This is a genomic window from Spirosoma migulaei, assembly GCF_054776855.1.
In genome coordinates this window covers 346,028-390,967 of record NZ_BAAHBG010000010.1, presented here as the reverse complement: position 1 = coordinate 390,967, position 44,940 = coordinate 346,028, and the positions used below count along the sequence as shown (strand labels likewise).

General features: G+C 49.3%; 28 protein-coding genes (1 of these 28 running past the window's edge). 15 read left to right on the top strand and 13 right to left on the bottom strand.

Going from position 1 to position 44,940, the window contains the following annotated elements:
* Together ACYVGO_RS12165 and ACYVGO_RS12160 are read left to right on the top strand one after the other, a co-directional pair.
* A partial coding sequence (locus tag ACYVGO_RS12165; protein ID WP_460969499.1) for a SusD/RagB family nutrient-binding outer membrane lipoprotein occupies positions 1 to 1,387 on the top strand: 1,387 nt, incomplete at its 5' end.
* A 100-nt stretch (positions 1,388 to 1,487) separates the two neighbouring features.
* Entirely contained in the window at positions 1,488 to 4,934 is a 3,447-nt protein-coding gene (locus ACYVGO_RS12160; RefSeq protein ID WP_460969498.1) for a VCBS repeat-containing protein, read from the top strand.
* 60 nt (positions 4,935 to 4,994) lie between these two features.
* On the opposite strand, the gene ACYVGO_RS12155 is transcribed toward ACYVGO_RS12160, so the two are convergent.
* Both ACYVGO_RS12155 and ACYVGO_RS12150 read right to left on the bottom strand, forming a co-directional pair.
* Complete coding sequence (locus ACYVGO_RS12155) at positions 4,995 to 6,074, bottom strand: dipeptidase (protein WP_460969497.1); 1,080 nt, start codon at positions 6,072 to 6,074, stop codon at positions 4,995 to 4,997.
* Between the two features lie 57 nt (positions 6,075 to 6,131).
* Positions 6,132 to 7,124, bottom strand: coding sequence for a 3-hydroxyacyl-CoA dehydrogenase family protein (locus tag ACYVGO_RS12150; protein ID WP_460969496.1), 993 nt, complete (start codon positions 7,122 to 7,124; stop codon positions 6,132 to 6,134).
* A gap of 207 nt (positions 7,125 to 7,331) precedes the next feature.
* On the opposite strand from ACYVGO_RS12150, the gene ACYVGO_RS12145 reads away from it, so the two are divergent.
* The 4 genes from ACYVGO_RS12145 (at position 7,332) to ACYVGO_RS12130 (ending at position 10,953) form a co-directional block, all read left to right on the top strand.
* Positions 7,332 to 7,538, top strand: a complete 207-nt coding sequence (locus tag ACYVGO_RS12145; RefSeq protein ID WP_460969495.1) for a DUF4287 domain-containing protein — start codon at positions 7,332 to 7,334, stop codon at positions 7,536 to 7,538.
* Between the two features lie 80 nt (positions 7,539 to 7,618).
* Positions 7,619 to 8,095, top strand: a complete 477-nt coding sequence (locus ACYVGO_RS12140; RefSeq protein ID WP_460969494.1) for an SgcJ/EcaC family oxidoreductase — start codon at positions 7,619 to 7,621, stop codon at positions 8,093 to 8,095.
* Between the two features lie 166 nt (positions 8,096 to 8,261).
* The gene (locus tag ACYVGO_RS12135) at positions 8,262 to 8,837 is read left to right on the top strand and encodes a cupin domain-containing protein (protein WP_460969493.1); all 576 of its coding nucleotides are present in this window, start codon (positions 8,262 to 8,264) and stop codon (positions 8,835 to 8,837) included.
* Between the two features lie 889 nt (positions 8,838 to 9,726).
* Positions 9,727 to 10,953, top strand: a complete 1,227-nt coding sequence (locus ACYVGO_RS12130; RefSeq protein ID WP_460969492.1) for an ABC transporter permease — start codon at positions 9,727 to 9,729, stop codon at positions 10,951 to 10,953.
* A 71-nt stretch (positions 10,954 to 11,024) separates the two neighbouring features.
* Here ACYVGO_RS12130 and ACYVGO_RS12125 read toward each other — a convergent pair whose 3' ends face one another.
* A complete protein-coding gene (locus tag ACYVGO_RS12125) occupies positions 11,025 to 13,172 on the bottom strand; it encodes a TIM-barrel domain-containing protein (RefSeq protein WP_460969491.1) in 2,148 nt (715 codons plus the stop codon).
* A 204-nt stretch (positions 13,173 to 13,376) separates the two neighbouring features.
* Between ACYVGO_RS12125 and ACYVGO_RS12120 the strand changes: the two genes are divergently transcribed.
* Complete coding sequence (locus ACYVGO_RS12120; RefSeq protein WP_460969490.1) at positions 13,377 to 14,177, top strand: GntR family transcriptional regulator; 801 nt, start codon at positions 13,377 to 13,379, stop codon at positions 14,175 to 14,177.
* On the opposite strand, the gene ACYVGO_RS12115 is transcribed toward ACYVGO_RS12120, so the two are convergent.
* The 8 genes from ACYVGO_RS12115 to ACYVGO_RS12080 form a co-directional block, all read right to left on the bottom strand.
* Positions 14,167 to 14,865 (bottom strand): SGNH/GDSL hydrolase family protein, encoded by a 699-nt coding sequence (locus ACYVGO_RS12115; RefSeq protein ID WP_460969489.1) that lies wholly within the window; start codon positions 14,863 to 14,865, stop codon positions 14,167 to 14,169. The genes ACYVGO_RS12120 and ACYVGO_RS12115 overlap by 11 nt on opposite strands.
* A gap of 111 nt (positions 14,866 to 14,976) precedes the next feature.
* Positions 14,977 to 15,903, bottom strand: a complete 927-nt coding sequence (locus tag ACYVGO_RS12110; protein WP_460969488.1) for an alpha/beta hydrolase — start codon at positions 15,901 to 15,903, stop codon at positions 14,977 to 14,979.
* 7 nt (positions 15,904 to 15,910) lie between these two features.
* Entirely contained in the window at positions 15,911 to 18,649 is a 2,739-nt protein-coding gene (locus ACYVGO_RS12105) for a glycosyl hydrolase (protein WP_460969487.1), read from the bottom strand.
* 223 nt (positions 18,650 to 18,872) lie between these two features.
* Entirely contained in the window at positions 18,873 to 21,410 is a 2,538-nt protein-coding gene (locus tag ACYVGO_RS12100) for a hypothetical protein (RefSeq protein ID WP_460969486.1), read from the bottom strand.
* Between the two features lie 233 nt (positions 21,411 to 21,643).
* On the bottom strand, positions 21,644 to 23,080 hold the full coding sequence (locus ACYVGO_RS12095) for a RagB/SusD family nutrient uptake outer membrane protein (protein ID WP_460969485.1): 1,437 nt from the start codon (positions 23,078 to 23,080) through the stop codon (positions 21,644 to 21,646).
* 145 nt (positions 23,081 to 23,225) lie between these two features.
* Positions 23,226 to 26,426 (bottom strand): SusC/RagA family TonB-linked outer membrane protein, encoded by a 3,201-nt coding sequence (locus tag ACYVGO_RS12090; RefSeq protein ID WP_142771323.1) that lies wholly within the window; start codon positions 26,424 to 26,426, stop codon positions 23,226 to 23,228.
* Positions 26,427 to 26,563: 137 nt separating this feature from the next.
* Positions 26,564 to 28,060, bottom strand: a complete 1,497-nt coding sequence (locus ACYVGO_RS12085) for an L-fucose/L-arabinose isomerase family protein (RefSeq protein WP_460969484.1) — start codon at positions 28,058 to 28,060, stop codon at positions 26,564 to 26,566.
* Positions 28,061 to 28,292: 232 nt separating this feature from the next.
* Entirely contained in the window at positions 28,293 to 29,555 is a 1,263-nt protein-coding gene (locus ACYVGO_RS12080; protein ID WP_460969483.1) for an MFS transporter, read from the bottom strand.
* Between the two features lie 340 nt (positions 29,556 to 29,895).
* On the opposite strand from ACYVGO_RS12080, the gene ACYVGO_RS12075 reads away from it, so the two are divergent.
* The 4 genes from ACYVGO_RS12075 (at position 29,896) to ACYVGO_RS12060 (ending at position 35,251) form a co-directional block, all read left to right on the top strand.
* The gene (locus tag ACYVGO_RS12075; protein WP_460969482.1) at positions 29,896 to 32,340 is read left to right on the top strand and encodes a glycoside hydrolase family 2 TIM barrel-domain containing protein; all 2,445 of its coding nucleotides are present in this window, start codon (positions 29,896 to 29,898) and stop codon (positions 32,338 to 32,340) included.
* A gap of 326 nt (positions 32,341 to 32,666) precedes the next feature.
* A complete protein-coding gene (locus tag ACYVGO_RS12070) occupies positions 32,667 to 33,395 on the top strand; it encodes a LytR/AlgR family response regulator transcription factor (protein WP_142771327.1) in 729 nt (242 codons plus the stop codon).
* A 237-nt stretch (positions 33,396 to 33,632) separates the two neighbouring features.
* Entirely contained in the window at positions 33,633 to 34,772 is a 1,140-nt protein-coding gene (locus ACYVGO_RS12065; protein WP_460969481.1) for an FG-GAP repeat domain-containing protein, read from the top strand.
* Between the two features lie 80 nt (positions 34,773 to 34,852).
* Positions 34,853 to 35,251 carry a hypothetical protein gene (locus ACYVGO_RS12060; protein ID WP_460969480.1) on the top strand — a complete coding sequence of 133 codons (399 nt, stop codon included), beginning with the start codon at positions 34,853 to 34,855 and terminating at the stop codon, positions 35,249 to 35,251.
* Positions 35,252 to 35,346: 95 nt separating this feature from the next.
* Here ACYVGO_RS12060 and ACYVGO_RS12055 read toward each other — a convergent pair whose 3' ends face one another.
* On the bottom strand, positions 35,347 to 36,849 hold the full coding sequence (locus tag ACYVGO_RS12055; RefSeq protein WP_142771330.1) for a Gfo/Idh/MocA family protein: 1,503 nt from the start codon (positions 36,847 to 36,849) through the stop codon (positions 35,347 to 35,349).
* Between the two features lie 108 nt (positions 36,850 to 36,957).
* Positions 36,958 to 37,974 (bottom strand): GntR family transcriptional regulator, encoded by a 1,017-nt coding sequence (locus ACYVGO_RS12050; RefSeq protein WP_142771331.1) that lies wholly within the window; start codon positions 37,972 to 37,974, stop codon positions 36,958 to 36,960.
* Positions 37,975 to 38,130: 156 nt separating this feature from the next.
* Here ACYVGO_RS12050 and ACYVGO_RS12045 point away from each other — a divergent pair, with 156 nt between their 5' ends.
* The 4 genes from ACYVGO_RS12045 to ACYVGO_RS12030 all read left to right on the top strand — a co-directional run.
* Positions 38,131 to 40,266 carry a bifunctional aldolase/short-chain dehydrogenase gene (locus tag ACYVGO_RS12045; RefSeq protein ID WP_460969479.1) on the top strand — a complete coding sequence of 712 codons (2,136 nt, stop codon included), beginning with the start codon at positions 38,131 to 38,133 and terminating at the stop codon, positions 40,264 to 40,266.
* A 40-nt stretch (positions 40,267 to 40,306) separates the two neighbouring features.
* Complete coding sequence (locus ACYVGO_RS12040; RefSeq protein ID WP_460969785.1) at positions 40,307 to 42,673, top strand: DUF1549 domain-containing protein; 2,367 nt, start codon at positions 40,307 to 40,309, stop codon at positions 42,671 to 42,673.
* 214 nt (positions 42,674 to 42,887) lie between these two features.
* The gene (locus ACYVGO_RS12035) at positions 42,888 to 44,324 is read left to right on the top strand and encodes a DUF1501 domain-containing protein (RefSeq protein WP_460969478.1); all 1,437 of its coding nucleotides are present in this window, start codon (positions 42,888 to 42,890) and stop codon (positions 44,322 to 44,324) included.
* A gap of 155 nt (positions 44,325 to 44,479) precedes the next feature.
* Positions 44,480 to 44,940, top strand: partial view of a PSD1 and planctomycete cytochrome C domain-containing protein gene (locus tag ACYVGO_RS12030; protein ID WP_460969477.1) — the beginning only. It continues 1,852 nt past the right edge of the window; the window shows 461 of its 2,313 coding nt (coding positions 1-461); its start codon is at positions 44,480 to 44,482; the stop codon falls past the right edge of the window.

The window sequence follows — 44,940 nt, the reverse complement described above, 5'->3', positions numbered from 1 at the left end:
GCAATCGGCGGCAACGCTTCCCGGCGGTAACTACCAGGTTGGCCAAAACCTGTTTTCTGACCAGTACGCCCAGTATTTTGCCTGCGTGGCTACGTATTTCCCGTCCGATCGATTCGTGATTCGGATGGACTGGCTGGGTGGACCCTGGACGGCCCAGTACACACAGGTTGTGCCCCAGTTAAAAACTATCCTGACCAGCACAGACGCCGGTTCGGCGGAGAATGCGCTGGCAAATATCTGGTGGGTGTATTCCTTTCACCGCTGGACGGATTATGTTGGCCCAATTCCGTACTTCAAAGCAGGTGAACCGGCTACGTCCGTTGCCTACGATGCACAGGATAAAATCTACGATGATTTCTTTAAGAAATTAGCGGCTGCTACGACCATACTGAAAGCCAAAACGGCTGAAAAACCATACGGATCATTCGACCTGATTTATGGTGGCGACGTGAATAAATGGATCAAGTTTGCCAACACGCTCCGGCTCCGGCTGGCGTTGCGTATCTCGAAAGTTGATCCGGCCCGTGCAAAAACCGAAGCCGAAGCAGCGGTGGCCGGTGGTGTGCTAACAACCAGCCCCGACGATGATGCACTGGTAGCCCGTAGCACCAAAGGTGGCGACAACAATGGCCTGGCCATCATGTCGGACTGGAACGAGTTTCGGATGAGTGCGGCAATGGAATCGGTGCTAAAAGGGTACGACGATCCACGCCTGCCTACTTATTTCCTGCCAGCGGTAAAAACCAATACCTATGAAGGCTTGCGCAACGGTCTGGCTACAACCCAGTTAACTGATCCTGTTAATACGGCTGATGCCAATTCGCACGTAGGTCAACGCTGGACATCGACTGGTCTGGGTACGGCTCAGAACGTAATGGCCACCGCCGAGGCTTATTTTCTGATGGCCGAGGGCGCATTGAATGGCTGGAGCATGGGCGGAACGGCGAAAGATTTCTATAACAAAGGCATCGCCATGTCCTTGACCCAGTGGGGTGTTACCAGCGCTGCGGCCATTAGTGCTTATCAAACCAGCACGAAAACGCCCGTGGCTCCGAACGACTTCCTGAAATCGGCACCGTTGAGCAATATTCCAGTTGCCTGGGGTAGCACCGAAGCCATTCAGCGGGAGCAGATCGGTACGCAGAAATGGCTGGCTATTTTCCCGGATGGTTTCGAAGGCTGGGCTGAATACCGCCGGACACGCTTTCCGAAACTATACCCCGTCGTAAACTCCGATAATCCGGATATTCCAGCCGGTGGTGTACTGCGCCGGATTCCGATTCTGTTGGTTGAGCAGCAGACAAACGCGGTAGAGGCCAAGAAAGCCGAATCGCTGATCGGTGGTCCCGATAAAGTGACGACGCCGTTATGGTGGGATAAGAATTAATTTTTAACACAGAGAAACGGAGAACAACACGGAGAGTACGGAGAAAAATCTCTGTTATCTCTGTGGTGTTCTCCGTTTCTCTGTGTTTAACTTTCATGCCATGAAGCTACTTACATTCTGTCTGCTAGTGTTGCTGTTCGCGTCCTGCGACAATCAGGATACGCTGTTTGAGAAATTACCTTCTTCCCAAACCAACATTACGTTTAAAAATATGCTGGAAGAGTCCCCCGATTTCAATGTGCTGAAATACGGGTATTTTTACAACGGCGGGGGCGTAGCAGCGGGCGATTTCAATAACGACGGCCTGACGGATTTGTACTTCACCGGCAACCTGAACGCCAATAAACTCTACCTGAACAAAACCGAACCCGGTTCTGGAAAACTAACCTTCGATGACATCACCGACAAAGCGGGCGTTGGTGCCGCTGATGGCTGGAACACTGGTGTGTCGGTGGTCGATATCAATGCCGATGGCTGGCTCGATCTATATGTGTGCCGCTCGGCAGCAACCGATGTCAGACTTCGCCGTAATTTGCTCTTCATCAACAACAAGAATTTAACCTTCTCGGAGAAAGCCGCCGAGTATGGTCTCGATGATCCGGCTTACTCAACGCAGGCCGCTTTCTTCGACTACGACCGGGATGGCGATCTGGACTGTTTTCTGCTGAATCACTCGGTGCAGGAATATGCGGGTTTCAGCCGGATGATCAGCGATTACAAACAACAGACGAACCCTAATTACTCCAGCAAACTGTACCGCAACGACCGAAATGCGGGTGGCAAATTCGTTGACGTGTCCGCTGCTTCTGGCATGGTATCCAACGTCCTGAGTTTTGGCCTCGGCGTAGCCGTAACCGATTTTAATAACGACGGCTGGCTCGACTTCTACGTGTCGAACGACTACAACGAAAACGATTATCTCTACATAAACCAAAAAGACGGCCAGTTTAAAGAAGTCGTGCGGGATGCAATGGGCCACACATCACTCTATTCGATGGGCTCCGATGCTGCCGATGTGAACAACGATGGCCGGATCGATCTGCTCACGCTCGACATGCTTCCCGAGGGCAACGAGCGCATTAAATTAACCTCCGGCGACGATAATTACGATAAATATGCCCAACTGCTGCGAGCTGGTTTCCACCACCAAACCATGCGCAATATGCTGCAGTTGAATGTGGGAGAGGAGGAAGGAGAAAAGGGAGTAAGGGGAGGAAAGGGACGAGAGGATAAAAAGAGTGGAAATAGCAACATGTCTCCAGTCTCCCCTTCTTCCCTTTCCTCCCTCTCTTCCCCTTCCTCCTTCCTCCCCCCAACTCCCATCTTCAGCGAAATTGGGCAGTTGGCGGGTGTTTCGAATACCGACTGGAGTTGGGCTGGGTTGTTTGCTGATTTTGATAACGACGGCTGGAAAGATCTGTTTGTGAGCAATGGATACGCCCGTGATTACACGAATATGGAGTTCCTGAAGTTTACGGTGGATGAGCAATTGAAGGCTCGTCAAACGGGAACGCAAACGAACCCGATGGATGTCATTGCCAAAATGCCGAGTATCGACGCTCCGGATTATATCTTCCGAAATCGGTCTGGTGAGCCTGACAAGCAGTTAACGTTTACGAATGAAACAAAAGCCTGGGGATTCAACGAGCCGTCGCAATCGAACGGGGCGATTTATGCCGATCTGGACAATGATGGTGATTTGGATCTGGTGGTCAATAACATCAATGCCGAAGCCACTATTTACGAAAATCACGCGGATACCCAGGGCCAGAATCATCACCTTACTCTTCAGCTAAAAAGTCCGAACCCGGCCCAATTGATGGGCGCACGGGCAACCGTCTGGGCAGGTGGGCATATGCAGGTTCAGGAATTCATGCCGGTGCGAGGATTTCAGTCGTCAATCTGTGCGCCTTTGCTGTTTGGCTTGGGAAAAGCAACGACGGTAGATTCGGTGCGGGTTCGTTGGGCAGATGGGAAAACGCAGCTAGTTCGCCCGACCCAGCTAGCCGAACCGCTCACAATTGCCTATGCGCCAACGGGCGAAATGGCTCCGCCTGCACTGCCCAAGGCCTTTTGGCAGGCAGATCATGAACTCGCGATAATGCATCAGCAGGAATACATCAATGATTTTAAAATTCAACCTTTACTGCCGTATATGCTTTCGCCAACGGGCCCTTATTTTGCGGTTGGAGATGCGAATGGCGATGGTCAGAGTGATGTATTCGTGGGTGGCGGACGTGGGCAGGGCGGTCAGGTTCTTCTTGCCGGAGCTAATGGTTTTGTGCCGATGCCACAACCGGCGCTACTTGCCGATCGGGCTTATGAAGACGCTGGTGCTGAGTGGTTTGATGCCGATGGTGACCGCGATTTGGATTTGGTGGTGAGTAGCGCTGGCTATGAACTTCCCATTGACGATGCTCGCTTACAGACACGATTGTACCTGAACGATGGCAAGGGCCATTTAACGAAAGCCAGTGCATTTCCTGATGTTCGGGTAAGTGCGTCCTGCATTCGTTCGGCCGATATTGACGGCGATGGAGATCGGGATGTATTCATTGGCGCGCGGGTCGTGCCGGGGCGCTATCCCGAAACGCCTGTCAGTCATTTGCTGGTGAATGATGGGAAAGGACATTTCTCAGATGAATCGAGCAAACAACCCACTCTGGCTAAATTGGGAATGGTAACTGATGTCGCCTTTGCCGACATCAATCGAGACAAACGTCCTGAATTACTCGTAGCGACCGATTTTGGCCCTATTCAGGGATTCACCTTTCAAAATGGAAAGTTACAGCCGCTTGCCGATTTGTTGCCTGCCACAACCGGTTGCTGGAATCGCCTGCTGGTTCAGGATGTTGATAACGATGGTAATCCAGATATTATAGCAGCCAACGCCGGATTAAATAGCCAGCTTCAGGCGTCACCCAATCGACCCTTAACCCTGTATGGCATTAAGAACGTAGCGGGGTCGTTATTGCCGATTCTAGCGGGTTATGATCGAACTGGCCGCGCCAGTGGAGAGCCGCATCCATTCAACGCCCGCGACGAAATGCTCGATCAGGTTGCGAGCTTACGGAAGAAATTTACGAATTATACGAGCTATTCGAAAGCCACGATAACCGACTTGTTTGAGCCTGAGGAGTTAAGCCGGGCGCAGAAACTTGACGCTACGACGCTGCAAACGGTGCTGTTTCAACATGGCGGAGGGACAACCCCTAAATTCACGATGCAGCCGCTTCCCATAGAAGCGCAGATGGCCCCTGCTTATGCGCTGGCCGTTATTGATGTCAATCACGATGGTTTACCGGATTTGATGATCGGTGGAAATCGGGAATACAACCGGGTACGATTAGGCAAGGAAGACGCCAACCGGGGGCAGTTATTTCTGAATAAAGGGAAAGGCCAGTTTGCTTACGTACCAATGGCGCAGTCGGGCTTATTGTGGGATGGCGACGTTCGGGATCTGGCCACAGTACAAGTTGCCGGGCGTACGGAATTGCTGGTCGGTGCAACTGGGAAAGCGGTACGGACGTTTAGGTTGACGAAGTAGGCTAGTAGTTGGGTTGATTTTTAAGGATTCTCCCGTTCTCAGTTCTCACTCATAACGCCCTTACGTCCACGCGTTGCGCAGGAAGCGGAGCCAGTTTTTATGAAATATATTTTCGATATCCTCGGTCGAGTACCCTCGTTTGGTCAGTAAACCGCTGAGATTTTGTAAGTCGGCAATCGTGTCCAGATCACTGGGCGATTGCTCGGTGCCATAGGTGCCATCGAGGTCGCTGCCAATGGCAATATGCTGGCTGTTGCCTGTGAGTTGGCAGATGTGGTCGTAGTGGTCAATAATGGTTTCGAGGCTAATGCCGAACTCGGTCGGGTTACTAACCCGTTGGGTAAAACCGGGCTTCATCATCCAGGCGTCGAAGCAGCCGCCAATAACGCCACCACGTTCCGTTATCTGCCTGATCTGATCGTCGGTGAGCTGGCGTTGGTGGGGCACCAGAGCGCGGCAGTTATGGTGGCTGGCCCAGACCGGACGTTTATACAGCGACATTGCTTCGGTAAACCCCTCATCGGTCAGGTGCGTAACGTCCAGAATAATACCCAGTCGATCCATTTCGTTCACCAACTCGCGTCCTTCGGCAGTTAGCGGGCCACTCAGGCCAGTGCCTGGGGCATAGCGCCCGGTGCTGTAATGAGCAGGGCCAAGTGCCCGCAACCCATACGCATAGGCTTTTTCCAGATAGGACAGATTGACCAGCGAGTCGGCCCCTTCCAGACTAAGAATGTAGCCGACGGGTTTCTGTTCATTCGGAATGGTTTCATCGAGCCAGTGTGTCAGGTGGCTTTCCAGACTGGTCCGATCCAGGATTTGAACCATCTCGCCCTCATCACACATAGCTTCGTACCACGCCCGTTGCGCCTGCGTCATGGCCCAGGCTTGCGCTGGGGAGTTCCAACCGGCACCAGGCAAACTGCCGTTACTTTGGTTAAAGCGGGCAATCTGCGTGGCCACCACGAGGCCGATATGTCCCCGCCGAAGGTCAGGTAGAGAAACAGTACCTTTTGCACGGTCAATCTTATCGGTCATACCTGTTTCTTCCTGGCGGATTTGATGGGCCGAAAGTCGATAATCGCGATTCCATTCGATGGCGTTCAGCGCCATGTCGAGGTGGGCATCAATAATCAACATTGGTTAGTAAGTTATTGGGTTAGTAAGTTGTTGGTCTGTCTACCGCGCTATTCGCTACTAACCATCGTCTTTTGCCAGTTTCTTTTTCACTACATCGGCCGGGTATTTCAGGGCCAGCCGCCGAATATCGTAGCTGAACTCTTCATAGGTTTCTTTCCAGAGTTTGGCTTCTTCGGGCGTGTAATCATAAAAGCCCTGTGCGTTCAGAACGCCTTTGCCACCCGCCTGTACAATATCGTCGATCAGTTTAGGTACTTCCGTCTGGTTGCTCAGGGTTGGGAATAAATCCTTCATGACGGTATGGTAAGCCGGTACGCCTGTCAGGTCCATCCACCGAAACACACCCACCAGCGTCATCCAGTAACCCGCATTATTCCGGCAGGCCCGATCCACATCTTCAACGGTTGCATACCCATTTTCGACCAGGTTGAAGGCTTCCCGATACATAGCGTACATCAGTCGGTTGGTAATAAATCCCCGGATGTCTTTACGAACCAGCGTCGGTTCTTTTCCCCACAGATGCGATAGCGCATAGAGCCACTCAGCGGTGGATACATCGGTCAGGTCGCCACAGATAACTTCCAGAAAACGGGTGGTGTGTGAGGGCTCTGACCAGTGCAAGCCCACGAAGCGGGCAGGCAGTCGAACTTCGCGCTGGAGCAGGCTAATCGGGATGGCTGAGGTGTTGCTGGTAATGATGGCATCGTTGGCCACAACGGCTTCTATTTTCTCGTAGACCGATTTTTTAATTGCCATGTTTTCGAGCGTACACTCCATCACGACTTTACTATCGTTCAGCAGTCCGTAGTCCTCCGTGATCGTCAGTTGTTCCAGATACGACTCGGGGCTTTTCGTAAATAACCCTTCCTGATAGGCTTTCGCCAGATGCTCCCGGATGCGGGGTTCGGCCGTTTCCATATCGGCCGGGAGGGGGGCAACCGCTACCACCGGATGACCCGCTATTAATAGACAGGTAGTAATGCTACAGCCCATTAGCCCCAAGCCAACTACGCCCACGGGTATTGTTTCTGGATTTATTGGTTGGTTCATTACGAGAATTGAGTCAAATAGGTTGACTGACAGGGACTTGTTTTGACTTGCTTATGGACAGATGAAATAGACGCCTGATACTGCCCGTCAATCGGGCAAGTATACGGGATAAATCTAAACAAAAGAAGGTATGAACGGGAAGAATCTGCCTATTGTGGTAACTGAAAGGTTACTTATATTTATGGACGTTTAACTATAGCATGAGCCATGTCATTTCAAGCGTATATCGATAATATCAGGGCGAAGACCGGCAAAGGGCCGGACGATTTTAAACAACTGGCCGACGAAAAAGGCTTACTCAAACCGGGTACTAAAGCCGGCTTCATTTTAGCCTGGCTGAAAGACGATTTTGATCTGGGGCACGGGCATTCCATGGCCATTTACAAGCTCTTTAAAGATGATGGTCTACTATAGGCCTGTTTTATAGACTAGTTGAGTACAGATAAGTAAGCGGCCTCATTCATTCCGCTACTAAAATTATACCTTATTTTATCATGAAAAATATAATACTGGCCCTAATCGCCCTTTCGAGCTTATTCGCTCACTCAACAATTGCCCAAAAGGACAACCAGACATCAGCCCAAGAAGCCATCAAATCAGTCATTACCAACTATGAACAGGCTTGGAACCGCCACGATGCTAAAGCATTAGCCGAGCAATACCATACGGATGCCACATGGGTCAACTGGTTTGGTGCCTATTACAAGGGCCGAGCTGAGATTGAGAAGCACTATCAAACCACCCATACGACCTATTTCAAATCGACTCAGTTTACCACCCGTTCCATTGAGGATATAACCTTCCTCAAACCGGATATGGCCCTGGTTCATGTCCGCACGGATCTAAGTGGAGATGAACGCTATCCGGGCCAGACTTTCCGGTTTCGACGAACGATCTTATTAACCAATAAAGAGGGCAGTTGGCGCATATTAGCAGGCCAAAACGCTAAGCTTAATGAAGGGATAGACTAAGCTTTACCAAGTAAGCGAAATGCACGTAACGATTAACTTTACTGCCACTTATATAACTACTTATATAACTATTATTGACCGCTGGCTAAACAACTTGTCAACGGTGTTGCAACTAGTAGTTCATTCGTAGGAATGACACAATTTTGATACTATAGCCTGAATTAATATGCAACGGAATAGCTTCCTGAAAGCTGGTTTGGCAACAGCTGCCTTTCTGGCTTCTCCTTTCTTGTGGGCAGCAGACGCCCTAAAAAACTACCGCGTTGACAAAGGGTTTAAAGTCGATGCGGGGAAGGACCGATTTAATCATGCCATTTCCCTTTTTGATGGCGATACCTTTATGACCAAGGTATCTACTAAAGACACCAATGGGGATCTGTATGTATATGAATCCAGTCGTGTTAAAGAAGGAGGACCCGCTCTTCACACCCACTTTGATCAGGATGAAATGTGGTATGTGCTGGAAGGAGAATTTTTAATTAAGGTGGGGGATGTCATCCACCAGGCGAAGGCGGGTGATAGTGTGTTTGGCCCGCGAAACGTACCGCATTGTTTTGCCAAAATAGGCACGGGTGATGGCCGTTTATTAATGACGTTCCAGCCCGCGGGTAAAATGGAAGCGTTTTTCCAAAAGGTAAGCGAAGGAGCGCTCAAAACGATGAGCGAAGCCGAACAGGACAAGTTTCGGGAGGAGCATGGCTTTAAACGAGTAGGTCCTCCCATCAATCAGTTAAAAAAGTAGCGTTGATGGCAAGTAAGGCTAACTACTTGTACTTTATTTATTGACCTCTTTTGCGACCCTCTACGGAATTCTATTTTCATTTCCTTTATATAAGTTAAGTGTAGGTCTTGTAGTGCGGTATCAGTTTACTTCTAGTCGGCTATCACCCTTCGCTGAAGTAGCCTACCAATTTGGCAAACCAACTCCTGCGATCAGGGAAGCGATTTTCTTTACTCCAGGCATCAATTTTAGGCTACTCCCCCATGTACGGTTGGAGGCCAGCTATGGGTTTGTTCCTTTTCCTATTAACGAACGAAGAATTGGCCAACCTCAAATCGGGGCTACTATCTTATTGGGCACTTACCGTTGATAGGCAAATAGTTAAAAATCACCTCGCTCGCATGGACACTATGTCAATCAATGGCGGTTGCCCACAAGTTTCTACTGGAGTAGCCGGATTCTTATAACGAATCCATACCGAAGCTGGAAGTTTGAGGGTATTAAAATCGTTATAAGGAGCGGGGAGGCTTGTTGTACGGGCCATGTAGACTGCTTCTGTTTCAGGCTGAATTGTGTAACCACTATCACAAACGTACCCAATGGGTTCGTAAGTAAGAACAGTCGCTTTTACCTCTAGGGGCTCGACTTGACTAGTATAACAACCGAGTAAGCTAAGTAAGAGAAAAACAACCAGTTGTTTCATCAGAGTCATAGTTTACGATAAGACTCAGATGGCTAAAAAACCGTCGTAACGGCTTCCCTATTGTTGTATAAAGCCACAATGTGTTCGGGTTGGGCCAGATAGTTATGCACAAATTCGTGCAGGTACACACCCGCTTATCACATAAGCGTTCCATTCAGTCGGTAAAGCGCCTTACTTTGAGCTTTCTACACTAGCATTGGATCGGTCATGGGTAAGAAAATCCTGGTTTCGTTTGTAACGGCTCTACAAAATATTCGGACTCGTTTCTTCCACACTGTTTTGTCGATACTGGGTATTGTCATTGGCGTGGCCGCGCTGGTGGCTATGCTCTCGTTAATTGATGGGATGGAGCAATATGCCCAGGAACAGATCACGAAAACAACCTCCCTGAAAGCCATTCTGATCCAGCCCAATCTCTACAAATCCGTGAATGAGGTAGGTGTGAAGAAACAGGACTACAACTATTTGACCTACGACTCATTTGTGAAGCTACGGGCAAGCCTGACAAAATCGGCAAAGGGCTATCTCTATAGTCGGCAAAACGACGAAATTACGGCCAAAGCAACCAATCGGTCTGTTGGTACAATCGTTACGGGCATGAACCTCCCAATTCACCCGGACATACAACTGCTATACGGCACTGCCTTTAGCGAAACCGACCTAAAAAACAAGCGGGCCGTTGCGTTTGTCAACCAACGATTGGCGAAACAACTGGTAGGAAAGAAGCCAGAAAAAACGGCTATCAATCAACAGATTGTGTATAAAGGCACTACACTGACCGTGATCGGGATTTCGGCTGATAAAGATGCCAAAGTTGGTCAGTTGATGATGCCCATTACCCTATTTCCTGACAGTGTTCTAAAGGCTACTCCACCCATGTGCGTCATTGAGGCCGAGAATGTAGAAGAAGTCCCTGAACTGAAAAAGCAGATCGAGGGCTGGTTGACCATGAATATGAACACCAAACTGGCCGATTTTTCAATTATCACCAATGAGCAACGGGTGAGTCAGGTAGCCAAAGGCTTTCTCCTGTTTCGCCTGATCATGGGGATGATTGTGGGCATTTCGGTATTAGTCGGTGGAATTGGTGTGATGAACGTACTGCTGATTTCCGTGACGGAGCGGACGGTCGAGATTGGTGTTCGAAAAGCTCTTGGGGCGAAACGGCAGGATATTTTATGGCAGTTCCTGTCTGAATCCATCACGATTTCCACCTTCGGTAGTCTGCTTGGGCTGGCACTGGGACTCCTAAGCACAATGGCTTTCGTGCCCATTGTAAAAGCGCTCACGGATGTGCCGTTTCAGATGGCCTACACCTGGAACACGTTTATCATCATCATGGTCATTGCCATGTTAATCGGTGTCATTTTCGGCACCTACCCCGCCATGCGAGCCGCCCGCCTTGACCCCGTTGAAGCCATTCGACGCGAGTAATGGCCCTTTTGTTGACCGTAGTAACTCGATTGAAACACGGATTGAAACTTATGGGTACACGAAATCTTACACTAGCGTGTCATAAACTCCCAGGTGGCACTGGTGTAGTGAAAGCCAGCGTCTTTGGGCGCAAGCCAACTACCGGTTAGCTGACCTTTTTTGTTCTTTTTGACGTCCAGCCGGGTCCAGGTATACTTGCCTTTTTCATAGTCGAAGGTAATGCCATCGTCATCATAGAGGTTCCAACTGGCTTCGGTTGTACCGTAATACCGAATTTGTAACGGCAGTTTTTCGCTCTCTCCAGGTGTATGCAGCAGGGGCGGAATCATGGGAATGATGCCCCCTTCTTTTACATATACGGGAATGGCTGACAAGCCTGGCTTGATCTCGATCACTTCGCCTTTGCCCGCCAATTTTCCGGTGTAAAAATCGTACCAGTTGCCAGGTGGTAACACCACTTTTCGACTTGTTTCGCCCGCGAACAGGGGCGCTACCAGCAAGTAATCGCCAACCATGAACTGATCCTTGATATCCTGTTTCACGGCCATCGCGTAGGGATTATCCGTAGAGTTCAACTGGGCGGCTGTAGTCTTCTCATCGAATGAAAAGCCATCAATCAGATTCATGGCTCGAATTGGCGGTTTGCCTTCGAAATGATATTGGGCGAAGGTTGTATAGAGGTAAGGCAGCAACTGCATCCGTAGGCGCATGACTGCTTTAACGTCCTCGGCAACCTCGGGGAAAGTCCATGGCTTGGTACCATCGGCCCAGGCGTTGAGCATCGCCATGGGCGAAAAACAAACCGTCTGCATCCGACGCAGCCATTCTTCCGAAGTTTTGGACGTACGCGCTTCGGGTGTCCAGAGTACACCGGCAAAACTACTGGTGCAGAGGGCCGTAATGAAATCGCGGTGATCGTAGTAATCGTTGTAAATCACGTAGGGGAGAGCCGACGCCCCCGCATTGGAGCCGCGTACCAGACCATAGGTTCGCTGGTTCTTTTCCCGAAACCAGCCGTCGGTCATTTTCTGAAATTGCAGCCCATAAATCTGCCGCATCTGCTCGGCACCAATGCTGGATGGGAATTTGGCTACGTCGGGCCACAACCAGTTATCATAGCCATCTACTTCATCAACCTTATAACCAGACACGCCGATGGACAAGTGCTGTTTCGAAAATAAGTCCTTATACAACTGCCGGGCTGGAGCCAGATTGAAATCGGGAACCCGGCCAACCCAAACCGTGTGCGAACCGGTGTACGGCAACACGTCCTTGAAAATGGGTGAATGCGACGAGACGTACGGGTTGATCCACAAGTTGGACCGGATATTCTTCGTCGCCAATTGTTTCAGAAACTGGTCGGGGTGGGGGAATCGTGTGCTGTCCCAAACGAAACTGTTTGGGTAAGAATGAGACTGCCAGCCCGGTTCCAGTCCGACAAAACTCAGTGGGTACCCTTTGGCTTCAAACTCGGCGACTTCGTTCAGAATCTGCTTGTCGGTAAACAGTGTGGGTGTTCGATGCGTGAAACCCAGCCCCCATTTAGGTGGCAAAGTGCCTCCTCCACAATAGAGATTGTACCGCTGCATGACTTCCATGGGTGTACGTCCGGCAAAAACAAATACCTCGGTGCCAGCCGCCGGAATCACCATTTCTACCGCATCGGAGTAAGGCTGCGCATTCCAGTTTCGCTGACTGTTTCGGTTCATCTCGTCGGGGGTGTTAGGCCCCTCGGCCAGCACGCCCGAACCGGCATAAACCGTGATGTAACGGGCCGAATTAATAAGCACACCGTAGCCCAGGCTGGACACGTAAAAAGGAACGGGCGCGTGCGTTCGGCCGTTGTCTTTTCCGTTGTAGTGATCCACGTGTAGCGTCTTGATGGTGCCCCGTTGTTGAACGCTTTTAAAATTCAAGCCGAATCCGAAGAGCTGTTCGTCTTTCTGGAGGGGAAATCGTACTAACGTTTTGCCGTCATTTTTTTCATGCACGCTCGCACTCAGTTGTGTAGGAAATGCGTGCTCGCCCAGCTTTTGCAAACCATCCAGCCGGGGTTTTACTTCTGCAACGGCCAGGGGTGTAATGCCATCCGGACTTCCCACCACCGATTTCCACACACCGGGGGCTATCTGCTGCCACTGAAATGCGGTTTGCTGGCCAAAACCAGCAGTAAATACGAATAGACCGACTGCGAAAAACAGAAATAAACGACGATTCATGGTTTAAGAAAAATAGCGGCCAGGATAAAGCTGCAACTGTAAGCTACAAAACATGCCCTGGCTTCTGCTCTACTGATTCGATTTAATCCTGAACAGGAAGATGTATATTTACAAGCCTTGTATACGTATTGGTAAGATTACTGGAAGTTATACGTAACGGGCTATCACACCGAGTGTTAACTGCTTATAGGTCTATTAAACTGGATGGAAAAGGAAGGCGCAACTGCTCAGCTAGCCGCAGGTAAGGCGAAATTTATCGCGCTTAGTGAAAGCATTATTGAAAAAATAAAAACTGGGGAGTTACTGCCAGGCGATCAGATACCTTCTGAAAATGAACTGATTAAAACCTTCAAAATCAGTAACACAACGGCCCGGAAAACGCTCCTCGAAATTGAATCCAAAGGCTGGGCTCGTCGCATAAAAGGTAAAGGAACTTATGTGCTAAATCGTACAGAAGATCACCACTTGCTTCGTACCCTTGGGTCCATATACGCCACTCGGCGCGGCTTTCACGATAGCCTGATTGCGGAGGGATTTACCCCGAAAAACATCGTTCTGGAGAAAACGATTTTGCAGGACGGTATCTCGTCGGAGATCAACGGGCGGCATTTTATTATAGAAGGCCCTGCCCTGAAACTTCACCAGCTCCGCTATGCCGATGAGCTACTGATTAAAGATGAGGTCAAGTACATTTCCCTGACCCTCTGCCCAAAAATCAACAAAATACCGACGGAGGTTTCGTATTTTAAAGTCTACGAGACTAATTACCACCTGAAAATTAATGAAGTTCAGCAGACGTTGGGCGTAAAAATTCTGGAACCCAACACCACGAATTTTGATCTCAACAAACCAACACCGGTTTTCTTGCTGGATAGCGCCGTGATCTGCAACGGCGATAAAGTTGTTGAAATTGAACAATCGTATTACCACGGCGACAAGTACAAGTTTGCCGTTATTGCGAGTCCCGAATACGATTATCGACCGCCCAGCCCCATTACTTCGTAAACCACTTCAGAATCTCGTCGGCAATGATCTCGTGACCTGCTTTGTTGGGGTGATTCACGTGCGACATGTAGTTGGTCAACTCACCCCGTTTCGCAATCTGCTTAAACCGGGGATAAGGGTCGGCTAAGCCAATGTGATACTGTTCGGCCAGTTGATGGATCTGTTGCACATGGGGCTCCAGTGGATTTTTGGTGTCCAATATATCCAGGCGCTGGTCGGGGGAGGGGGTTAGTAAAATAACCGGTATGTTATGGGCCAGCGCCGATTGTATCATTTTAGTCCAGGCCTCTTTTACCTTGCCAATATCCGAAAATCGGTCGTTTAAGGCGTAATCGATAAACAACACATCGGGCTTATGGACGAGCACATCCTGCTCAAAGCGCGTTTGGCCTTTGATGGCATTCTCTCCGCCAATAGCTGTAACAATCACATTGATAACGGCATACGGATACTGCTTTTTCAGTTTGGCCAGTAGCAGATTCGGATATGATTCCAGCGTATGGACTTCATGGTCATGCCAGAAACCCGCCGGTACCGAATGCCCATGAAACACCAGATTGATGGTTCGGTTTTTCGGCCATTGTATGGTGAGTTCCTGTTTGATGTTGGCTAAATAGGTTACTGAATCGGCCTGCTGGGCATTTGCGCTCAACGATAAGGCCAGAAAAAAGAGGATAAGTAGCTTCATTTGTCTATGATTTAAACGCAAAGGGCGCAAAGGTTTTACAGAGAATGCTTCGACACTAACCTTTTGCGCTCTTTGCGAAAGCCTTTGCGTCTTTGCGTTAAAAAAACAATTTCATTTTTGGTCTGCACCAAGATACTTCTCAAACCAATCGGCCAATACGCCCAAGTCCGATTCCCAGGTTTCATCCCAACCATGAGCACCACCCTGATGGATGATCAACTGAGCAGGTACACCCGCTTTCTTAAGTTGGGCAATGAACCGTTCTGATTGTTCAAGGGGTATAAGTGGGTCTACCGTTCCGTGCAGCACCAGCGTTGGCGGATCATCGCTGGAAATCGCATGATAGGGAGATAATTTCTGCATGACAATTAACTTCTCCGCCCGCGATTTGCCGTCAACCCCAAACTGCGGCCAGAATCGCCGTACGGTGTCGCAGTCAACAAAGAGCCTTCCGGTATGGCCAAAATTAACCAAATCGGCAGGCGGGAAGAAACAGGCTACCGCTTGTACCCGACTGGAAACCCGATCAACGGGATCTGCTAACCTAGCTGTTTGAAGCGTGTCTGATGGAACAGCCCGACCTACACCCGTTCCTATTGATAGAGAAATATGACCGCCAGAACTCATGCCTGATATCCCCAATCGGTTTGGATTAACGTTGTATTCGGCAGCATGGAATCGAATGAATCGTACGGCCCGGTGTGCATCCTGAATAACTTCATTGACCTGGAATTTCGGTGCCGATCCATGAATGACCAGAAATACGGTTTGGCCCCGATCGGTGAAATAATGGAAGTGTTTTCGTCGCTTTTCAATCATACTGATGTCGGAGTGCCAGCCACCACTGAGTACGAAAATGACGCCAATGCCGTTGGGTTTAGCAGGCTTCAGCACATCCATCGTCAGCGCTGTGCCAAACTTATGGCCATAAATAACATCCCGAATGTGGGTTGGGTCATCAGCAATCACCTGGCTCGACTGCCCCAATGAAACCGTCGAAATCAACACTAGCAGCAGATACCACACATGCTTTTTCATCGCCCTCTCAATTCGTGGTTTTTGTCGTTGCAATCGTAACGGGTCCCAGTAAACCTGACTTAATCAAGGGTAATTTCTCCCACGGAACCAGGTTTTTGTTGGCTTTGGTAATATTCGTTTTGGTGTATTTTTCGCCCGTTATGGCATCACCCGTTAATCGATTCGACCAGGTATTCGCCACGTCGATGCGGAGCGTATTGGCCCCCGGTTTGATGACATTGGTGACGTCGAAGCGGTAAGGCGGTGTCCAGACAATACCTAACGGCTTGTTATTTAACCAGACCTCGCCCACGTTCGTCAGCTCTCCCAAATCAAGATAGATCCGATCTTTGGGCGTACCAGAAACCGGTTTGTATTGAAAACCCTTGTGATAAGTAGCCGTTCCGGAGAAATACCGAATGCCTTTTTGATCCGATTCCGTCCAGGAAATCAGGTTGGGAAAGGTAGCCGATTCAGGCGCTCCCCAATTGGTTGGAAACGTGAGCTTCCAGGGCCCATCCAGACGCATGACGGGCTTTAGGGTTTCGGGACCGACAAAGCCAGCAGCGGTCTTAGGAGCTGACGATGGCTTGCCGAATACTACAAAATAGGCACCGTAAGGCGGTAGCGAAACGGGTATCTGAATACGACCATTCTCCTGTTTAACCTTGGTTATTGATAATACGTCGCCCGAAATAGGATCCCAGATTTCAGGCGTTTTCCCCTGTTGACGGAACTGGCAGGTTTTCGAAATCCACTGACTGGTGGTGTTTCGAATGAGGTAAAAATCCAGGCCATCGCGCTGATAATGAATATAGTCCAGTGGTGTAAACCGCTGATCGGCTTTCTGTCCATCGTAGCTGAAGTCGGGGGAAATGCGTAGAGCCGTTAGGGCTGGCAACGCTGGTTGTTGATCGATCAGTTTGGCTCCCTGTGCGGCCAGTTTTTTTAGTTTGGTGCGGGCTTCGGCGGGTATCCGTCCCTCGTTGCCAATGCTCAATACCTTGTAACGCCCAACGCCCGGCAAGACCCATTCGCCCTTTTCGACGGTTAAATCCCGCAGCAGAACTTCCGTATTAATTACTTCGTAATCATAACCTGGCCCGACCGCAAACCGGGTGTTCTTGGGAGGGATCAGGTTCGGTACGTTATCGCCGTAGTAGTGCAGAACATCGGCCACAAAATCAGCTTTTTGCAGGATATAGGAAATGCGGCCGAGGTAGTCATTAAAGGGCTTGACTTTAGGCCACCAGGTATTCCGGTCGTTATAATGTGTACCGGCAAAATAGGCGATGCCGGGGTGTCCCATCTCGGTCGGGTTGTGCGGAAATCCGTGAATAACCAGTCGGTTCATACCTTCGCAGAACGCACGGTCGGCGAGGGGTTTCAAATCCGACGGGCCTTCCTGCCAATCCCAGTAGCTGGTAAATGACTCTTCTTCGACTAACCCACGCTTGTAAATGTGCGAAGCGGCTGCAATCTCTTTTACCAGATAAATCATGTCGACCAGACTGTCTTTGTCGTTTTCCAGAAAAAACGTGCGGTTGTACCAATACTCCCCGCGCGGCACATCCAACGACCCCAGTGCCTTTAATGTTTCGACCGGAATGTGGTGCAGATGGCCCGGCCCACCCGATTCGGAAATGATCTGCAATCCGTAGCTGTTGCAGATTTCTTTCGCTTTTCGGTAATGGTTGTTGATCATCAACTCCGACAGCGTTTTGTCGAAGTCAAACTGGAAGTTCCTGGCAACTTCTGCCCGGTAGTGCTCCGGGTTGTAAATGGCGGGCAAAAACTTGTAGAGGTCGTAGCCATGTAGTTTTTTGAAGGCGGCTGGTAGGGTAGGGGTCCAGGTAAATTCTTTAGCTTCGTAGCTGGCGAGGTATAAATTTTTCAGCGCACTTTTCCGAAAATCGCCGATATGCGGTTTCAGTCGGTCAATGAAATACATGACGTGCATGCGCGTGGCCGTCGAATCAAAATGGTCGATGATCGGGCCGACCGAATTAGGCGTTGGCCGAATCAATTGTTCGCCCGAATTGGAGCAGATATAGCGGTAAATGGCCCATTCTCCCGCTGGTGCCTTCCATGTTAATTCTTCTTTTTTTGAGTCAAAAAAGGCCGATACATTGATGACTTTGGTGGTATCGAGCTGCGCTTGTTGACCCGCCGGAAGGGCAATAACGGCCACTTCTTCATGGTAAACCGGTTTTCCATCCGGGCCGTAGGCAATAGGGCGAGGCTTTCCCTGCTTGTCGGGCGGGATGGTTGGGAACGGTAAGCGAATGGTTGACTGGCCAGAACCGTTAACGACTACTTTAGAAAAGTAAAGTGTTTTGGCCGCGTGCTGTGGCTTCACCCAGCTTCCCCCGGCATTCCAGCTACTGGCTAAATTCAGGCCTACTTCCAGCCCTAGTTTGCCCGCTTCCCGAATAGCCATGTGAATCGTTTTTACGGACGCATCGCTCATGAAGGCCGGGCCTGCCGGAATAATCTGATTGGGATCGCTGGCGGGTGGTAACCCGATTTCAAAAATATCGACTCCGCCTAATCCAGCATTTTTGATAGACCTCAATTCTTCTTTCAGTCGAACGGTATCGACATAGCCATTCAGCCACCACCAGTACACTTTGGGCCGGGCGTGAATGGGTGGATTTTTGAACCCTTCTTGTAGGGTTATGTAGGTGTCGGTCTCAGGCTTCGTGCTCTGAAACGAAACCATAGCGACCGCTAGCCCAAGCCCGATCAGGGAGGAAATGAGTTTCATAAGGAAAGAGGTTAAGGGTAGGAGTTTAACCGCAAAGGGCGCAAAGGTTTCGCAAAGAGCGCAAGGGTTATTGAAGAGATCGCTATGATATTTGTAGTGCTGTCAGATGCTTACATCTGACACGAAAGGTTTCTCAAAACCTATTGGTTTGAACAGTAGGTTTTGAGAAACCTTTCGTGTCGGTTTTGAGAAACCGACATCACAGCATATCATGGCACCACAGCTACCAAAACGCCACTAAATCGCCAGTCACGTTTTCAACTACATAATGGGTACCGTACTTTTTATCGCCTAGTTTAAAGGCGGTTTGCCCTTTTTTCCACGGGTAGCTTGTATTCGTGTACACGTGTAAGCTCTGGTCCGTAACGTCATCATCGGGATAGATGCGCACCGTTGCGTTTTTCAAGCCCATCAGCCGGATGCACCGTTGCATATGCTGGACGCCTGACGTCATTTCCTGACAGGAGACAATACCATCCGCCTGATCAATGAAAATGCGGCTTTCCCGATGCCAGGCTTTAGGCATGGAATAAACCGAATAGCCGTTGGCCAACTCCGTTTCGTAGCCCGTCAGAATGGGCGCGCCCTGGGGTAATTTGAACTGATGCGTGATGGTTGTATTGGGGCAATAGCCTGAGAAGAAAAAGCCATTACTACCTCGGGAAATGGTTAGTACCGGGTTCTTTACCGACGGGTTTCGCTTATCGATTCGGTAGTCCAGACCAAACTGATTCAGGACGTAGCGCATCAGCAGTGGGCCGGTGAAAAGCTGTTCAGGATCATCCGGTGTCAGGAGTTTGCCGCCCGTAAACTTGCTCGAATTGGTGCCGCGTACATAGGCCAGTTTGCCGCCTTTCCATTCCGGCTTTTCGCGCACCCAAACAACATCTCGTTCGTTACTAGCCTGTGTCATTTTTGCCAGAACTTTAGTATTCACATCGGCCTTGTTCTTCACCTGTGTTGCAATGCCACCACCCGAAAACAGCGCGTTATGGATGATCTTAGTCGGGTATTTTTTCGTCAGCTCGTCCAGCGTTATGGTTGAATTGACCTGAAATTCTCCGTCAATGGCAGTCGTATTCTGAAGATTTAGCAGATTCAGGAAGGCGCTTCCGGCATGGTCGGCTGGCCCGTAAACGAGTAGTTTGCCGCCAGTCTGCACAAAATCGATCAGCGTTTTTTCGAGCGACGACCCCGCTTCCGGCACGATAGAGACCAGAATTGACTCATTGAAATACGCTGGTTTTGCCGCTAGTACTTTCTGAAGCGAACCCGTTGAGGTAATCGTATTCAGCGGGAAACCGTTGTTGATGGCCTGCCGAATGAGCCAGTCGCCGTAATATATTTCCGGTAATCGGTCGGGTTGTTTGTAGGCCCAGCTATGGTACTCATCGAATGGATAGACCCAGACCAGTGGCCCTGCTGCGGTGGGCGCATCGTAGCGGGCTTTCAGAATGTGGGGTGTTACTTCGTCCGGTACCTGAGCGGGCATTTCGCCGTAGGAATTGTCGGCTGTCAGGAAATTCAAGTGCGTTGGCAGCTTTATTTCGCCCTTCGCGTTGATGCGAGATACCGCCATGGGCAGGTAAATATCGTGCGGCTCCTGCCCGTAACGATCCAGCCAGGGGCTATTCACCCACCAGGGGTCATGCGTGTAATAGCGGAACAGATAGCGTTCATCAGGCAACTCGGCCATCCGCGACATATACCCAACCATTTCCAGGCCGAAATCGCCATCCAGAGCCGCCCAGGGCGAATTGGGTGGAGGCAGCATGTTGTAATGGCCACCGTAAATCTGTTTCAGATCGACACCATCGCGGGCTAAATCTGCCCCTGTCGATAAGTTAGTTCCGCGCGTTTGAATCTGAAAAGTAGGGCACTCCTTGCGAAACAGATTCCAGAAACCCGCAATCAATTCTTTGGTGTTCGCTAATTTTTCGGGTGCAAACGCCTTGCCGTTAAAGATAGCCCCGGTCGATGACCAGCCCTCAACCCCGAAACCAAACCCATTGCTGAGCCAGATGTAATCGTAGCCTAAATCGGTGAGGAAATGCTGACTTTGTCGGCCCAGAAACGTACCAAAAGGGGTATTTGCCGGAATGCCTTTTGGGAAACCGGCATAGGCCTCTGTATCGGCATTTAGGGTCGAATAACAACTGACCATAGTCTTGTGCCCCATGGCATTACCACCGAGAATTTCCGGGTGTTTTTTGTACTTGAACTCCGACTTGGCAAACTCCGGCCCCGGATCAAACGTAGCGCCAATCATGACGGGTTTGCCCGTAATGCGCTTGCCTGTTTCTTTCAGCGTTTGAATAATGAATTTCAAATCGCCGTAGGTGAAGGCGGGCGGGTTTTCGATGTACAGGTAGGCCCGTTCGTGAAGGGATAACTCCTTCGGACCCGACCCAACTTCGTGCTCGGTATTTGGATTGCCGATGTAGCGAGCCCATTCCAGCGGCTGAGTCAGCTTGCCTTTGTAGTCCAGAATCTCCGATCCATCGGATGTCCAGAGCATCACCGAAACCGTGTCGGTATGTCGCAGCAATGATGACCATTGCGTAAACAACTCTGTAGCCACCTGTTGAATGTAGGCCTTGTCGTTTTTCTTGAACGGCTTCAGCGACGCTTCCAGCGTGATGTTGTTGAAGTTCTTTCCCCGCAAGGTCGAGTTATCCAGATTGGGCGTGTCTACTGTGGTTGTAAAGCCCAGAATGACAATGCTTAACAGGCAGAGGGAGGTTAGGAGTTGGGTACGCATGGGTTGAAAAGTTTCACGTTCTCGCTTGGCTTCGCCGAGTGAGGGCTATTGTTTCAAGGGCCTCTGGCCCGTTTTTAACTTAAGTTGCTAGTCTCCGGCCAGAGGCCGTTAAAAAATAGCCCTCACTCGGCGAAGCCAAGCGAGAACGTGAGATTTTTATGATGATTATGATTTTATAAGATTTGAGGATCATATGGTTATCATAATCATCATAAAAATCAGCGTTCTATTTATCAATACCCCGGATTCTGCTTCAGCTTTGGATTCAAGTCGATCTCCGCCTGCGGAATCGGGAACAACAGCTCGAAATCCTGCACCGAAAAGTTAAGTTTCTGACTGGCATAATGTGCATTCAGTACGGTCTGGGCCCGCCCGGTTCTGACCAGATCGAACCACCGATGGCCTTCGTACAGTAATTCAACCCGTCGTTCACGTTCAATAGCTAATCGCAGATCCGCTTGTGAAAGGTCAGCTAAGGCGGGTAATTTAGCCCGTTGACGTACCTGATTGATGTAAGGCAGTGCATCCGTGGTTTTACCTTGCTCGTTCAGGACTTCGGCGTACATGAGTAATACGTCGGCAAATCGAAGAATGGTGAATGAAACACTGCCATCACTGGGATCAACGGCTTTAAAATCGACAAACTTCAAGCCGTAGCGACTGTATGATTTCTTGCCGCCAATCAACGTTACCGAATCGTTGACGGAGATAGCTTTACGGGCATCACCGGTTTCGTAGGCTTTGATTACATCCAGCGTCGGCACAATCCGGCCCGATCCCTGCGAATTGTTTGGGAAGATAGCCATGCTCGTGATCGCGGGTGTGAACAACGACGAGTAATTGTTGCCCAGGGTTTGCCCTGATAAATAGTCGATTTCCAGTAGAGTCTCGGCAAGATTCGTATTACCATTGGTTGACAGTGTTTTGTAATCGGCCACCAGTGAATATTGCTTGGAGTCGATCACTTCTTTCAGCTTTGTGGCGGCCAGGTCGTAATTCTGTTGCGTCAGATAAACCTTGCCCAGCAGCGCTTTCACCGTCATCTGAGAGGCCTTGGTTTTATCCGTAACTACCGTAGCAGGCAAGAGCGTTTCGGCGCTGGTTAAATCGGCAAGGATCAATTTATAGGCTTCTTCTTTGGGCTTCAGCGTTAAATCGGCGGCCGATACCTGGGCCGGGCTGGTGAAGGTTTGGGTCGCAATCGGCACATTCCCGAACATACGAACCAGATAGAAATAACTGAACGCCCGCAAAAACTGCGCTTCGCCTTTGATTCGGTTCTTGGTGGTCTGGTCGAAGTTAACCGCGTCAATCCGGTTCAGAATATTGCTGGACTGCGAGATGGTATACAAACAGGTATTCCAGGCCGATCTGGTAAAAGCGTTCGTTGCCGTAACGGCATTCTGATCCAGCTGCATCTCATCAGCCGAGGGCGACGACCACTGGATTTCGGTATTATCGGTCGTCAATTCGCCAATGTAGTGAACGACGCTACCGCTGTACAAACCCCGAAAGGTGCTGTACACGCCAACTAAAGCCGTTTCAAAATCATTTTGATTCTGATAAAAACTCTGATCACTGATCTGGTAAGCCGGCTTCAGATTTAGAAAATCCTGGCAGGAGGTTAAGGTGGCCGTCAGAAAGAGTATGGCCAATAATTTCTTTTTCATGACAGTTAAAGGGGTTATGAATGGATAATGTAAAATGTATAATGAGTAATGTATAATGCGAAATGATGCTCAGTAAGCTATTGGCTTTCAGTGGCTTGATATTCATTGTTCATTATACATTTTACATTAATCAATATTCATTAGTTTAGAAGGTCACACGCAGCCCCAGCGTATATGTCCGTGGGTTTGGATATGAGAAAAAGTCGACGCCACTTTTGGCCAGGTTATCGCCCCCGGTGCTGCCTTCCGGGTCATAGCCAGGATACTTGGTGAACGTGTACAGGTTCGTGACATCAGCATAGACAGAAAGCGCCTGAAGTTTCAGCTTGCTGATTGTCGTTGCCGGGAAGGTGTAGGACAGATTCACATCCCGAATGCGGGTGAAGGACCCGTCGAACAGGTATTTGGTCGTACCGGCGCTGAAGCCAAAAGCGTAATCGTTCCGAATGGCCCGACTATATAAACCGGCCCCTGGACTTTCGGGCGATTTCCACCGGTCGGCCATGACTGCCAGCTGGTTTTGCACCCCGGCTCCGTTCAGGTTGACTTCGCCCCCCTGGAAATAAACCTGGTTGCCGTAAGTGCCGTTCAGGCTAACGCTCAGTGCGAAATTCTTGTAGCTGAACCGATTGCCTAATCCCCAGGTAAATTTGGGCCAGGGATTTCCCACAATGGTTTTGTCCGATGTATTGATGGTGCCATTGCCATCTGCATCCTGGTACTTGTAGTCGCCCGGTTGAACACGCGGGTTCTGGATGGGGCTTTTACTGATTTCCTCCTGGGTCTGGAAAACGCCTAGAATGTTGAGAAGCCGGAAACTGGAAATTGGATAGCCAACTTGCGCTACCTGATAATCGGACGTAACAATCCGGGCCGCATCCGAATTGAGAGCCAGCACTTTATTCCGGTTCCAGCTAATGTTGAAGTCGGTGTTCCACTGGAAAGGACCTTTCCCGATGTTCTGCGAGTTGATCGTTAGCTCAAGGCCCTTGTTTTCAACCTCGCCAATGTTCTGAACCGAACTGCCGAAGCCAGATGCCGATGGTAAGGTTACGTTCAACAACAGGTTCTTCTTGTAGGCCTGATAAGCATCGACCGTAAACGAGAGTCGATTACTAAACAGGGAAAGATCCACCCCTATATTCGATTGTACCGATTGTTCCCAGGTTAACTGGTCGTTCGCTAAACTAGTCGGTACGATACCGGAAACGATCTGACCGTTAGATACCGTTCGGGCTACGCCCAGCAAACCCTGGGTGGCATAGTTTGGGATCAGGTTATTTCCCGAAACTCCGAAGCTAGCTCTGATTTTCAGGTCGCTGATAAAACTCGCCGATTTCATGAATGGCTCATCCGACAAACGATAAGCGGCTGACAGTGACGGAAACGTGCCCCAGCGATTCTTAGCCCCAAAGCGCGAACTGCCATCCTGCCGAATGGTAGCGGTTAGTAAATATTTACCGGCATAGGTGTAGTTCACCCGCGCCAGCCACGACATGATGGCCCATTCGCTGATGTAATTCGTACCGGTCGAAACAGTACCAGCGGCCAGATAAGGCACATAATCCGTCGAAAAGCCCGTAGCGCCCGCCTGTAAAATCTCATCCGAATTTTTCTGGATCGTGTAGCCCACTAAGGCATCGATGTCGTGCTTGCCGCCAAACTTATGCCGGTAATTGATCGTGTTTTCATTTAGCCAGTTCAGGCTTTTGATTTCGGTAGAAGCCGCCGTTGCAGCACCCGTGCGGCTGGTAGCCAGCCCAACCTTCGACGATTTCCACAACCGCGTGACGTTGTTCGAGTAATTCACTCCAACCGACGTTTTTAGAATCAGACCCGGAGCCAGTTCAAATTGCAGGTAGTTATTCGTGAACACATTGGTATTGTTGCGTTTGTCCGAAAATTCGGCCGCAATCACCAGTGGATTTTCGACCGGGATACCTGTTGGGCTGGAGAACTCGGAATAAGGCGTTCCATCAGGATTCGTCACTGGAATCGTTGGGTCACTAGCCAGAGCCGCCGAGATTAAGCCCCGGTATTGCAGGTGACCTTCGGCTCGGGCAAAATCACCATAAGAGTGAGCACCGGAAAATGAAGCCCCAATTTTCAGACGGGAGGTGAGTTGCGCGTCAATATTGGTGCGAAGCGTGAATTTACTGAAGTCAGAGCCAATGATGATCCCTTTCTGATTGAAAAAGCCGCCGGATACATAGTAGCTCACATCCTTGCTGGTTCCGCTAGCCGACAGCTGATAGTTCTGAACCATTCCTTTTCGGAAGATCACATCCTGCCAATCGGTGCCGTAGCCTGCATCGGCAAACTGGCCTGGATTCCGGAATTCGGGTTTCACCTGCGTAGCTGTACTGCGAACACTGTTGGGGTCAGAGGCTTTGCCTCCCGCAAATACCCAGGCGTTGTCGCGCCCTTCGGCCACGAATTCGGCATACTGGCGGGGTGTCAGCAACTTCATTTTTCGGGCTAACTCCTGCACGCCTGTTGAGTGCTCGAAGCTAATGGTCGGCTTGCCCAATTTACCCCGTTTCGTGGTGATGATAATGACCCCGTTGGAACCCCGCGACCCATAGATAGCCGTGGCAGATGCATCTTTCAACACCTGAATCGATTCAATATCTGAGGGATTTATGATGCTGAGTGGATTGATCCGGTTCGTTGAACTGCTACTGGCCAGGCCGCTCGCTGAATATGAGTTCGACGCAAAGGTGCTCAGGTCAGAACCGCCACCACCCGTGCCAATCGCGTACCCATCCACCACATACAGGGGCGAGTTGCCGCCCGTAATGGAGCTAATGCCCCGAACAATCACGTTGACGTTGCCACCTGGCGCGCCTGAGGTCTGGGTAATCTGTACACCAGCCACTTTGCCCTGCATCATCTGATCGACACTGGTTGCGGAGGGCACCGGCACCAGGTCTTTGCTGGTCAGGTTAACAATAGAGCCTGTTAGGTCTTTCTTACGCTGGGTGCCATAGCCGACCACCACCACATCCTGCAATTGCTGCTGATCGGTTTTCAGGGCGATATTGAAACTGGTCCTGTTCGCAACGGAAAGCTCCTGGGGCGCATACCCGATGAAGCTGATCACCAGCGTTGCATTCGATGCTACATTCAGCTTGAAATTCCCATTCACATCCGTCGTGGTGCCGTTTGTGGTTCCTTTCTCGGTAACCGTTGCGCCAACTAATGCTTCACCATCTTCAGAAGCCGTGATTTTGCCGCTCACCAACCCTTTGGTCGATTGGGCAGACACATCATGTACGATAGACAATACGCTTAACATGCTGCCAATCACAAGGAGTCGCAGCCGATAAAATAAAAAATAGTTCATGATTAATCGGTTAAGGTTTAAGTAGAAAAAATGGATAATGAATAATGTAAAATGAAAAATTGTCGATCGTTAACCGGTTGATTATAAAGGTTATGTATCCAGTTTTGCGTTTACATTATCCATTTTGCATTATTGATTTATCCGTTGATAATTACGGATTCGATCTTCAGGTAATCGGCGATCTTCTGAATCGTTTCGGCATGATGACCGACACCCAGGGCAAAATGATGGGTTGGGCCTTCGTTGATCCAGCGTTTCAGGAACGTACGAACATCTGGTTTGAAGAAGCCGCGCGTATTCGTGTTGCCCGTTGGCGGAATAGGCCCTGCAATCGACTCTCCTTCGGCAATGATGAATTTCATTTTGCCTTCGTAGGTCGAGTTGATGCTCAGCATCGTAATCGGGCCCTCTTTGATTTTGAATTCGACGCCCGCCCCGAAACCGGGTTTGCCGTGGTATTTTTTCAGGCTTCGTAATACGGGTTGGCCTTCCGCAATGGCGATGTTATGGGGGCCATCGTGACCGACCAGTACAAAGTCTTCCTTGAAATCGACCGGGTGAAACTCGGCGAAACTTCCGCCAATGCCCAGCCGCTCCATGATGAGCATGGCAATACAGGTTTTCAAATCCGATTCACCACACATCGGGAAACCCGCGCCCTGAAGTAAGGAGTTACCCACAATCAGGTTCGACATAACTACTCGGGTGTCACTCTCTTCCGGGCCATCGTAGTAATAGGCAAGCCCATCTAACTTTTTGGCCTTAATGAATTTTTCTAACGCCACAGCCGCCTGAGCTGCAATCTGTAGATCAGAGTCTCGCAGTTTCTCGGAGATAGGGTCGGAGACTGGGTCGGGGGTATCGAAAAACGCCAGAATACGCTCTTTCACCGCATCGATTTCGCCTTCTGTTGCCTGTTGATACTGCGTAACGATTTCGTGGGCTTCGCACTGAACGATGTGTGCACCAAAATGAGCGGTCAGCATCGTTGAATCGGAGTGCATATCCAGCATGGCTTCGATCGGGTGACCAATGTGCCCGATTCTGGCCGTTTTTAAGTCGTGCAAAACAACGGCAATCCGGCAATATTTACTGATTTCGGCATCGGCAGCCGGGTCGTCATAGAGCGTACCAATAATCATTTGAGGCACTTTTTTGCCCATCCGAACAGCTACACCCGCAAACTCGGGCAAGGCGCAGATGTCGTCGTTGTACAGTTGCAGATAGGTCGATGCCTGACTGTAGTTCATGGCCTTGTCAGGCTGAAGGGCTACCAGAACAATAGGCGTGTCGATGCTTTTGATGATCACCCCAAACGTACTTGAGGTTGCATAGGTGAGCATGTCGCAGAAAATCAGGTCCAGATTGGCCGCGTTTAGCTTCGGAACAAGCTCATAGGCTTTCGTAACGTCGTCGACAAGCCCAAAATCAACAATCTCCACCGAGTGTTGGGACTCGATTTTCTCGATGAAGACGGCTTGTTTTTTCAACAAATCGTCCAGTAAGCCGTCGAACTGACCCCAGTATTTAAAATACCCCACACCAAACACCCCGATTCGGGCACGCGTTGGTTTTCGTTTTGCGAATCTGGCTTCATTGGCTTCTGCTACTCCGTTCAGTAATTGGCTCTGCATATAAATTAGAGTTGGTGTCTTTGATTAGAAAGGTTAGTGCACTAAGTTGATTTTGATGTCGGATTGCCCTAGCTAAAGGGCGTTGATCGAGTAGCGTGTGTGACCCCTACAGGGTCAAACGTTTATAGAAAGTCCGTAGTTACTATAGACATTTGACCCTGTAGGGGTCACACAAGCTAACTCCAAGTAATCCATTACTAAAACTTGTAAGATTTTATAAATCAGGTAAAAATTAAGGGGTTGCTGTAGGCATAGCCTGGTTAACAAACTCCTGTTTTGCCCCCAGAGCCAGCGTTTTAATCCTGGGAATCAGGACTAACAACAGCACAAACGCCAATGGATATAGCAGTCCTGACGCAATCCAGAGGGGTGTATACGAGTATCGTTGAATAACTACGCCCATTAGCGGGTTGAGCAATAAACTTGAAACGGCCCCCGCTGTTCCCGAAAGCCCGACCACTGTTGAGGTGGCCTTCTGACCGAACATATCGGAAATTGACGTGATGTAATTAGTGATCCAGAATCCATGCGCAAACATGAATACCGCCATCAGCGCCACGGCTACCTCTACCGACGAAACCCATGAAATAGCGGGTGCCGAAAGCGTTAACAAAGCCGCAATGCCCATCACCGTTTTTCGGGCTTTATTGATCGAATACTGGTGAGCGATTAATTGGCCCGAAAACCAGCCGCCGAGAATATTGGCAATACCCAGGGCCAAAAAGGGAATCCAGAACAGCTTACCAATCTGGTCAAACGAGACATTCCGAACCGAACTGAGGTACTTCGGAATCCAGAACATCATGAAATAAAACACCGGATCGAGCAGAAACCGGATGATGATGAACACCCAGGTAGGTCGTTTTTTGAGTAACTCGAGAAAAGAAACGGTCTCTTTGGGGCCAGATTCTAACTGAGCCAAACTCGCCATGTTTTCTTTCTTCCAGGGCGTTACTAACCAGGCAATTACCCACACAATGCCAATAAGTCCGGGGATTAGGAAGCCACCACGCCAGCCATAATTGGTAGATAACCAGATGGTTAGGGGAGGGGCGACTACGGCACCAATGGCTGAACCTCCAATGGCGATCCCGTTGGCCAGTGCCCGCTCTTCTTTGTCGAACCATCGGTAAACTGTCCAGGCGGCTCCCGGGAAACAGCCCCCTTCGCCCATGCCCAGAAAGAACCGGAAGGTCAGTAATTGCGAAAAGGTATTCATGACCGCATGCAGGCTGTTAGCTACCGACCATACCCCCACCGAAATTGCCAGCCCCAGTTTACCACCCACCCGGTCAATGAGCCAGCCGCCAAGCGTGAACATAATGGCGTAGCTAATCAGGAAGCTGGTATTGATCAGGCCGTATTGCACGTCTGTAATATGAAACTCCTGCTGGATCTTGAGAATCGCAATCGACAGCACCTGACGATCCAGAAAGCTCAGACCTGTAGCAATGAAAAGCAGGAAAACGATCAGCCAGCGGAGATTTTTAGTCATACTACTTAACGCACTAAGTTAATGTTGACAAAGATATAAGTGTAAAAGCTCTAAAGTCAATAGTTATGGTATTTTTTTTTAATCAAATAGAAATAATTCCGTAGCATGTGGATGGTGGAACGCTATTTTTTATGAATCTTAGGGTCAACTATGATTTTTGCAGGCCACTACCCAATGAAGCTGTTTAAACTTTTCAAATTAACCGCAAAGAACGCTAAGGCAAAGCGCGCAAAGAAATTCAGTCAGCAAACTCAGCGTTCTTTGCGACTTTGTCTCAGCGCTCTCTGCAGTTAAACTAAAGCGCATTGGAGATATAAAAAATAAAGTTTAAACAGGTTCAATGATAAAATTACTCCTTTTAGTATTCAGTTTGCTGGCAACGAATGATGCGTTTTCGCAGGTAAAACCAACCCGAACCCGCCTGTTCGACGACGATTGGCGGTTTTTGAAAGACAGCATAGTCAACGTAGAACAGCCTAGCTACAATGACGTTAACTGGCGAAGGCTTGACTTACCGCACGATTGGAGTATCGAAGATTTGCCAGGCCAGATGCCTAATCAGGTAGCTGGTCCATTTTCGCGCGCCAGCGTAGGAGGCACGTCGACCGGCTACGCCGTTGGGGGAGTAGGCTGGTATCGCAAATCATTTACGATAAATCCGTCAGAAGCTGGAAAGATGGTTGGTATTCAATTCGATGGGGCCTATATGGAAACGGATGTCTGGTTGAACGGTCATCATCTGGGTTATCATCCTTATGGCTATACGTCGTTTGGCTATGACCTGACTCCGCATCTATTGCCATCCGGGCAAATGAATGTACTGGCAGTTCGCGTAAAGAATTTGGGCCAAAATAGTCGCTGGTATACTGGTTCGGGCATCTACCGGCACGTTTGGCTAACTGTTGCCGAAGCCGTGCATATTATCCCGATGGGGGTGTCGATCACAACCCCGCAGGTTTCTGGTAAAACGGCTCAAATCCAGAATATTACCACAATTTCAAATAGTACCGGAAAGTCGATGCCAATTTCGGTGCAAACGACCCTGATGGCCCCGAATGGGAAGTCGGTCGGGACAAGTCGGCAGGAAATTACCGTATCGGGCAATGGTCGAGTAGATTGTAAACAACTCGTGTCTGTGGCTAATCCGCAGCTGTGGTCGCCCGAAACGCCTTGGTTGTATCGGACTAAAGTGGTTCTGATAGCGGGAAAAAAACGATTGGATAGTGTAACAACTACGTTTGGTATTCGGTCAATCCAGGTCGATGCCAAACGTGGCTTTGTGCTGAACGGGAAACGGGTATTACTGAAAGGTGGCTGTGTTCACCACGATAATGGCCCATTGGGTGCCGTTGCCATTGACCGGGCTGAAGAACGGAAAGTGGAACTGCTGAAAGCCAACGGATTCAATGCCGTTCGGACGAGTCATAATCCGCCTTCTACCGCTTTTCTGGATGCCTGCGACCAGCTGGGCCTACTGGTCATCGATGAGGCATTCGATATGTGGCAGCGACCCAAGAAGCCACAGGACTATCACCGCTTTTTCGACGAATGGGGACAGCGCGATCTGGAAGCCATGATTCTTCGCGACCGAAATCATCCATCGGTCATTCTGTGGAGCATCGGCAACGAAATCAACGAACGGGCCGATCCATCGGGCCTTATCATTACGAAACAGTTGGCTGATGCAGTGCATCGGCTGGACCCAACGCGTCCGGTTACAGAAGCTCTTTGTGTATTCTGGGAGCATCCTGGTAAAGTTTGGGAAGACTCCGATAAGGCCTTTGCCTTGCTGGATGTGGGCGGTTATAATTACGAATGGAAGCACTATGAGTCCGATCATCAGCGCCATCCAGATCGAGTTATATTGGGCACAGAAACCTTCGCAAAGGAAGCGTTTGAAAACTGGCAGCAGGTTGAAAAACACCCGTATGTGATTGGTGATTTTGTCTGGACTGCCATGGATTACATGGGCGAAACGGCTATTGGACATGCATTGCTTCAGCCAAAGTCGGCCAAAGACAGTACCCGAGCGGTGTTGCCGTGGCCCTGGTTTAATGCCTGGTGTGGAGACCTGGATCTGATCGGGTTTAAAAAGCCGCAATCCTACTATCGGGATGTGGTCTGGCGTAATCGACCCATTGCAATGGCTGTTCACAGTCCGATACCTGACGGGATGAAGGAAACCGTTACCAATTGGGGCTGGCCGGATGAACACCAAAGCTGGTCGTGGGCAGGGGCCGAAGGGAAGCCGCTTCAGGTGCGGGTTTTCTCACGTAGTTCGCTGGTTCGACTGGAGTTGAACGGCAAACTCATTGGCGAAAAACACCTATCCGACAGCACCATTACGGCGACATTTACGGTTCCGTATCAGCCGGGTAGACTCAAAGCAACAAGCTTTGACAAAGGGCGATTATCAGGCTCCACCGAATTGATCACTGTCGGAAAGCCCCACCATCTTCGGCTAATAGCTGACCGATCGGTTATCCGAGCCGATCGATCTGATTTGTCGTTTGTATCGGTGGAGGTGGTCGATGCGAACGAAAATCGGGTTCCTGATGCGGCTGTTCCGATCTCCTTTCAGTTACTGGGCGTTGGTGAATTAGCGGGTGTCGGCTCGGCGAACCCGACGGATTTGAGCAGTTTTCAGGCCCTTCAAAAAACAACGTTTCAGGGTAGATGTCTGGCTATTATTCGACCTAAGGGAAGGGTAGGGGTTATTTCCATACAGGCTACAGCCCCTAATTTACAAGCGGCAGTAAGGGTTATCAACGTTAAGGAAAATTAGCTTTTCAGACGTGTGTTTACTTGTATAATAACCTGCGTAAGAGAACGGCCTGATAAAGATACTTAGACTTCCAAGTTACTAGTTAGTGACTCTTTCGTCTAAGCACTAGAACTAGCTTTACTACAAAGGAAATACCTCATTTTTCTAGTAAAGGTATTCTAAATCAGAGCTATATGCCTGCACTCAACATGGTTTTACTAAGTCGGGGCCACCCTTTTTTAGGGTGATTGCTTACGTATAGGCGTAACCGAAAGAGGAGTAGTATGAATTTTGCTTGTATATTTTTTCGTATTTAGTATCACTACGTAACTTGAATTTGCTATTCTATGAGAATTTACCAGGCCCTTATTATTGAGGACTCTCCACTTTTTGTGGAATTAATAAAGGGTGAATTAGCGAGAATCCCTTTTTTTGATGAGCCTACGGTAGCAACAACAACAGCTGAGGCAAAACAGGCGCTTAAACAAAAACAGTTCGATTTGTTACTAGTCGATATCGAACTTGGAGGTGAGTCCAGCCTGTCATTATTTTCACCCAATGGCAACTTCATTCCCAAAATTGCTATTACGAGCCATGCTGATTACGCCGTTCAGTGTTATGATTTAGGATTTTCCGATTACCTGCTCAAGCCCTTTACCTCAGAGCGGTTTATGCGAGCCATCAATATGAGCATGGGGATACAGATTAATAAGGCCATTTATACCGCCAAAGACTTTATATTTCTTAAAGCCGGTCGGCAGTATCAACGGTTTTCCTTAAATGAAATCGATTATATTGAAGGGTACGGTATCTACAGTAAGCTATACAGCAACCAACAGATTACTATTGTCAATGAATCGCTTGCGTCTTTGGTTGAACGATTGCCAGACAACCAGTTCATGCGGGTGCATAAATCCTTCTTGGTCAATATCGGTAACGTAACAAGCTATGGCCATAATCAACTTTATATTGGCCAACTAAAGGTGCCGATTGGCCAGTCTTATAAGCAGAAGTTCGAAAGCTTTTTCCAGCTTTTCTATCATGATGTTTTCCCTGTCAGAGAGAAAGTAGAGTAAAGTATATAACACCAATTAGTGTTCGTCCAAGTTAGTTTCTACTAGATTCTATGTGCCCTGATTTTCAGTCTAATGAACTCTAAAGAATCTACCAGAATGCTTTCTGCGTTCCACCATAGGGAGTACTATAGTAGTCGTGAAAAAGCAGTTACCAATCACTGGATGTTCTATGTTTTAAATGCTTCGAAACAGTAGAAAATAGAAAGAATATAACTTACAGGAGGAAAAACGTACTGTATGCTACGAATCCTTGGTGGTATATCCCTGCTTCTACTCGTTGGTAGTGCAACCGCTCCCGAACCTATACTCCGCTTCAATCGCTATTTTGTGGCTGCCGAAAGCTACGAGTCAGTAGGTGTGTTTGATGTTGACAAAAACGATACCCTCGATATTGTATCCGGCGACTTCTGGTATGAAGGACCGCGCTTTCGTAACCGGCACCTGATTGGAAATGAACCCCGAAAAGATCAGTATTACGACGATTTTTCGACCATTCCGCTCGATGTTAACGGCGATGGCCGTATGGATTTCATAACCGGTGGCTGGTTTGATCAGACATTACGCTGGGTCGAAAATCCAGCAAAAAAAGATAGTCAGTGGCCGTTACACGAGATTGGCAAAGTTGGTAATGTAGAAACGACACGCGCCTGGGATGTAGATGGCGACGGTACCATTGACATTGTACCGAATAACCCGAACAATCCGCTCAAATACATCAAACTGGTAAGTCCCGGTGTCTTCAAGACGGTAACAGTCGCTCCAACCCAGGGACATGGTCTGGGATTTGGGGATATTAACGGCGATGGTCGAGGGGATTTAATTGTCAGTGATGGCTGGCTCGAAGCACCTGTAGACCGGGAGTCTGGTCCTTGGAAGTTACATAAAGAGTTTGCTTTTGGCACGGCCAGCGTTCCCATTATTGTGACAGATGTAAATGGCGATCAGCGCAATGACATTATAGTAGGGCAGGGCCACAGTTATGGCTTACACTGGTACGAACAGACTCGTGATGCCAGTGGACAACGCGGTTGGACAAAGCACCTGATTGATGACAAAAATTCCCAGTACCATTGCCTGGAATGGATAGATATTACAGGCGATGGCCGCCCGGAACTGCTAACGGGTAAGCGCTTCCGGGCTCATAACGGCCGGGATCCCGGCGAAGAAGATCCTGTTGGGCTGTATTATTTCACCTGGGATACGTCGAAAAAACAGTTTGTGAAGCACGACATTGCCTATGGTCAGGCAGGGGTGGGCAAAGGAACGGGTATTTATTTTGCCGTAGCTGATTTGCACAAAACCGGTCGAAAAGACATTGTTGTGGCTGGTAAAGATGGGTTAGTTGTATTTTTTAACGAAGGACTCCCGAAAAAATAGTTAGTGTTAGCCTATATGCGTAGTAGTTTTTAGCGTATTTTTATCAATTGGATTGATCGCTTATCGTAACTACTACCTCTATGCAGCGTGCTCAATTAAAAGAGTTTTACGGCTATGGGCTTATCGTTTTTGTCCTTTTAGCCGTACAGGTTTATTCTGTTTATATTGCCGCAACAACGGATCTGGCGTTGACCTGGAAACATTATGCCGGATTTGGGGCAACGGCTCTGGCGGGTCTATTGTGGGCAATTCGTAAACCCCACTACCTATTCTACGCGCTCGGGCTCACGCTTATTTTGGGGTATGAAAATCTTATCGGGTTTACACCTACGCTCGATTTTACAGCTACCCGGTATTACATTAATAACATAGCATTTCCGGTGTCGTATCAGGATTTTTCCATGTATATGCTACTGATCTGGGCGTATGTAGCGCACGCACGATTAAAGACAATGGTGCAGTCGTTGCTAGTGAAGTAAGTAATCGGTGGAATAAGTGAAATGGGTGGAACGAGTAAACAGGTAGTTGATACCTATTTCACTTACTCCACCCACTTTACTTATTCCACTAAATCCTACGCGTTTAACGACCAGCCTTGGCGGTACTCGCGCTTAACGAACTGGTTAGCCTCGTCGAAATTCGTGATTTTCATGTTTTTACCATCCCAGGTCAGTTGTTTCCGGCCAGGATAGTTGAAGCCTTTTCCGTCGGCTTTGGGCGTGCGAACGTTATAGCTACGGATGGCTAAGTTACCCATCAGAACGGATTCGGTCAGTGGTCCGGCAAAATCAAATGACGAAGTCAGTGCTTTGTGCTCTTTGCTGTTGAAACCGGCTTTACACGCTTCGGTCCACAATACCTGGTGTCCATTTTCTGGCAATGGTTTGGAGCCATCGGCAGGTTTTGGTTTCGGATCACCAACTATTTTCTGGCCATCTTTAGTGTAGAGCTTTGGATCTTCACCGTACATGCCACAGATTAGCAATCCTTTGTCGCCGTGAATGAGTACGCCGTTTTCACCATTTTCTGGCATAGGTTCACCGGCTGGCAGCATCTCTGGACGGAACGGACGAATACCCCCATCTTCCCAGATCATTTTTACCACCGACTTATTTTTGGCCGTTGCCGGGAATTTCAACTCCACGTGCGACGACGGTGGGCAACCTTCAGGAATGTACTCAGGTGTCCAGTCTTTGATAAATACCTGTCCAACGCTGGTTTCAACTTCGGTTGGGTAACCCAGGCCGAGTACGCGGAACGGGGTATCCATGATGTGGCAACCGATGTCGCCCAACGCGCCAGCACCAAAGTTCCACCAGCCACGCCATTTGAATGGGTGATAGGCAGGCGTGTAGCCAACTTTTTGAGCGGGTCCGAGCCAAAGATCCCAATCCAGATCGACAGGAGTTTCGGAGGCTGGTTGTGGAACCGGAATACCTTGTGGCCAAACGGGTCGGTTGGTCCAGAGGTTAACGGTGTGCACCGTTCCCAACAGTCCTTTGTCGAACCATTCCACCATTTGTTTCTGCTGTGGATTAGACGATCCCTGGTTACCCATTTGGGTAACAACCTTGTATTTACGAGCGGCTTCGGTGAGCATACGTGCTTCGTAAATGTTGTGTGTCAGGGGTTTCTGTACATACACGTGCTTGCCGCGCTGCATGGCTGCCATCGCTACAACAGCGTGCGTATGGTCGGCGGTTGATACGGTAACGGCGTCAATGGCTTTGCCTTCCTTATCCAGCATCTCCCGGAAATCCTTGTACCGTTTTGCGTTGGGGTGCTTGGTGAAGTTTTCTTTAACGCGGGGGAGGCCCCAGTCTACATCGCACAGCGCCACAATGTTGTTGGCTCCGTTGTTGTATGAGTTATTGGTATCACTGAACCCTTTACCGCCAAAACCGACACCGGCAATGTTGAGTTTGTCGCTGGGTGCAATAAAACCTTTGCCACCGAGTACATGGCGAGGTACAATAAAGAAACTGGTAGCCGCTAACGCGCTAGCCTGAATGAATTGCCGTCTCGAAGTTGTGCCTGGGCTGTTTTGCTCAGGCGTAGAGTTATCTGACTGATTCATGAGAAAATGAATAGGAGTTCTAACTGATAAGAATATATACGGCGAAATTTACCCAAAAGGCTACTATGATTTTTCAACTACAGATAAATCTGGCGATGTACTCAGTGGTTACAGCGATTTGCGCACAATAAGCCGGAACGGGTTTTCTACGTGTTCGACACTGGCGTTCAGGACTAAGCGAGCGGCTGTTCGGCCCATTTGGGCGAAATCGGTGGAGATCACGGTAATTCCATCCAGTAAAAACTCTTTCAGGGGCGTATCATTGTAGGAAAGAATGCCCACTTCCTGACCAACAATATAAGGCGTTTCTTTTATGCGCTTGATGAGCTCGACCAGATCTTCTTCCATTAGATTGATATAGGCGTGGCCTGGCTGAATGACCTCATTCTGAACGGTATTGATCACCCTGGTTTTAAACCCGTGCTCATAACAGAATTTGTAAAATCCGTTCAGAATGGCCTTGGGGTGGTAACTATACGAAGGAAATAACATGCCCAGGGTCGAGTACTTTTTCAGCAGTGGGAGTGCATCGGTTAGTGACTGATACAGGTCGCGTTCGAAATTCTGGAATACTGCCCCATAGCTGCCCGTTATCCCCTCCACTAACTTATCCAGAATAATTAATTTGTGCTTTGGTAAACTGTTGATCAACTCATCGGCTTTTTCGCCACCCTCAAAAAAATGGCCGATGATCACGTAATGTGTATGATTACGAGCCTGCCGCTGAATCAAATCCCGAAACAGCCGAAAGTCATTGTTGTAGATAAAAAAGTCAATAGCCACACCCGGTCCCAGTAGTTCAACAAAGGAGTCGTAAATGATTTTTTTGTGGGCGCTTAACTTGTTGAATAACAGGAATATTTTCAGGTTGTTTCCGGTGGGCGTGTAGTTAATGTAAAAACCTTTTCCTTTTACCGCGCCAATAATTTCCTTCTCTTTCAGGAGTTCGTATGCCCGCTCGATCGTACCCTTCGAGATATCGAATTCGGCACACAGTTCATGGATAGACGGTAGTTTGTCGCCCGGCAGAATATCCCGATTTTCAATTCCTTCGACAATCGAATTATAAATCTGCTGGTATTTGGGTGTATTTGAATAGTCGTTAATCTTTATGTGATAAAGCATGGGCTATTGGTTTCGTACAAAAAAATACTCTTAATGGTCAAAATACTAGGACAGTATAGGAAAGTCTCTGGGTAACGACCGCCTACTTTCAGCCTTCATTAGACAAAAGCGATCAAGCACTAATACTAATCATATAACCTATCTAATTACTCAGTTATGCTATCAGCTATCAAAGCCTATCGACACGTCAGTTACTTATGGGATGAAGAAAAAGCGGCCTCTCTGGCTAATGCCGATCCACAGGAGCAGGAAGTTGCTTTACTGCTTTATCGCTCCAATTTGTTGGGGGCCGATTTGCGTCTTACCAACTACGGCGGAGGCAATACATCCTGCAAAACCACGGCCCGCGATCCACTCACCGGGAAGCCTACCGAAGTAATGTGGATAAAAGGTTCCGGGGGCGATATTGGCACCCTCACACGTGGTGGACTGGCGGCTCTGTATATGAATCGATTGCATAGTCTTAAAGAAGTATACCGGGGCCTTGAATTTGAAGACGAAATGGTTGAGTTGTTCAATTACAGTATTTTCGATTTAGCCTCTAAAGCCCCCTCTATCGACACACCGCTACACGGTTTTTTGCCTTATAAGCACATCGACCACCTTCACCCCGATGCGGCCATTGCTATTGCAGCGGCCAAAGATGGTAAACGGATTACGGAAGAATTATTCAATGGGGCTATTGGCTGGGTCGACTGGCAGCGGCCGGGCTTCGATCTGGGCCTGAAACTGGAGCAGTGCATCACCGAAAATCCCAACCTACGGGGAATTATGTTAGGCTCTCACGGCCTGTTCACCTGGGGCGACACGGCCTATGAAAGTTACGTGAATACCCTCGACGTTATTGAAACCTGCGCCCAGTTTCTGGAAGATAGCTATACGAAGAATGGGACTCAATTTGGTGGCGCAATCCGAGAATCCTTACCGAAAGAAGAAAGAACGACGCAGGCAGCCCAACTGGCACCTATTCTACGAGGACTGTGTTCGAGCCAGAACCGCATGATCGGCCATTTTACCGACGATGATCGGGTGCTGGAATTCATCAACTCGGCCGATCTCGACCGGCTGGCTCCAATGGGCACCAGTTGCCCGGATCACTTTCTGCGCACGAAGATCAGCCCGCTTGTGCTGGAATTGGCTCCCGATCAGGACGTGACCGATGGCACTGCGATTCGGGAGCAATTGACGCCTGCTTTCGAGGCCTATCGCGACATGTATCAGGCGTATTATGATACGTGTAAGCATCCTAACTCCCCAGCTATTCGCGATAAAAATCCGGTCGTTATTCTCTGGCCGGGCGTTGGTATGTTCACCTTCGCGAAGGATAAACAGACGGCTCGTGTGGCGGCTGAGTTCTATATCAATGCCATCAATGTGATGAAGGGGGCCGAAGCCATTTCGGGTTATACCTCGTTGCCTCGCCAGGAAGCTTTTGATATTGAATACTGGTTGCTGGAGGAAGCCAAGCTCTCGCGAATGCCCAAGCCCAAGCCATTGACCGGCAAGGTCGCGCTCATTACGGGTAGCGCGGGCGGCATTGGAAAGGCGATAGCCAAAAAGTTTGCGGATGAAGGGGCCTGCGTGGTGATCAATGATAATGATGCCGACCGGCTTTCATCGGCCAACGACGAATTTCGGAAACAATACGGCAGAGATACGCATACAATAGCCCAGCTCGACGTGACCAGCGCCGACGCAATAGCAGGTGCCTACAAGACGGCTAGTTTAGCCTTTGGCGGTGTCGATATTGTGGTCAATTGTGCGGGCTTGTCCATCTCCAAGCCTATTGAAGAGCATACCGAGGCCGATTGGGATTTGCTGTATGATGTGCTCGTAAAAGGACAGTTTTTGGTTACCCAACAAGGCGTTGCCATCATGCGCAAACAGGATTTGGGGGGCGATGTACTCAATATCGTCAGTAAAAACGCATTGGTTTCTGGTCCGAATAATGCCGGATATGGTTCGGCCAAAGCGGCCCAACTGCACCTGAGCCGATTGAATGCCGCCGAACTGGGGAAAGACCATATTCGCGTCAATGTGGTTAATCCAGATGCGGTTATTTCGGATTCTAAAATCTGGGCGGGTGCCTGGGCTGAAGGTCGTGCCAAAGCCTATGGTGTAACGGTAGCCGAATTACCCGCCTATTACGCTAAACGGACTCTGCTGAACGAAATCATCCTGCCCGAAGATATTGCCAATGCCTGTCTGGCCTTTGTGAATGGCCTATTAAGCAAATCGACAGGTAATGTACTTAATGTAGATGGAGGGGTTGCCATGGCCTTTGTCAGGTAACGGCAGTAAATCAGAGACTTCGAGTACTTTTTTCGACGTGATAGCAATCTTAACTGAATCGTTTTGGCTCTGGCAATTTCTGGGCCGTTTACATCCACTAATCGTTCATTTTCCGGTTGGACTTTTGTGCATAGCCTTATTGCTCGAAGTTGTCGGTTGGTTTCGTAAGTCGAATGAGATGCAGGCAGGCATCCGGGCTATGGTCTGGGTTGGGGCCATCAGTTCGGTGGTGGCCGCGGCTCTGGGATTGGTATTAGTAAATCAGGACGATTACGGGGGCAGTACCGTAACCATTCACCAATGGTCGGGATTAGCAACGATGGCCCTGGCGATAGGGACGGTACTCGCGCTACGGAGTGGTCGTATCGAGTTATATCGAAGCTTGTTGTTCATAACGGTCGTTGGGGTGAGTCTGGCCGGACATTATGGGGCCATGCTCACCCACGGCGACGATTATCTGAGCAGCGTACTGCCGTTTGGCAAGGGGGCTGGCAGTAGTCCAGTAGGGGAGGAGTCGAAATTTGCCTTTGCGAGTGCGACTGCTGGCCAACCCCTAAACGACAAGCAGATCGGAGAATTGAACCTGGAAGTCCGGTCCATTCTGGCGCATAATTGCTACAGTTGTCATAGCGCTACTAAAACGAAAGGTGGTTTGCGGCTGGACAAAAAAGAGTTCGTGATGAAAGGGGGCGAGGATGGCGAGATTTTAGTAGCTGGACACCCCAAAAAGAGCGATATAATCCGACGCATCAAACTCCCGGCTGGTCACGACGATGCCATGCCGACCAAAGGTAAGCGCCTGTCCGACCACGACATTGCTCTGCTCGAATTCTGGATTCAACAGGGTGCGCCCTGGCCAAGTGGTGCCGAAAAAAGCATTTATCGGGTAGCTGATTTAGAGCCACGCCTGCCTGCTTTGCCTGACGCTCCGGCTGGTATTACAAACCCCGTTGACCGCTTCGTGAACGTCTATTTTCAGCAACACAAACTTGCCTGGAAAAACGTCGTAGACGATCGTACGTACATGCGCCGGGTTTATCTGGATGTGGTAGGATTGCTCCCAAGCCCCGAAAAGCTAAAAGCCTTTGAAGCCGATCCCCGACCCAACAAGCGGGAGCTTCTGGTCAACGAATTGCTCGGTCGGAATACGGATTATGCCCAGCACTGGCTAACATTCTGGAACGATGCGCTCCGCAATGATTACACGGGTACTGGCTACATTACCGGCGGGCGGTTTGATATCACGACCTGGCTGTACAACTCGCTGAAAACGAACAAACCGTACAACCAGTTTGTCCGGGAACTTGTGAGTCCAACCAAAGAGTCGGCGGGGTTTATTAAAGGGATAAAATGGCGCGGAACTATCAATTCGAGCCAACGGACGGAGATGCAGGCGGCTCAAAACGTGTCGCAGGTGTTGTTGGGACTGAATCTGAAATGTGCTTCCTGCCACGACAGCTTTATCAGCGACTGGAAACTGGCCGATGCGTACGCCTTTGCCAATGTGTTTGCCGATACAACGCTGGAAATCAACCGGTGTGATAAACCTACGGGCAAACTCGCTGGGACCAAAATTATTTTTGAGAAACTAGGGACAATCAACGGCAAGGCCACTACCGACGAACGACTCCGCGAACTGGCTAATTTTCTGGTTCAGCCCAAAGATGGTCGCTTATATCGCACCGTTGTGAACCGGATTTGGGCGCAGGTAATGGGCCGGGGTATTATCGAACCTGTCGATATGATGGATAACGAACCCTGGAGTCAGGATTTACTTGACTGGCTGGCATCTGATTTTGCTACGAACGGCTACGATATCAAGAAGCTGATGTTTACTATTCTGACTTCCAAAACGTATCAGTTGCCCTCCGTTGGTCTTAAAGATGCTGAGCTGATTACATCGCCCAACTTTGTTTTTCAGGGTATGGTACGACGTCGGCTTACGGCTGAGCAGTTTGCCGATGCAGTGAGTCTGGCGTTCAGTCCGATCTACGTAGATACCTCCATTGTGGAGAAGCAGTTTCCGAAACAACTCAAGAAGGAAATGCCCTTCCCACGAGCATCGTTGGTGAAGAATGATCCATTCCTAACGGCCCTGGGTCGGCCAAATCGCGAAACGGTTAGCACTAGTCGGTCGTCGCAGGCCAACCTGTTGCAGGCACTGGAATTGACCAACGGCGAGAAATTCAACGACGCGCTTAAACGGGGTGCCCAGCAATGGAAAGCTACTTATCCTACCTCAGATGCACTGGTGAAAAACCTGTACTGGAAAGCCCTGGGCCGCGAGCCAAAGCCAAACGAATTAGCCATTGCTCAGAAAATTGTTGGGAAGAACCCGACTACAGAAGGCATTCAGGATCTGGTCTGGGCCATCAGCCTGCATCCTGAATTTCAGTTGATTTACTGAGTTTTTGACACAGATGTGATGTCAGGTTCTTCAACCTGATATAGTTGTAGTGATGTCAGATGCTTACATCTGACAATTTAGGTTTCTCAAAACCTCCCGGTGTCGGTTATAAGTAACCGACATCACAAATGTCAAAGTAAAAAATAACGTATCGTACCTTATAACTACCTGATGTACAAACGGTAGATTTAGGTATTTCAGAGAGCGCAACAACATGAAAACGTACTGGAATAGACGGGAGTTTCTACAGAAAACAAGTGCGGCTACAATGGCAGCTTTTGCGGCTGGCGCTCCCATGTCGAGTCTGCTATCGGGTTGTAGTCCGTCAAAGAAGCCGGGCCAGAAAAACGGAACGGCAGATACCGTGATTCTGCTTTGGATGGCGGGTGGCATGGCTCATACCGAAACCTTCGATCCCAAACGCTATACGCCGTTTCAGAAGGGTATGGAGGGTAATCGGGTTCTGAGTACGTTCAAGCCCGTGCCAACGGTGCTGGATGGCATTCACTTTTCGGAAGGACTCGAATCCATTGGCAAGGTCATGGATAAGGGAACATTGATCAGGTCGTATGTAGCTGCCGATATGGGGCATATTCTGCACTCGCGTCATCAGTACCATTGGCACACCTGCTACGAGCCGCCCCAAACGGTAGCGGCTCCACATTTAGGTTCCTGGATCGCGAAAGAGCTAGGCCCGAAAAATCCAGTAATTCCAGCCTTTGTCGATATTGGCCAGCGGTTCACGGTGGGTGAAGCCGAAGAGCTGAAAGCGTTCCATACCGCTGGTTTTCTGGGCAATGAATTTGGGCCATTCTTTATTCCCGATCCGAGTCAGGGACTGGAAAGCGTTCGGCCACCGGTGGGTATGGATGCTAAACGGTTTGAGCGCCGAAATCAACTCTACAATGACCTGATCAGTAACGGCCCGATGGGTGAGTTCGGCAGCGATTACCAGAAAGAATCGCTCAAACGCTCGATGGAGCAGGCATATATGCTCCTTAATTCGCCCGAAGCCAAGGCGTTTGATCTGAGCAAAGAACCCAAAGCCAGCTACGACATTTACAACACAGGTAAGTTCGGGCTGGGTTGCCTGCTCGCCCGCCGACTGACCGAACAGGGTGCCCGGTTCATCAGCGTTACCACAGAATATGAACCGTTTAAGGGTTGGGATACGCACGAAAATGGCCATACGCGTCTGGAGGACATGAAAAAGCAGATCGACGGCCCCATCGCACAACTGATTAAAGATCTAGATAAAACCGGACATCTCGACCGTACTATGGTGATACTGGCGAGTGAATTTAGCCGGGATATGATGGTTGAAGGGCGGCCAGGGGCTAAAGTACTGGAACAGGTCAATCAGCCGGATATTCTGTCTGACCTGAAATTCTACGGCATGCACCGTCATTTTACCGACGGTTGTTCTATTCTCATGTTTGGTGGCGGTATAAAAAAGGGCTTTGTTTATGGTAAAACCGCCGACGAACGTCCCTGCAAAACCATCGAAAATCCGGTGCGTATCGACGGAATTCACCAAACGATTTATCACGCATTAGGCATTGCGCCAGATACGCATTATGAGGTGGAGAAACGCCCGTTTTATTCAACTCCCGATGGGTTAGGTAAACCCGTCATGGACTTGCTGGTGTGAGGATTGGGTAAAAAAATATTAACCACAAAGGCACAGAGAACACAGAGATTTAACCATCAAAAAGTTAGGCATTTAAAACGCTGTATTCTCTGTGCCTCTGTGGTTAAAAAGAATACGACTAACAGTACTTTAGTAAACAAATCGTTGTTATGCGAATGAGTCCATACTATTTGCTGGCTGTGATTGCGGGATTGGTGTGGTATATGCAATCCTGCACGACGAGTTCTGGTAATCATACGGGATCGGAGGCCATTCCGGACGTGGTTAGCTATAACTTCGATATCCGGCCTATTCTTTCGGATAAATGCCTAGCGTGTCATGGCCCGGATGCCAATAAGCGCGAAGCTGGCCTTCGGCTCGATATGGCCGAAAGTGCCTATAAAGCCTTGAAGGAGCATCCGTCAGCGCATGCCTTGGTACCCGGAAAGCCAGAATTGTCGGAAGTGTTTTTGCGGATCAGCTCGACCGACACGGCGACGATGATGCCTCCGCCCTCGTCGAATTTAAAACTGTCGGCGCGCGAAATAAAACTCATCGAGAAATGGATTCAGCAGGGAGCAACCTACGAAAAACACTGGGCGTTTGTCGCCCCGAAGAAACCAGCAATCCCGCAGGT

What these genes read in the sequence shown, in the direction of transcription:
- ACYVGO_RS12160 (WP_460969498.1), top strand. Translation starts at nt 1,488, where the DNA reads ATGAAGCTACTTACATTCTGTCTGCTAGTGTTGCTGTTCGCGTCCTGC.
- ACYVGO_RS12155 (WP_460969497.1), bottom strand. Translation starts at nt 6,074, where the DNA reads ATGTTGATTATTGATGCCCACCTCGACATGGCGCTGAACGCCATCGAA.
- ACYVGO_RS12150 (WP_460969496.1), bottom strand. Translation starts at nt 7,124, where the DNA reads ATGAACCAACCAATAAATCCAGAAACAATACCCGTGGGCGTAGTTGGC.
- ACYVGO_RS12145 (WP_460969495.1), top strand. Translation starts at nt 7,332, where the DNA reads ATGTCATTTCAAGCGTATATCGATAATATCAGGGCGAAGACCGGCAAA.
- ACYVGO_RS12140 (WP_460969494.1), top strand. Translation starts at nt 7,619, where the DNA reads ATGAAAAATATAATACTGGCCCTAATCGCCCTTTCGAGCTTATTCGCT.
- ACYVGO_RS12135 (WP_460969493.1), top strand. Translation starts at nt 8,262, where the DNA reads ATGCAACGGAATAGCTTCCTGAAAGCTGGTTTGGCAACAGCTGCCTTT.
- ACYVGO_RS12130 (WP_460969492.1), top strand. Translation starts at nt 9,727, where the DNA reads ATGGGTAAGAAAATCCTGGTTTCGTTTGTAACGGCTCTACAAAATATT.
- ACYVGO_RS12125 (WP_460969491.1), bottom strand. Translation starts at nt 13,172, where the DNA reads ATGAATCGTCGTTTATTTCTGTTTTTCGCAGTCGGTCTATTCGTATTT.
- ACYVGO_RS12120 (WP_460969490.1), top strand. Translation starts at nt 13,377, where the DNA reads ATGGAAAAGGAAGGCGCAACTGCTCAGCTAGCCGCAGGTAAGGCGAAA.
- ACYVGO_RS12115 (WP_460969489.1), bottom strand. Translation starts at nt 14,865, where the DNA reads ATGAAGCTACTTATCCTCTTTTTTCTGGCCTTATCGTTGAGCGCAAAT.
- ACYVGO_RS12110 (WP_460969488.1), bottom strand. Translation starts at nt 15,903, where the DNA reads ATGAAAAAGCATGTGTGGTATCTGCTGCTAGTGTTGATTTCGACGGTT.
- ACYVGO_RS12105 (WP_460969487.1), bottom strand. Translation starts at nt 18,649, where the DNA reads ATGAAACTCATTTCCTCCCTGATCGGGCTTGGGCTAGCGGTCGCTATG.
- ACYVGO_RS12100 (WP_460969486.1), bottom strand. Translation starts at nt 21,410, where the DNA reads ATGCGTACCCAACTCCTAACCTCCCTCTGCCTGTTAAGCATTGTCATT.
- ACYVGO_RS12095 (WP_460969485.1), bottom strand. Translation starts at nt 23,080, where the DNA reads ATGAAAAAGAAATTATTGGCCATACTCTTTCTGACGGCCACCTTAACC.
- ACYVGO_RS12090 (WP_142771323.1), bottom strand. Translation starts at nt 26,426, where the DNA reads ATGAACTATTTTTTATTTTATCGGCTGCGACTCCTTGTGATTGGCAGC.
- ACYVGO_RS12085 (WP_460969484.1), bottom strand. Translation starts at nt 28,060, where the DNA reads ATGCAGAGCCAATTACTGAACGGAGTAGCAGAAGCCAATGAAGCCAGA.
- ACYVGO_RS12080 (WP_460969483.1), bottom strand. Translation starts at nt 29,555, where the DNA reads ATGACTAAAAATCTCCGCTGGCTGATCGTTTTCCTGCTTTTCATTGCT.
- ACYVGO_RS12075 (WP_460969482.1), top strand. Translation starts at nt 29,896, where the DNA reads ATGATAAAATTACTCCTTTTAGTATTCAGTTTGCTGGCAACGAATGAT.
- ACYVGO_RS12070 (WP_142771327.1), top strand. Translation starts at nt 32,667, where the DNA reads ATGAGAATTTACCAGGCCCTTATTATTGAGGACTCTCCACTTTTTGTG.
- ACYVGO_RS12065 (WP_460969481.1), top strand. Translation starts at nt 33,633, where the DNA reads ATGCTACGAATCCTTGGTGGTATATCCCTGCTTCTACTCGTTGGTAGT.
- ACYVGO_RS12060 (WP_460969480.1), top strand. Translation starts at nt 34,853, where the DNA reads ATGCAGCGTGCTCAATTAAAAGAGTTTTACGGCTATGGGCTTATCGTT.
- ACYVGO_RS12055 (WP_142771330.1), bottom strand. Translation starts at nt 36,849, where the DNA reads ATGAATCAGTCAGATAACTCTACGCCTGAGCAAAACAGCCCAGGCACA.
- ACYVGO_RS12050 (WP_142771331.1), bottom strand. Translation starts at nt 37,974, where the DNA reads ATGCTTTATCACATAAAGATTAACGACTATTCAAATACACCCAAATAC.
- ACYVGO_RS12045 (WP_460969479.1), top strand. Translation starts at nt 38,131, where the DNA reads ATGCTATCAGCTATCAAAGCCTATCGACACGTCAGTTACTTATGGGAT.
- ACYVGO_RS12035 (WP_460969478.1), top strand. Translation starts at nt 42,888, where the DNA reads ATGAAAACGTACTGGAATAGACGGGAGTTTCTACAGAAAACAAGTGCG.